The sequence below is a fragment of the Streptomyces sp. NPDC057565 genome (assembly GCF_042801455.1).
In the GTDB taxonomy this organism is placed as follows: domain Bacteria; phylum Actinomycetota; class Actinomycetes; order Streptomycetales; family Streptomycetaceae; genus Streptomyces; species Streptomyces yanii.
Genome location: NZ_JBHVFU010000057.1, coordinates 1 through 47,027, shown reverse-complemented (window position 1 = coordinate 47,027; position 47,027 = coordinate 1). Strand labels below are relative to the sequence as shown.

Below are 47,027 nucleotides of genomic sequence, written 5' to 3'. Positions count from 1 at the left end.
GGTCCCTATAACAGGGACCACGGCGCCCAGGCACATCCGCCGACGAAGGGGCCTCGGCCATTGCCCGGCCGTCTGCCTCATGCACATACTGTCGGCCGACGGGGACCGACCACGCATGGGGGAGCGCATGACCGACAGCACCGGCACGAAGAGCACGGGCGGGCAGGGCGGCACGGCCGTCGCCGAGGAATCGGCCCGCGGGCCGATGGTCCGCGTCGAGGACCTGCACCGCTCGTACGGAACCGGCGCGGGCGCCGTCCACGCGCTGCGCGGGGTCTCCTTCGACGTGCCGCGTGGCGAGCTCGTCGCACTCAAGGGGCGTTCCGGCTCCGGCAAGACAACCCTGCTGAACCTGGTCGGCGGCCTCGACAGTCCCGACCGCGGCCGGATCACCGTCGACGGCACGGACCTCTCCGAGCTCGGCGAGAACGGGCTGCTGGAGCTGCGCCGGGACCGGATCGGCTTCATCTTCCAGTCGTTCGGCCTGATCCCGATCCTGACCGCCGCGGAGAACGTCGGCGTACCGATGCGGCTTCGCAAGGCGGATCCGCGCGAGCGGGAGGACCGGGTGGCGCTGCTGCTCTCCCTGGTCGGGCTCGGCGACCACAGTGCGCAGCGGCCCGGCGAGCTCTCGGGCGGCCAGCAGCAGCGCGTCGCCATCGCCCGCGCGCTCGCCAACCGGCCCGCACTGCTGATCGCGGACGAACCGACGGGGCAGCTCGACGCGGAGACGGGGCTCGCCGTGATGGAGCTGTTGCGCGCGGTGGTGCGGAGCGAGGGGGTGACCGCGCTGGTGGCGACGCACGATGCGCAGCTGCTGGGGCTGGCGGACCGGGTGCTGGAGCTCAGCGACGGGCATATCGCCGAGTACGCGTAGGGGCGGGGGAGAGGGGTGCCCGGGTTCGCCCCGGGCACCTCGTGTCGCCCATTTTCGGAATATGGGCGATCGGCCTGGCTCGGCGCATCAGAATTCTGTCAATTCGGTCCTCTGCCCGACCGTCTGTCCCATTTGTCGTAAATGCTCGGGGTAGCTTCGAGTTCGGCTGCCGCACCGGCCGCAGCCGTTCTGAAAGACAATGGGGCCATGGCACGCGGCAAGCTTCGGATCTACCTGGGTGCGGCACCGGGCGTCGGCAAGACGTACGCGATGCTCTCCGAGGCCCATCGCAGGGTGGAGCGGGGCACCGACTGCGTCGTGGCGTTCGTGGAGCACCACGACCGGCCGCGCACCGAGGTCATGCTGCACGGCCTGGAACAGATCCGGCGCCGCGAGATCGAGTACCGGTCCGCCGTCTTCACGGAGATGGACGTCGACGCGGTCCTGGAACGCGCCCCGGCCGTCGCCCTGGTGGACGAACTGGCCCACACCAATGTGCCGGGCTCGCGCAACGCCAAGCGCTGGCAGGACGTCGAGGAACTCCTCCAGGCCGGCATCGACGTCATCTCCACCGTCAACATCCAGCATCTGGAGTCGCTCGGAGACGTCGTCGAGTCGATAACGGGCGTACGGCAGCGCGAGACCGTCCCCGACGAGGTCGTCCGCCGCGCCGACCAGCTCGAACTGGTCGACATGTCGCCGCAGGCGCTGCGCCGCCGGATGGCCCACGGCAACATCTACAAGCCGGACCGGATCGACGCGTCCCTGTCCAACTACTTCCGCCCGGGCAACCTCACCGCCCTGCGTGAGCTCGCCCTCCTCTGGGTCGCCGACCGGGTCGACGAATACCTCCAGGAGTACCGCGGCGAACACAACATCCGCTCCACCTGGCAGGCCCGTGAACGCATCGTCGTCGGACTCACCGGCGGCCCCGAGGGCCGTACGCTGATCCGCCGCGCATCCCGCATGGCCGCCAAGGGCTCCGGCAGCGAGATCCTCGCCGTCTACATCGCCCGCAGCGACGGACTGACCTCCGCCTCGCCCAAGGAACTCACCGTCCAGCGCACCCTCGTCGAGGACCTCGGCGGTACGTTCCACCACGTCATCGGCGACGACATACCCTCGGCGCTCCTCGAATTCGCCCGCGGTGTCAACGCCACCCAGATCGTGCTCGGCTCCAGCCGCCGCAAGGCCTGGCAGTACATCTACGGACCCGGCGTCGGAGCCACCGTCGCCCGCGAGTCCGGCCCCGACCTCGACGTCCACATCGTCACGCACGAAGAGGTCGCCAAGGGCCGCGGACTGCCGATCGCCCGCGGCGCCCGGCTGGGTCGGGCCCGGATCGTCTGGGGCTGGCTGGTCGGGGTCGGCGGCCCCGCCCTCCTCACGGTGCTGCTCACCGGCCTGAAGGACGGCCCGGGGCTCGCCAACGACGTCCTGCTCTTCCTCTTCCTGACCGTTGCCGCAGCCCTGATCGGCGGGCTGCTGCCCGCCCTCGCCTCGGCGGCCGTCGGCTCCCTGCTGCTGAACTACTGGTTCACCCCACCGACCCACACCCTGACGGTTCAGGATCCGAGGAACTTCGTCGCCATCGTGATCTTCTTCGCGGTCGCGGTGGCGGTGGCCTCCGTCGTCGATCTGGCGGCCCGCCGTACCCATCAGGCGGCCCGGCTGCGTGCCGAGTCCGAGATCCTCTCGTTCCTCGCGGGCAGCGTCCTGCGCGGTGAGACGACGCTGGACGCCCTGCTGGAGCGGGTCCGCGAGACCTTCGCGATGGAGTCCGTGGCGCTGCTGGAGCGGAAGAGCGACGTCGACCCGTGGACCTGTGCGGGCAGCGTCGGCCCCGGGCCGGTCGCCCGTCCCGAGGACGCCGATGTGGACATGCCCGTGGGCGACCACATGGCGCTCGCGCTGTCCGGCCGGGTGCTGCCCGCCGAGGACCGTCGCGTGCTCGGCGCGTTCGCCGCTCAGGCCGCCGTCGTACTCGACCGGCAGCGACTGATCGGGGAGGCGGAGGAGGCCCGCCGGCTCGCCGAGGGCAACCGGATACGGACCGCGCTGCTGGCCGCCGTCAGCCATGACCTGCGGACCCCGCTGGCCGCCATCAAGGCCGCCGTCAGCTCACTGCGCTCCGACGACGTCGCCTGGTCCGACGAGGACCGGGCGGAGCTCCTGGAAGGCATCGAGGCCGGCGCCGACCGCCTCGACCACCTGGTCGGCAATCTCCTCGACATGTCCCGGCTGCAGACCGGCACCGTCACCCCGCTGATCCGCGAGATCGACCTCGACGAGGTGGTCCCGATGGCGCTCGGAGGCGTACCGGAGGACAGCGTCGACCTAGACATCCCGGAGTCGCTGCCGATGGTCGCCGTCGACCCGGGACTGCTGGAGCGGGCCGTCGCCAACATCGTCGAGAACGCCGTCAAGTACAGCCCCGACGGGGAACGCGTCACGGTGGCCGCCAGTGCGCTGGGCTCCCGGGTCGAGCTACGGGTCGCCGACCGCGGGCCCGGCGTCCCCGACGAGGGCAAGGAGCGGATCTTCGAGCCGTTCCAGCGTTACGGCGACGCCCCGCGCGGCGCCGGGGTCGGCCTCGGTCTGGCCGTCGCCCGCGGCTTCGTGGAGTCCATGGGCGGCACCCTCGGAGCCGAGGACACCCCCGGCGGTGGCATGACCATGGTCCTGACGCTCAAGGCGGTGTCGGGATACGTTCCGGTCGGCCCCGACCTGCCGGCGCAGGTCGCCTCATGATGTCCGTACCGCCTCAGTCAGCAGTTCCGTACAGCAGAAAGGCAGGTCCGCGATGACCCGGGTGCTTGTGGTCGACGACGAGCCGCAGATCGTACGCGCCCTCGTGATCAACCTGAAGGCGCGCAAGTACGAGGTGGACGCCGCGCCCGACGGTGCGACCGCCCTGCAGCTGGCCGCCGCACGTCACCCCGATGTCGTCGTCCTCGACCTCGGGCTGCCGGACATGGACGGCGTCGAGGTGATCAAGGGGCTGCGCGGCTGGACCCGGGTGCCGATCCTGGTGCTCTCCGCCCGCCACACCTCCGACGAGAAGGTCGAGGCGCTGGACGCCGGGGCCGACGACTACGTCACCAAGCCGTTCGGCATGGACGAGCTGCTGGCCCGGCTGCGTGCCTCGGTACGGCGGGCCGAGCCGGTCGGCCAGGACGGCGCCGACGACGTCGTGATGGTCGAGACCGAGGGGTTCACCGTCGACCTGGCGGCGAAGAAGGTCCACCGCGAGGGACGCGACGTGCGGCTCACCCCGACCGAGTGGCATCTGCTGGAGGTCCTGGTCCGCAACAGCGGCCGGCTGGTCAGCCAGAAGCAGCTGCTGCAGGAGGTGTGGGGGCCCTCCTACGGAACCGAGACCAACTATCTGCGGGTCTACATGGCACAGCTCCGACGCAAGCTGGAGGCGGATCCCTCGCACCCCCGGCACTTCGTCACCGAGCCGGGCATGGGCTACCGCTTCGAACGCGGCTGATGCCCGAGCGCACCGGATCGACGGCGGTCGGCGCCCCGCGCGTACCGGACGAACGTCAAGAACGGGCCGTACCGGATAGCCCGTTCGAGTGAGAGAGCGGACATCCGCCCGGACCGCCGTGGCCCGGTACCCTTCGGGTATGAGTGCTGTTCCACGTCCCGAGAAGGCGGAGAGGCCGTCCGGCCGTTTCCGCCGGATGCTCGACCGGCTGTCCAGCTCCCAGCAGGACCTGGAGTCGGAGGAGCTGCAGGAGGACTCGCAGGCATCGGGTTGCACGCGGATCTCCGACTGCACCGACCGCCAGATCGTCAAGGTGACTGGTACGTTGCGGACCGTCACCCTGCGGCCGCGCGCCGGAGTGCCCGCCCTGGAGGCGGAGCTCTTCGACGGCACCGCACCGCTCGACGTGGTCTGGCTGGGCCGCCGCTCCATCGTGGGCATCGAGCCGGGCCGCAAGCTCATCGCCTCGGGCCGGATCGCCATGAGTCACGGGCGCCGGGTGCTGTTCAACCCCAAATACGAACTCCGACCGCTCGGCAAGGAGTAGCCGGTGACGTCTCTCGACAAGCCGACGTCCGACACGGACCGCACCAACCCGACCGCCCAGCAGGAGGCCGACGCCAAGGCGGTCACCGAAGCCGCCCTCTTCGAGGCGTTCGGCGGCATCCGGGGGATGGTGGAGACAGTCCTTCCCGGGCTGCTCTTCGTCACGATCTTCACCATCGACAAGAACCTGCACGTATCGGCCATCGCGGCGCTCGTCGTCTCCCTGGTCCTCGTCGTCGTACGGCTGATCCGCAGGGACACCGTCAAGCACGCCTTCAGCGGGGTCTTCGGCGTCGCCTTCGGTGTGGTCTTCGCGATGATGACGGGCAACGCCAAGGACTTCTACCTGCCCGGGATGCTCTACACCCTGGGCCTGGCCCTCGCGTACCTCGTCACGACTCTCGCGGGGGTGCCGCTGATCGGCCTGATACTGGGCCCGGTCTTCAAGGAGAACCTCTCCTGGCGTACCAGGAACCCCGGCCGCAAGAAGGCGTACGCCAAGGCCAGCTGGGCCTGGGGACTGATCCTGCTCGCGAAGTGCGCGATCCTCTTCCCGCTCTACTGGTGGGCCGACACCGCGCAGCTCGGCTGGGTCCTGGTCGCCCTGAAGATCCCGCCGTTCCTGCTCGCGGTATATCTGACCTGGGTCTTCCTCGCAAAGGCGCCGCCGCCGATCGACGTCTTCGCCGAGATGGAGGCGGAGGAGGAGGCCGAGAAGGCCCGCAAGGCGGAAGCCGCCGCGGCCGTCCGTCAGCACGAGGTCTGACCGGCCCGCGACAGCCGAAGGGGCCCGGAACCGTCACTCACGGTTCTGGGCCCCTTCGGCATACAGGAATACGGGACGGCTGCCGTCAGCCGCCGCTGATCTCGCGGCGCACCGAGAGGAGGTCCTCCAGCTGCTCCTCGCGCGCCTGGGCGGCCACGAACAGCAGCTCGTCACCGGCCTCCAGCGTCTCCTCGGAGCTCGGCGTCAGCACCCGCGTACCACGGATGATGGTGACCAGCGAGGTGTCCTCCGGCCACGCCACATCGCCGACCTGAGTACCGGCGAGTGCCGACTCCGGGGGCAGCGTCAGCTCGACCAGGTTGGCGTCGCCGTGGCTGAAGCGCAGCAGCCGGACCAGATCGCCGACGCTCACCGCCTCCTCGACCAGCGCGGACATCAGACGCGGCGTGGAGACCGCGACATCGACGCCCCACGACTCGTTGAACAACCACTCGTTCTTCGGGTTGTTGACCCGGGCGACGACCCGTGGCACGCCGTACTCCGTCTTGGCGAGCAGCGAGACGACCAGGTTCACCTTGTCGTCGCCGGTCGCGGCGATCACGACATTGCACCGTTGGAGCGCCGCCTCGTCCAGCGAGGTGATCTCGCAGGCGTCCGCGAGCAGCCACTCGGCCATCGGCACCCGCTCCACCGAGATGGCGGTCGGCGCCTTGTCCACGAGCAGCACCTCGTGGCCGTTCTCCAGCAGCTCGCCCGCGATGGAACGGCCCACCGCGCCGGCCCCGGCAATCGCGACACGCATCAGTGACCGCCCTCCTCAGGACCCTCGGCGAAGGCCGCCTCGACCTTCGCGATCTCGTCCGTACGCATCATCACGTGGACGAGATCGCCCTCCTGCAGCACCGTCTGCGACGAAGGCAAGATGGCTTCGCCCAGTCGGGTGAGGAATGCCACGCGGACGCCCGTCTCCTCCTGCAGCGTGCTGATCTTGTGCCCGATCCACGACGGCGTGGTGTGCACCTCGGCGAGCTGAACACCACCGCTCGGGTCGCGCCACAGGGGCTCGGCACCCGACGGCAGCAGCCGCCGCAGCATCTGGTCCGCGGTCCAGCGCACGGTGGCGACCGTGGGGATGCCGAGCCGCTGGTAGACCTCGGCACGCCGCGGGTCGTAGATCCGCGCCGCGACATTCTCGATGCCGAACATCTCGCGGGCCACCCGGGCGGCGATGATGTTCGAGTTGTCGCCGCTGCTCACCGCGGCGAACGCACCGGCTTCCTCGATCCCCGCCTCACGGAGGGTGTCCTGGTCGAAACCGACGCCGGTGACCCGCCGTCCGCCGAATCCGGACCCGAGGCGCCGGAACGCCGTGGGGTCCTGGTCGATCACGGCGACTGTGTGCCCCTGCTGTTCCAGGGTCTGCGCGAGAGCGGCTCCTACTCGCCCGCAGCCCATGATGACGATGTGCACCTTGCGCCTACCTCGCAGTCCTGGTCGTCCGGCTGACCTGCGAAAACACCCTGCTCACACTCTTTCCTCAGCTTGCCGGGCAAACAACGGGGCAACGTTTTTCGGCGTTGCCCGGGATGAGCTTATGCGGCCACGGACGCGTCGCCTCATTCGAGTGTGCTTTCACCGCGGCGGTACCTGCAAAGGGGTGGTAAAGCGGAACGCCGGGGGTCGGCGCCCGTCGCCGGGCGCCGACCGTGTGCACAGCACATGACATCGGGCCCGGGGTCCGGACCCTTGAGCCGGGAGCTCACAGACATCTAACATGTCAGTTCATGGAGACTCTCCGGCCCGTCCAACGGACTCTGCTGCGGGACACCGCGTACGGGGCCATCCGCGACGCCATCGTCCGTGGCGACATCCCACCCGGCGCGTCCGTGCGCGACGCCGACCTCGCCGAACGGCTCGGACTCTCCCGTGCCCCGGTCCGCGACGCCCTGTCCCGGCTCACCGGCGAAGGTCTCGTCGAGAGCAAACCGCAGAGCTATACGCGGGTGACGCAGCTCGTCCCGCGCGACGTACGCGACGCCGCCGCCGTCGTACGCGCCATGCAGGAACTGGCCGCCCGCACCGCCGTACCCCTGCTCACCGACGCGGACATCACGGCGATGCGCTCGGCGAACGACCGCTTCCGGGCCGCGACCCGGGGCGGTGACGTCGCGGGCGCGCTGCGCGCCGACGACGAGCTGCACGACGTCCTCGTCACCGCCTGCGGCAACCGCGCCGTCGCCGCCACCGTCGAGCGTTACACGCCGCTGATCCGGCGCCTGGAATGGCGGCAGTTCGGCACGGAGAGCGCTGCGCACGGCTCGGCCGGACTGCACGACCGGCTGATCGAGGCGTGCGCGGCGCGCGATGCGGATGCCGCCGCCCGGATCACCGCGGAGATCTGGCGTGTCCTCGAAGAGCTGGCTGACGAACCCGCCGACGACGAACCCGCCGACGAGACATCGGCCGACGCGCCCTGACCGGCCGACCGGCCGACCACAGAAACCACCGGAACCGCAGAAGCCCGCCGAACCCGCCACCCCATGACGTCAGGAGCCCCATGACCACCTCCGCCTCCTCCGCCTCCCTCTCCTCGTACGCCCGCTATCCGCTCCTCTTCGGCCCCTCGCCCGTGCACCGCCTCGACCGCCTCACTGCTCACCTCGGCGGCGCGGCGGTCTGGGCCAAACGCGAGGACTGCAACTCCGGCATCGCGTACGGCGGCAACAAGACCCGCAAGCTCGAATACCTCGTGGCCGACGCCCTGGCGAAGGGCTGCGACACGCTCGTCTCGATCGGCGGCGTGCAGTCCAACCACACCCGTCAGGTGGCGGCGGTCGCGGCCCGGGCGGGCCTGAAGTGCGTACTCATCCAGGAGAGCTGGGTGGAGTGGCCCGACGCCGTCTACGACAAGGTCGGCAACATCCTGATCAGCCGCCTCGCGGGCGCCGATGTCCGCCTGGTGCGCGCAGGGTTCGGCATCGGCGTCAAGGAGAGCTGGGAAGAGGCACTGCGCCAGGTCGAGGAGGGCGGGGGGCGTCCGTACGCCATCCCGGCCGGCGCCTCCGACCATCCGCTCGGCGGACTCGGCTTCGCGGGCTGGGCGTACGAGGTGGCCGAGCAGGAACGCGAGCTCGGCGTCTTCTTCGACACCGTCGTCGTCTGCTCGGTGACCGGTTCCACCCAGGCCGGCATGGTCGCGGGCTTCGCCGCCATCGAGGAGGCGGGAGGCCGCCCCCGCCGCGTCCTGGGCGTCGATGCCTCCGCCGAGCCCACGCGTACCCGCGACCAGATCGCCAGGATCGCCGCCGCCACCGCGCAGCTCATCGGCGTGCGGCGGGAGATCACCGTCGACGACATCGAACTGGACGAGCGGTACCACGCGGGGACGTACGGCATCCCCGACGACACCACCCTCGACGCCATGCGGCTGGCCGCCCGCACCGAGGGCATGATCACCGACCCCGTCTACGAGGGAAAGTCGATGGCAGCCACCGTCGACCTCGTGGCGCGCGGCGAGATCGACCGGAACGCCACCGTCCTCTACGCCCATCTCGGTGGCCAACCGGCACTGAACGGTTACAGTGCGCTGTTCTCGTAGGGGGCGAGTGCAAGGATTCCGTTAAGGATTCCGTGGCGTTCTCGGCTATGTGCAGGAGATTGCGGGGCCACGGGGGTGGTGCGTCGGCGGCCTCGATACGGAACGCTTACGATCCTCTGCGTGTCCAAACTGACCGACGTGCCCAAACGGATCCTGATCGGCCGGGCGCTGCGCAGCGACAAGCTGGGGGAAACGCTCCTCCCCAAGCGCATCGCCCTCCCCGTCTTCGCATCCGACCCGCTGTCCTCGGTGGCGTACGCACCAGGAGAAGTTCTCCTGGTGCTGTCCATCGCGGGCGTGTCGGCGTACCGCTTCAGCCCGTGGATCGCGGCCGCTGTCGTGGTCCTGATGTTCACGGTCGTCGCCTCGTACCGGCAGAACGTGCACGCCTACCCGAGCGGTGGCGGCGACTACGAGGTGGCCACCACCAACCTCGGCCCCAAGGCAGGTCTGACCGTCGCCAGCGCCCTGCTGGTCGACTACGTCCTGACCGTCGCCGTGTCGATCGCCTCCGGTGTGGAGAACCTCGGCTCCGCGATCCCGTTCGTCGTCGAGCACAAGACGCTCTGCGCGATCGGGGCCATCGTGCTGCTGACGCTGATGAACCTGCGGGGCGTCAAGGAGTCCGGCAAGCTCTTCGCCATTCCCACCTATCTCTTCGTGGCGGGCGTCTTCGTCATGATCGCCTGGGGTGCGTTCCGCGGTCTCGTCCTCGGCGAGACCATGCACGCCCCGACCTCGGACTACGAGATCAGGCCCGAGCATCAGGGTCTGGCCGGCTTCGCCCTCGTCTTCCTGCTGCTGCGGGCGTTCTCCTCCGGCTGTGCGGCGCTGACCGGTGTCGAGGCGATCAGCAACGGCGTCCCCGCCTTCCGCAAGCCGAAGAGCAAGAACGCCGCGACCACCCTCGCGATGATGGGGCTGCTGGCCGTCACCATGTTCTGCGGCATCATCGCCCTGGCCATGGCCACCGATGTGAAGATGGCGGAGAACCCGGCGACGGACCTGATCCACAACGGCGTCGCCGTCGGTTCGAGCTTCGTCCAGGACCCGGTGATCTCCCAGGTGGCGGCCGCCGTCTTCGGCGACGGGTCGTTCCTCTTCATCATCCTCGCCGCGGCCACCGCCCTCGTGCTCTTCCTGGCGGCCAATACCGCGTACAACGGCTTCCCGCTCCTCGGCTCGATCCTCGCCCAGGACCGCTACCTGCCGCGCCAGCTCCACACCCGCGGCGACCGGCTCGCCTTCTCCAACGGCATCGTGCTGCTGGCCGGCGCGGCCATCCTGCTCACCTGGATCTACGGAGCCGACTCGACCCGGCTGATCCAGCTCTACATCGTCGGTGTGTTCGTCTCCTTCACCCTCAGCCAGACCGGCATGGTGCGGCACTGGAACCGCCATCTGAGCACCGAGAAGGACCCGGCCAAGCGCCGCCACATGATCCGCTCCCGGGCGATCAACACCTTCGGCGCGTTCTTCACCGGCCTGGTGCTCGTCGTCGTCCTCGCCACGAAGTTCACCCACGGCGCCTGGGTGGCGCTGCTCGGCATGGTGATCTTCTACGGGACGATGACCGCGATCCGCAGGCACTACGACCGCGTCGCCGAGGAGATCTCCGCCGAGGAGGCCCCGTCCGACGACAGCATGAAGCCCTCCCGGGTCCACTCCATCGTCCTGGTCTCCAAGCTGCACCGGCCCACGCTGCGCGCGCTCGCGTACGCCAAGCTGATCCGCTCCGACCATCTGGAGGCGCTCTCCATCAGCGTCGACCCGGCCGAGACGAAGGCGCTCAAGGAGGACTGGGAGCGGCGCGGCATCAACATTCCGCTGAAGATCCTCGACTCCCCGTACCGCGAGGTGACCCGCCCGGTCATCGACTACGTGAAGAGCCTCCGCCGGGAGAGCCCGCGCGATGTGGTCAGCGTCTACATCCCGGAGTACGTGGTCGGCCACTGGTACGAGCATGTGCTGCACAACCAGAGCGCCCTGCGCCTCAAGGGGCGGCTGCTGTTCACCCCCGGTGTCATGGTGACGTCCGTCCCGTACCAGCTGGAATCCTCCGAGGCCGCGAAGAAGCGCGCCAGGAGGCGCGCGGACTGGAACGCTCCGGGTTCGGTGCGCCGGGGCCCCGTGGAACGAAGGACCAAGGAGCCCAGCAAGAGCTGACTCCCCGTGCCCGCCGTTTGGTAAGCGGCCGGACACCACCCACGTAGACTTGTGGGTTGTTGTCCGGCCGTTTTTCCTTTGATCTCTGGAGCCACCCCCTCATGCAGAACGAAACCACCTCGTCGCCGGCCGAGGACTCGCAGACCGGGGACTCACTGATCGGCACGGAGTACGAGGTCGAGGTGGGCCCCGTCGCCCACGGCGGCCACTGCATCGCCCGTACCTCGGAGGGCCAGGTCCTCTTCGTGCGGCACACCCTCCCCGGCGAGAAGGTCGTCGCACGGGTCACCGACGGCGCGAAGGACTCCCGCTTCCTGCGGGCCGACGCCGTCACGATCATCGAACCGTCCAAGGACCGCGTCGAGGCCCCCTGCCCGTACGCCGGTCCCGGCAAGTGCGGCGGCTGCGACTGGCAGCACGCCAAGCCGGGCGCCCAGCGGCGGCTCAAGGGCGAGGTCATCGCCGAACAGCTCCAGCGCCTCGCCGGCCTCACCCCCGAGGAGGCGGGCTGGGACGGCACCGTCATGCCCGCCGAGGGCGACAAGCTCCCCAAGGGCGAGGTGCCCGCGTGGCGCACCCGCGTCCAGTACGCCATCGACGAGAACGGCCGGGCCGGCCTGCGCAAGCATCGCTCGCACGACGTCGAGCCGATCGAGCACTGCATGATCGCGGCGCCCGGAGTCTCCGAACTCGGCATCGAGAAGCGCGACTGGACCGGCATGGCCTCGGTGGAAGCCATCACCGCCACCGGCTCCAACGACCGCCAGGTCATCCTCACCCCGAAGCCCGGCGCCCGGCTGCCGCTCGTCGAGCTCGACAAGCCGGTCTCGGTCCTGCGCGTCGACGAACGCGACGGCGGCGTCCACCGGGTCCACGGCCGTGGCTTCGTCCGCGAACGCGCCGACGACCGCACGTACCGCGTCGGCTCCGGCGGCTTCTGGCAGGTCCACCCGCAGGCCGCCAACACGCTGGTCCGCGCGGTCATGCAGGGCCTGCTGCCCCGCAAGAACGACACGGCCCTCGACCTCTACTGCGGCGTCGGCCTGTTCGCCGGAGCCCTCGGCCAGCGCATCGGCGAGAAGGGCGCGGTGCTCGGCATCGAGTCCGGCAAGCGCGCCGTCGAGGACGCCCGCCACAACCTCCAGGACCTCGACCGGGTCCGCATCGAGCACGGCAAGGTCGAGCAGGTCCTGCCCCGCACCGGCATCACCGAGTGCGACCTGATCGTCCTCGACCCGCCGCGCGCGGGCGCGGGCAAGCAGACGGTGAAGCACCTGACGGGCCTGGGCGCCCGCCGCATCGCGTACGTCGCCTGCGACCCGGCGGCGTTGGCGCGCGACCTGGCGTACTTCCGGGAGGGCGGCTACAGGGTGCGGACGCTGCGGGCGTTCGATCTATTTCCGATGACCCATCATGTGGAGTGCGTGGCGATTCTTGAGCCTGCTGAAAAGGGCCGCTGACCTGCTGTTTCTCCGAGTGTGCGTTATGGGTGTCACGTGCGCCAGGTGCGATGTCTTGACGCATATTCGACGCACGTGACGCACGTTTGACGCACGAACGGCGCAATTTTTGACGGGTCGTCATGTGTGGTTGGGTGACCGCTGACGGAGCCCTCAGCCGTGTGGCGGTGGGCCCCTCGAAGGGGCGGGGAGGCAGGCTTCCGAGCCGTTGGTTGTCCCCGCCCGTTCGCATCTCGGTGCTGACGTTCCGTGATGATTCGCTGGGGTGTCAGGCGGGTGTCGCGTCATTCGGCGAAGAGGCCGCCCCGCAGTGGTGACCCTGGACCACCCAGGCCGCGTGACGGCCCGGGCCCTGCCCGCCGGGGACACCGACGGTGGCCGGCGCCCCACCGGCCACCGCGAAGGGCTCGTCCGGCCCCGTGCCGAAGACCCGCAACCCTGCCCAAGCCTCCAGGTCGACCAGCGCCTTTTAGGCAGCGCGCCTTGTCAGCCGGCGGCCGCCATCAGGGGCGGGCAGCGCCCGCTGCTGAGCTGTCACGCACCGAGGAGTTCTCCCATCCCCCGACATGCCCGTCCCACCGTCGTCCTGGTCCACGGCGCCTTCGCCGATGGCTCCAGCTATGCCCGCGTCATCCCCGAACTGACCGCCGCCGGCCTGGGCGTGGTGGCCCCGGCGGTGCCCAACCGCAGCCTCGTCGAGGATGCCGCGTACATCGCCTCGGTGATCCGTGCGGTCGAAGGCCCCGTGATCCTGGTGGGGCACTCCTACGGCGGTGCCGTCATCACCCTCGCCGGGACGGAGGACAACGTCCGCGCACTGGTGTACCTCGCGGGATACGCGCTGGAGGAGGGCGAGAGCCTGGGCGAGCTGCAGGGCCGCTTCCCCGACTGCGGTCTCGCCGACGCGCTCGTCTACACCCCGTTCCCGGTGGCCGGCTCCACCGAGACCGGCACCGACGTCTCGGTGGCGGTCGACCGGTTCCCCGCCCTGTTCGCGGCGGACGTCGACCCCGACCTCGCCGCGGTGCTCGCCGTCTCCCAGCGACCCCTGGCCGCGCGGGCCTTCGCGGAGGCGGCGCCGGTCGCGGCGTGGAAGACCAAGCCCTCGTGGGGCCTGGTCGCCTCCTCCGATCGCACGATCAACCCCGATGTGGAGCGCTACGGGTACGAGCGCGCCGGCATGACCACCGTCGAGGTCGACTCCTCCCACCTGGTCATGCTTTCCCAGCCCAAGGCCGTGGCGGAGCTGATCCAGGACGCGATCCGGTCCACCGCCCACTGACCCAATCGTTCAGGATCGAACGATTAGTCGATATTGTTCGAGCGCTGGTAGCTTCTGATCGCCCCCGAGAACCCTTCGGCGGGCGATCGGAGGAGATACACCCATGAGGTTCGGCGCGAGGCTCGCTCTCGCCGTCATCACCCTCGCCGTCACAGCCACCGCCTGCGGCACCCCGCAGGGCAGCGGTTCGCGGTCGCACACCACCGCGGACTGCGGACTGTACGCCCGGTACGGCAAGCACCCCGGCACCAAGGTCACCGTCTACGCGGAGAACCGGGACCGGGAGGCCGACCTGTTCGAAGAGACCTGGGCGGACTTCGCGGACTGCACGGGAATCGACGTCCAGTACGAGGGGGACGGGGAGTTCGAGGCCCAGATCCAGCTCCGGGTCGACGGCGGGAGTGCGCCTGACGTGGCGTTCTTCCCCCAGCCCGGGCTCCTGGAACGCTTCGCGCGGGCAGGGAAGCTCAAGCCCGTGAGCGCCGGGGTCGCGGCCCTCGCGAAGCAGGGCTGGTCGGCGGACTGGAACAGCTACGCGACTGTGAACGGCACCCTCTACGGCACGCCGCTGGTCGCGAACGTGAAGTCGTTCGTCTGGTACTCCCCGAAGTTCTTCCGCGACAGGGGACTGAGCGTTCCCCGCACGTGGTCCGAGCTGATGGCCGTGACGGAGAAGGTCGCGGCGTCGGGCGTCAAGCCGTGGTGCGCGGGCATCGAGTCCGCCGAGGCGACCGGCTGGCCCGTGACGGACTGGATCGAGGACGTCCTGCTGCGCCAGCAGGGCACGGACGTCTACGACCAGTGGGTCGCCCACGAGATCCCGTTCAATGATCCGCGTGTGATCAAGGCCATGGACACCGTGGGGTCCATCCTCAAGAACGACCGGTTCGCCAACGGCGGTTTCGGTCCGGCCCGGTCGATGGCGTCGATCTCCTTCCAGGAGGCCGGCACACCGATTCTCTCCGGCGACTGTGCGATGCACCGTCAGGCCTCGTTCTATGCCGATCTGTGGCCGGAGGGCACCGAGATCGGACCGGACAAGGACGTCTTCGCCTTCCTCCTGCCGGGGGCCGACCCGGCCAGCCGCCCCGTACTGGGCGGTGGGGTGTTCACCGCGGCGTTCGCCGACCGTCCCGAAGTGCGGGCGTTCCAGGAGTATCTGGCCTCCGCGGACTTCGCGAACGCGCGTATGAAGAAGGGCCCGTTCGTCTCGGCGAACAGGGGCGTGGATCCGGCGAACGCCGCGACCCCGGTCGACAGGCTCTCGATCCAGCTGCTCCAGGATCCCAGGACACAGTTCAGGTTCGACGGTTCGGACCTGATGCCGGCGTCGGTCGGCGCAGGGACGTTCTGGAAGGGAGCCGTCGACTGGATCGGCGGCGCGAGCACCCGGCAGGTCGCCGACTCCATCGAACGGTCCTGGCCGAGCCACTGATGTCGTTCGACGTCGTCGCCCAGCAGCCCAAGCTGCTGTACCTGCTCCAGGGCGTCGCCGCCTTCGCGGCGGTGGTCTCCCTGATCCTGCTGGCGCTGCACCGGGGGCCGGTACGGAGGAGGGCCGCGGCCCTGATCCTGCTGGCCCCCGCGCTGCTGCTGCTCACGGTCGGTCTTCTCCTGCCCGGTCTGCGCACCCTGGTGCTGTCGTTCACCGACAGCGGGGGAGACGCGTGGGCCGGCTTCGACAACTACGTGTGGATGGTCACCGACCCCCGGGCGCTGGTGGCGCTGCGCAACACCCTGGCGTGGGTGGTGCTCGTGCCGCTGACGGCCACCGCGGTCGGTCTGCTCTACGCGGCGGCCGTCGTACGGTCGCGGTTCAGAGCGTTCGCGCTGTCCCTCGTCCTGATGCCGATGGCGATCTCCTTCGTCGGCGCGGGTGTCGTCTGGAAGTTCGTCTACGCCTACCGCCCCGAGGCGGCCGGGCAGATCGGGCTGCTGAACCAGCTCGTCGTCGCGTTCGGCGGCGAACCGCGGCAATGGCTCGTGGACTCTCCCTGGAACGTCCTGTTCCTCATCGTGGCCATGGTGTGGACACAGGCGGGCTTCGCGGCCGTCCTGCTGGCCGGCGCGATCAGGGCCGTTCCCGGTGAGCTGACCGAGGCGGCCCGACTCGACGGTGCGTCCCCCCGGCAGATCTTCTGGCGGATCACCATGCCGTCGATCAGACCCACGCTGCTCGTCGTGGTCCTCGCCCAGGCGATCGGCACCTTCAAGGCCTTCGACATCGTCAAGACCATGACCGGCGGACAGTTCGACACGGGCGTCATCGCCCACGAGATGTACGACCAGGCCTTCCGCTACGGCGAGACGGGCCGTGGCGCGGCGCTCGCGGTGCTCCTCTTCGTCCTCGTCACCCCCTTCGTCGCCCACCAGGTCCGGGCGCAAAGGAGGACAGGGTGAACGGCGTCCGGGAGCGTCTGGCCTCCCGCGCCTTCACGTCGATCGCCGTGGTGATCGCGGTCCTCTGGACGACACCGACCCTCGGTCTCCTGCTCTCCTCGTTCCGCCCCGAGGAGGAGATCAAGACGACGGGCTGGTGGACCGTGCTCGGTACGCCGCACCTCACGCTCGACAACTACGGCGAGGTGCTGTCCGGCGGCGGGAACGGGCCGGGGCGGCTCGCGGAGTACTTCGTCAACTCCGTCGTCATCACCCTTCCCTCGGTGCTGTTCCCGCTCGTCCTGGCCTTCTTCGCGGCGTACGCCCTGGCCTGGATCGACTTCAGGGGGCGCGACGCGCTCGTCGTCGGCATCTTCGCGCTCCAGGTCGTGCCGCTCCAGATGGCGCTCGTCCCTCTCCTGAAGCTCTTCTCCCAGGGCTGGCTGTTCCTGCCCGCGTGGCACCTCACCGGTCCCGCGCGGTTCGGCCAGGTCTGGTTCGCCCACACGGTCTTCGCGCTGCCGTTCGCGGTGTTCCTCCTGCACAACTTCCTGGCAGGGCTGCCCCGGGACCTGATCGAGGCCGCCCGCGTCGACGGCGCGTCGCACGGGACGCTGCTGCTCCGGATCGTGCTGCCCCTGGCCCGCCCGGCCCTGGTCACCTTCGCCATCATCCAGTTCATCTGGGTGTGGAACGACCTCCTCGTGGCACTGACACTGTCGGGCGGAACGGCCGAGACCGCGCCGATGACGGTCAGACTGGCGAGCCTGGCCGGGACGTACGGCAACGAGTGGCAGCGGCTCACCGCAGGAGCCTTCGTGGTGGCGTTCGTCCCGCTGCTCGTCTTCTTCTCCCTCCGGCGGCACTTCGCACGGGGACTGCTCGCCGGATCGGTCAAGGGATGAGCCCCGACCGGACTGAGGGAGAAGTTGTGGCGGCGCCCGGGAGCGCGGGGCTGAGCCGGCCCGGGCTGCGGGGCCGCGAAGCCGAGCTGGAGCGGCTGCGCGCCCTGGTCGAGGCGGTGCGCGACGGTGAGGGAGGAGCGATCGCGCTGCTCCTGGGCGAGCCCGGGATCGGGAAGACCGTACTGCTGCAGGAGACCGTCTCGATCGCACGGGCCCACGGATTCGTCGTCAGCCATGGACGCGCCGAGGAACTGCACGAGCTGGCACCGCTCGCCTCACTGGCCTCGGGCCTCCTGCACGGTGACCCGCCGCTGCTGTCCAGCACGGACTTCGCAGACCTCGCGGGCCACCACGCCCAGCGCATCTGGCTCGTCGAACGGCTGGCCCAGCTGATCGAGGAACGCTCGGCGGGCACGCCCGTACTGATCGCGGTCGACGACGTCCAATGGGCCGACCCGCTGAGCCGGTTCGCTCTGAGCGTCATGCCGGCACGGCTGCTCAGCTCCCCGGTCCTCTGGCTGCTCACGGGCAGGGACGACCCGGAACTGTACGGGCAGGGGCCGCGGACGACGACCCTCCCTCTGCGGCCGCTGTCCGAGACGGCCCTGGCCGAGCTGGCACGCGACGTCCTCGGCGGGGACGTGCCGGCGCAGGTCGAGGAGCTCCTCGACGGGGCGGGCGGCAACCCCCTCCTCGCGGCCGAGATGCTCTCGGGCATCGTGGCGTCGGGCGCGGACGGGCCGGAACCGCCCGAGCGGCTGGTCCTCGGCGTACGCGGCCGACTGGCCGACCTCCGGCCGGACACCCTGCACTTCCTGCGGATCGGCTCGGTCCTCGGCCGCGCGTTCTCGCTCGCCGACGCCGCCGCCCTGTCCGGCCGGCCCGCCTCCGGACTCAGCACCGAAGTGGACGAGGCGATCGCCGCCGCCCTCCTCCACGACGACGGCGAACGCCTCCTGTTCCGCCACGACCTGCTCCGCCAGGCGGTGTACGCCGACCTCGCCCCCTCCGTACGCCGGGCGCTGCACCGGGAGGCCGCGAGCCGGCTCGTCGCGGCGGGCCGGAGCTCCGTCGACGCGGTCCCGCACCTGCTGAAGAGCGCCGAACCCGGCGACCAGGAGGCGATCGGACTGCTCGGCACGGCCTCCGCGGATGTGCTCGCCGTGATGCCCGACCTCGCCGCCGACCTGGCTGTGCGCGCCCTGGAACTCGTACCGCCCCGTGCGCCCCTGGCGTACGACGTGGGAGAACGGGCCATCGTCGCGCTGACCCGTGCGGGCCGGTACACCCAGGCACGGGACACCGGCGACGCACTGCTCGCCCGGCAGCCGCCCCTCGACGTCTTCGCCCGTCTGCAGTCCGTACTCGGCGACACGCTGTGGCACCTCGACGACGTCCACGAGCTGACCCGCCGCTCGACGGCGGCGCTGGCGGCCGTCACCGATCCGGTGATCCGCGCCCGCCTGACCGCCCGGCAGGCCCTGGCCCGGTCCCGCGGCCGCGACCTCGCGGCCGCGCGCGAGACCGGCGAACGGGCGCTCGCCGAGGCGGAGCGGGCCGGTGACCGGGAGGCCCGCGTCCTCGCGCTGTGGGGTCTCGGCGAGATCGCCCTCAACGTGGGCGACTGCGCCGCCGCCGTCGAACACCACACGGCGCTGAGCGTGTTCGACACGGCCTTCCTTGTCGAGGAGGCCGTCGCCCTGATCCACATGGACGACTTCGACACCGTACGGCGACTGCTCAGGACCGCGGGCGACGCCCCCCTGCGCCCCGCGATGCTGATCTGGACCCAGGGAACCCTGAACATGGGGCTCGGCCGGCTCGACGACGCGGACGCCGACTTCGTCACCACCGAGCGTCTCGAAGCGGACCTCCACGTGCCCGGCAACCTGGTCAACATCCGCGTCAACCGCGGCCTCCTCGCGATGTTGCGCGGCGACCGCGAGGCCGCGCGGGAACACCTTGACATCGTGCGGGCGACCGTGGCCGACCGGCCGAACACGGGCAACCGCGCCACGCACCGGTTCTTCGAGGCCGTCGTCGCCGATGCCGACGGCGACCACACGGCAGCGGCCGAACTCGTCCGGTCCGTGCAGCGCGACCACCCCTTCCTCCGGTGGCGGCTCCTGCGCCCGCATGTCGTCCAGGCCGTACAGATCGCCCTGCGCGGCGGGGACCGGAACCTGGCCGAGGACCTCGCGGCCCAGGCCGCCGAACACGCCACCCGCAACCCCACCGTGCCGACCGCCCAGGGGACGGCCGCCCACGCGTCCGCCCTGGTGAACGGCGACCACGGACTCCTGGAGCGCGCGGTCCGCATCCTCCTCACCGGCCCCCGGCCGCTGCCCCTCGCCGCCGCGTCCGCCGACCTCGGGCGCGCGCTGCTGACCTCGGGCGACGCCGCCGCGGCACCCGCCCTGACCAGGGCGCACGACATCTACGCCCAGGCCGGGGCCGACGCGGAGGCCGACCGGGTCCGGGCCGATCTGGAACGGGCCACAAGCCGCCCCCGCCGGCGCGCCGGACGCCTCCGGCCACGCGCCGACCAGGGCTGGGACGCGCTCACGGCCTCGGAACGCAAGGTGGCCCGGCTGATTGCCGCGGGTCACACCAACCGGTCGGCCGCGGAGGCCCTCGTCGTCTCCCCGCACACGGTCAACACCCATCTGGCGTCGATCTTCCGCAAGCTCGCGGTGCGCTCGCGGGTCCACCTGGCCCGGATCGTCCTCGCGGAGGACGACGCCGGAACGGCCACCGGCGACTGAGCGACCTCTGCGCCCCCGGGCAAGGTGTGGTGCGCGGTACGACAACAGGAGGTGCAGGACCGGTTCTAGCGTGACGGGCATACCGCGCCGCTTCGACGCGCGGACCAGTCGACCCGAATCGAGGAAGCATCCCCATGCCGTACATCACCGTGGGCCAGGAGAACACCACCTCCATCGACCTGTACTACGAGGACCACGGCACGGGGCAGCCGGTCGTCCTGATCCATGGCTTCCCGCTCGACGGCCACTCCTGGGAGCGCCAGAGCGCCGCGCTGCTCGACGCCGGCCACCGCGTGATCACCTACGACCGACGCGGCTTCGGGCGGTCGTCCCAGCCGACGACCGGCTACGACTACGACACCTTCGCGGCCGACCTGAACACCGTGATGGAGACCCTCGACCTGAACGACGCCGTTCTGGTCGGCTTCTCCATGGGCACCGGTGAGGTCGCCCGCTACGTCGCCACGTACGGCTCCGCCCGCGTCGCCAAGGTCGCCTTCCTCGCCTCGCTGGAGCCCTGCCTGCTCAAGAGCGACGACAACCCGGACGGCGTTGCCCCGAAGGAGTTCTTCGACGGCGTGGTCGCCGCCGTGAAGGCCGACCGGTACGCCTACTACACGGCCTTCTTCAACGACTTCTACAACCTCGACGAGAACCTGGGCACCCGCATCAGCGAGGAGGCGGTCCGCAACAGCTGGAACACCGCGGCCCGCGGCGGCTCCTTCGCCGCGTCCGCCGCGCCGTCGACCTGGTACACCGACTTCCGCGCCGACATCCCCGCCGTCGACGTGCCGGCCCTGATCCTGCACGGCACTGCCGACCGCATCCTCCCGGCCGAGGGCACCGCGCGCCCCTTCCACAAGGCGCTTCCGTCCGCGGACTACGTCGAGATCGAGGGCGCCCCGCACGGTCTGCTGTGGACCCACGCCGAGGAGGTCAACACCGCCCTCCTCGCCTTCCTGGCGAAGTGACGCCCCACCGTTGACCCGCCGGGTGACGCCGGAGCTCCCGGCGTCACCCGGCCCCCGGTTCCCCGGCGCGGGATCCGGACGAGCTCAGGAGAGCAGAGACCCCATGCAGTTCGGCATCTTCACCGTCGGGGACGTGACCCCCGACCCCACCACCGGCCGCACGCCGTCGGAGCACGAGCGCATCAAGGCGATGGTCGCCATCGCGCTCAAGGCCGAGGAGGTCGGCCTGGACGTCTTCGCGACCGGCGAGCACCACAACCCGCCGTTCGTCCCGTCGTCGCCGACCACCATGCTCGGCTACATCGCCGCCCGCACCGAGAACCTGATCCTGTCCACGTCCACGACGCTGATCACCACCAACGACCCGGTGAAGATCGCCGAGGACTACGCGATGCTCCAGCACCTGGCCGACGGCCGGGTCGACCTCATGATGGGCCGCGGCAACACCGGCCCGGTCTACCCGTGGTTCGGACAGGACATCCGCCAGGGCATCAACCTCGCCAAGGAGAACTACGCCCTGCTGCGCCGGCTGTGGCGCGAGGACGTCGTGGACTGGGAGGGCACGTTCCGTACGCCGCTCCAGGCCTTCACCTCGACACCGCGGCCGCTGGACGGCGTCCCGCCCTTCGTCTGGCACGGATCCATCAGGTCCCCGGAGATCGCGGAGCAGGCCGCCTTCTACGGCGACGGCTTCTTCCACAACAACATCTTCTGGCCGGCCGACCACACCAGGCGCATGGTGCAGCTCTACCGGCGACGGTTCGCGCACCACGGCCACGGCCGGCCGGAGGACGCCATCGTCGGCCTGGGCGGACAGGTCTTCATGCGCAAGAACTCCCAGGACGCCGTACGGGAGTTCCGTCCCTACTTCGACAACGCGCCGGTGTACGGCCACGGCCCGTCGCTCGAGGACTTCACCGAGCAGACCCCGCTGACGGTGGGCTCGCCCCAGCAGGTCATCGAGCGGACCCTGTCGTTCCGGGAGACCGTCGGCGACTACCAGCGCCAGCTGTTCCTGATGGACCACGCGGGCCTGCCCCTGAAGACCGTCCTGGAACAGCTCGACATCCTCGGCGAAGAGGTCGTGCCCGTACTGCGGAGGGAATTCGCGAAGGGACGTCCGGCCGACGTGCCGGAGGCCCCCACGCACGCGTCGCTCCGCGCCGTCCGGGAGGTGTCCGCCGCATGAAGCTGACCGTCGTCTCCGCGGGGCTGAGCACCCCCTCCTCCACCCGCCTGCTCGCGGACCGGCTGGCCGAGTCCGCCCGCGACGAACTCACCGCCCGGGGCCACGAGGCTTCCACCGAGGTCGTGGAGCTGCGCGAACTGGCCGGCGACATCGCCAACCACCTCGTGACCGGATTTCCCCCGCCGCGACTGAGCGCCGCGATCGACGCGGTGACGGAGGCCGACGGCCTGATCGTCGTGACTCCCGTGTTCACGGCTTCCTACAGCGGGCTGTTCAAGTCCTTCTTCGACCTGATCGACCCGGACGCCCTCACCGGGAAACCGGTCCTGACCGCGGCGACGGGCGGCACCGCCCGCCACTCCCTGGTCCTGGAGCACGCCCTGCGCCCGCTCTTCGCCTATCTGCGCGCCGCCGTCGTCCCCACGGCGGTGTACGCGGCCTCCGAGGACTGGGGATCAGGGGGAGACGAGTACACCGACGGCCTGCCCGGCCGCATCCGCCGGGCGGGCACCGAACTCGCCACGCTCATGGCCGCCCGCCCGGCCCGCGCCGAGCCCGAGGACGACGTCACCGCGCTCGAACGGCAACTCGCCGACCTGCGCTTCGACTGAGACGGGCCCGTGGGCCGGGCGACGGTGGGGCGGTTCACATGGTTCATACTGTTCCGCCGTATGAGCGTGAACCGAGTGACGACAAGGACCGTGCCCGAGGAGCTCGACGGCGTACGGACACCCCTTCGCGGCAGGGACGCAGAACTGGCGTTCATCGAGGCGCGGCTCGACGCGCTCGACCAGGGCGAAGGCGGGATCGTCCGCGTCGAGGGCCCCGCCGGCATCGGCAGGACCAGGATCCTCGCGGAGGCCGCGGCAGCCGCGCGGCGGCGCGGGACGAGGGTCTTCCAGGGGGCGGCGGACCCCGACGAGCAGTTCGTGCCGCTCGGCCCGTTCCTCGACGGCGTGCTCGCCGGCAAGGGGCCGCTGTCGGACGTCGTCCGTGTCCGGGACCTCGTCACGACACCCGGCCAGCGGTTCTGGCTGCTCCAGGAGCTGGGGGACCGCCTGCGGGAGACGGTTCGAAGGGGCCCCATGCTCGTCGTCCTCGACGACCTCCAGTGGTGCGACGACCTGACCCTCCTCACCTTCCACACCCTCGCGGCCGGACTCTCGTCGCACGCCATCCTGTGGCTGGTCGCCGTGCGCGGCGGCAGCGTGCCGTCGGGAGTGCGCACCACCCTGGACAGAATCCGGCAGGCAGGCACACATGAGCTGGCCCTTGGCGCGCTGGGGGACCGGGCAACCGCGCAGATCACCGAGGACGTCCTGGGCGCCCCTCCCGACCCGGACGTCCTCCGCGTCGCCCGCCGCGCCGAGGGGGTGCCGCAGCTGCTGGTCGAGCTGATCGGCTCGCTGCGGGAGGACGCGGCGGTGACGATCGCGAACGGCATGGCCAGGCTGTCCGGCGGGCCCCCGGCCCCACGGGTGCTGCCCTCCGTCGTGCGCCGCCTCGACCAGCTGTCGGACGAGGCCCGGGAGTTGGTGCGGACGGCGGCTGCCACGGGCGGCCCGGTCACCGTCGGACAGCTCGCCGAACTGCTTGGCAGGTCCTCCGCGGCGCTCATCACGGCGGTGCAGGAATCCCTCGACGCCGATCTGCTCGCCGAGAGCGGTGATCGCCTCGCCTTCCGTCAGGACCTGATCCGCGAGGCGGTCGAAGCCGGCCTCCCTCTGTCCCTGCGCCAGGCCCTTCGCCGGCAGACCGGCGGACTGCCGCCGGGGAGCGCACCGGCTGATGCGGCGCAGGTCGACAGGACGGTGCCGGGAGACGCCGCGGAGGCCGACCGGCTGCGCACCGAAGCGGCGGAACTCGCGGCCACCGCTCCCGGACCCGCCGCGGAGCGCAGCCTCAAGGCCCTGGAGCTCACCGCGGCGGACGCTCCGGAGCGGCCGCGGATCATCGCCGAGGCGATCCCGCTGCTCTGGCAGACGGGCCGGGCCGCCCAGGCGCGTGAGCTGGGGGCCTCTGCCCTGGCGGCCGGCGGTCTCGGACCCGAGGACGAGGCGCTCATGCGCCTCGCCCTGGCACGCCTCGCCGTACAGTTCGACTTCTCCGAGGCCGTCCGGCAGGCCCGCGCCGGGGCGGAACTGCCCGGGATCTCCGTGACCGTGAGGGGGCGGCTGCTCGCCATGCTCGCCGTCGGCCTGTCGATGTCGGGCGAGCACGCGGCGGCCGAGCAGGTCGCCGCGGAGGCGTGGGAGACCGCGGCGGCGGCGGGGGACCGCACCGCCGAGGCCACGCTGACGACGGTCCGCTCGGCGGTCAGTTTCCACCGCATGGACCTGACCGAGGCGTTCCGGCAGGCCGAGCGGTCTGCCGCGCTGGCCGACGCACTGGGCGTCAGCACCTCGCTGTGGGTGCCGGAGGCCTTGTGGCACGCTCTCCTGTCGAACACCACCGGACGCACCGCGGAGGCGCTCGCCGTCGCGGAGGAGGGCATCCGTATCACCAGGGAGCAGGGCCGGACGGCCGCCACCCGCATATGGCTCATGACCCGCACCCGCATCCTTCTGGAAACCGGACGGCTGTCGGACGCCCGCGCCGACGCCGAAGCCGCGTCCCCGGCGGCCGACGATCCCGGCCCGGGCAACCTCGCCGACGTCACGCTCCGGTACGTGATGCTGCGCGTCGCCCTCCACACCGACGACCGGCAGACCGCAGAAGCGTACGCGGCGGAGGCGAGGCGCATGCGGAGCGACGGTGCACCCGTCGTCCGGCACTTCGGCACCTGGATGCTGGCGCTGATGGCCGACTTCGAAGGCCGGCCCGACCGTGCCATGGCCGAACTCGACGAGGTGATGACGTCGCCCGCCGCAGACCGGCCCGCCTACGCCGGCCTGATCGACCCCGCCGACGCCCCGGTGCTCGTCCGTATGGCGCTGCGCGCAGGCAGGCACGAACGGGCCGCGCAGGCGGTCGCCCTGGCCGAGAAGCGAGCCGCGCTCAACCCCGAGCTCACGTTCCTCGCCGCCACCGCCGCGCACGCCCGGGGGCTCCTCGACAACGACCTCGCCTCCCTCGTGCGCGCCGTCCGGCTGTACGAGGACTGCCCTCGGGTGCTGGCCCGGGCGTCGGCGCTGGAGGACGCCGGACGCAAGCTCGCGGCCACCCGTAAGTCCGAGGCGGTGCCGTTCTTCGAGACGGCCCTCGCGCTCTACGCGCGAGCGGGCGCCGAACGGGACGTCGCACGCGTCCGTCGGCGCCTGCGGGCCGCCGGCGTCCGCCGCCGGCCCTCGACGTCCGGACTCTCCGATGCATGGCCCGAGCTGACGGCCGCGGAGCTACGGGCGGTACGGCTCGTGGCCCGAGGGCTGACCAACCAGCAGGTGGCCGAGCACCTCTCCCTCTCACCGCACACGGTGAGCTCGCACCTGCGCCGGGCCTTCACCAAGCTGGATGTCACCTCGCGCGCCGAGCTGACCCGGCTGGTCAAGTATCGAGACAGCGGAGAGTAGTCGCTTCGTATCCCGCGCGGGCGTCGTGGCAATGGACGATTCATGCGATGTGCGGGCGTCGTCGTTCCCTCAGACTGATCAAGAACCGCGGAATGCAGAAGTCCGCGGGGAACTGTTGGTCGAGAGATGAACAGCGCATGACCGTAAGGCTCTGGCGAGCCCGCCCCGGCAGCCCCGAGCTCCAGGCACTCGTCGACGAGCTCGCGGAGCGGCTCGGCGGGGCGTGAATCCGCCCTCCGTCCTCACGAACCCACGGCTAGGAATCACCATGACCCTCCCACTGATGTCCCGTGCGCCCGAACGGGTGCCCCGGCAGGCATCCGATCCGACCGCGCCCTCCTCCCGCTCGGGGTGGCTGGTCCAGATGCTCTCCGAGATGCCGGAGACGAACGACCGGAACCACGTCTACCTCGGCGTCCATGTCCGTGGGCCCGTCACCGTCGTCCACGAGCGTGCCAGGACCCTGTTGGAGCCGAACGACCTGGTCTTCTGTGACCCGGCCCGACGGCACCTGCTGCAGTTCGGCGAAGACTGCCAGATGATCTTCTTCCGGGTGCCCCGCTGCTATCTGGGCGTCACGGAGTCGGAACTGAACCAGGTGCTTGGCGTACCCGTACGCGGCGGGGAGGGGATCGGGGCGCTGGCGTCCGACTTCCTGACCGCGCTCGCCGCCAAGGCGGAGTTCCGCCGGTCCACGATCGGGGACCGGCGTGCCCGGACGGCCGTACATCTTCTCTCCGTCCTGGTCATGGAGCTCCTCGAAGCGGACACGACGGACGAGGCCGACGACGCGTCCGGGGCCGTCAACGAGATGCTGTCCCGTATCCACGCCCACATCGAAGAACATCTGATGGACCCGGACCTCTCACCGGAGTCGATCGCACGCGCCCACCACATCTCCGTCCGGTACCTGCAGAAGCTCTTCCAGAACGACGGCAGCACGGTGAGCCAATGGGTGCGGCAGCGCAGGCTCGAGTTCTGCCGGCTCGAGCTGGGCCGCTCCAACCGGAGAATCACCATGGCCGCGGTGGCACACCGCTGGGGCTTCAGCAGCCCCTCGCACTTCAGCCGCACGTTCCGCGGGGCCTACGGCATGAGCCCCAGCGAATGGCAGGCGCTGGCGACCTCGGCCTTCGCGACGACGACTGCCGGCACGCAGGACGAGCGAAGGCGCTGAGACGCGTGTGCGCTGTCATGACAGCGCGGATGCGCGCATGTACAAGAGGTGCCACTTCCACGGCTCTGCCGTGAGTAACAGTTGCACGGACCTCTTGCCGAATTCCGGGCCGCGTCCTGACCGCCGTGACGACGCCCCACACGTGGCCCGACACCGAGAAGAGAACTCGCAGGACCAACCCCACCGTCGTCCTCGTGCACGGTGCTGGCAGTACCTGGATCTGGGCCCGGCCGTGACGGACGTAGCCGATGCCGCCCGGCAGATCCGTCTCGTCTGCGACACCTACGGCCGGTTCGACCCCGGCACAGTCGTGGACACCGTCGTGTGGTGGCAGGATCGATGCCGGCGAGGGATCGAGGCGGGGGCCGAGCGCGGGGAGCCGGCGATGATGCGTCTGAGACAGCAAGGCGTGCCCGACGCCATCCGTGCCGCCCGTGACTGGGTGGCGAACCGCCGTCTGGAACTGGCCGGCTGCACCTCCTGATCATTCAGCCTCGATCCACCGCGTGAATGGTGGCCCGGTGCGTGTCTCGCGGAGCGTCTGGGAGAGGGCGGATGCTGAGGAGGGTTTCGGTGTGGTGCTTTCGTCGAGGGTCGTGTCGATCGCCTCGGCGAGCCGTCGGGGTAGTGACGGCAGTCGGTCCCGCACCGGTACGGGTGGCTCGCGCAGCACCACGGCGACCGGGTCCGCGCCGGGCGGGAAGTTGCGTGGTGTGCTGCCCGTCAGCATCCAGTACAGACAGGCCGTGACGGCCCACAGGTCGACGTCCGGCCGCGCGTACTTGTAGTCGATGAGCTGGCGCCGCGGCATGAAGGCGACGCTGCCGCCGACTGCGCCGGTGTGGGTACGCCCGGACAGGCCCGCCAGGTCGAAGGCCTTGGCGAGCCCGAAGTCGCCGACCTTCAGCACCCGCCGCCGGGCGGGCCCGGTGAGCAGCAGGTTCTGTGGCTTGATGTCACGGTGCACCAGCCCGCGCCCGATCGCCGTCGCCCCGTCGGCGAGCCGCACCGGGATCGGCGCCTGGTGGGCGTGGGCGAGCCCGTCGAGGGCCTGGAGCACCAGCGGCACGGCCTCGTCGACGGGGAGCCGTCCGCCGCGCCGCACCACCAGGTCGGCGACGCTGCCTCCCGCGCAGTACTCGCAGACCAGGCATAGGGCGCCGTCCGGAGCGGCGCTGCTGTGGAAGCGGACGATGTGCGGGTGCCGTAGCGCCTTGACGCAGTCCATCTCGCGCCGGAAGGCGTCGCGGGCGGCGGGGTCGACGCGGCACTGCGGGATCAGCGTCTTCACGGCGACGAGCCTGCCCGACTCCGTGTGCCGGGCCAGCCGCACCACGCCCTGCCCGCCGCTGCCCAGCTCGCGCACGGTCCGCAGACCGGGGACGGGTTCGGGGCGGGGTCCGGCGCCGAGGACGACGCGCACCGTCACGCCGCCGAGGCGCAGTTCGTCGCCGTCTGCCAACCGGCGCTCGCCGCCCAGCCGTTCGCCGTTGACACGGGTGCCGTTGTGGCTGCCCAGGTCGCGGACATACGCGTCCGGCGGCCGGACCTCCACCCGGCAGTGCCGACGGGAGACCTTGCGCTGCTCGGCCGCGACGCGGATCCGGCACTCCCGGCCACGCCCGAGCAGGAACGTGTCAGGGCCCTCGAAGACGTACTCCTCGGTGATCTCCGCGCCATCGTCCGCGCGGCCGGTGGTGACCAGCATCGCCAGGGACCACGGCACCGTCAGTCACCCGCCCCGGGCCGGACATCGTAGTCCCAGGCCAGTTCCCACACCCACACCGCCGAACCCTGGTCGGCTGTGGCGAGCAGGCTGCCGTCCTCGCTCAGTGCCACGTGGTCGACCGTGGCGCGATGGCCCTCCAGGGTGCGCAGGCGGCGGCCGGAGCGTACGTCCCACAGGTGGACGAGGCGGTCGTGGCCGCTGGTGACGGCGAACGCGCCGTCGGCGCTGAGCGTGAAGGCCCACGGTTTGTCGGGCAGCGACAGGGAGTGCAGCACCCGGCCGGTGCCGGTGTCCCAGATCCGCAGGGTTCGGCCGTCCGGTGTGGCGCCCAGACGGCCGTCGGCGGTGAAGGCCACCACGCTCTGTCCGCTGCCGTACACTCCGCTGTCCTTGAACGAATGGAGCAGCTCGCCGGTGGCGACGTCCCAGGCGGTCGCGTACAGGCCGCCGGAGACGAACAGGATGCGGCCGTCCGGGCTGAAGTCCAGGCGTTCGTCGCGCATGCGGCCCTCCAGCGTCCAGGCGGGGCGGTCCGCGTCGAGCGGCCAGAGGTGGATCTCGTTCTCGTTCGACGGGCCGCCGAAGAGGTTCGCCCGCGGATGGGTGCCCGCGTGGGATGCGGCGTACTGGGCGTCGCGGCTGAGGGCCACGGTGTGGACCTTGCCACCGTGCGCGTGCAGTTCGCGCAGGATCTCGCCCTGGGGGAGGTTCCGCAGCTTCAGGGTGCCGTGCTCGTCGCCGATCAGGATGCGGTCGCCCGTCTCGTTGAGGGCGTGGGCGGTGAGGGCTCCGTCGTCGTCGGTGAAGATCCGCTTGACGCCGGTCTCCAGGCTCAGCTGACGGATCGTGCCCTTGCCGGTCAGGACGGTCAGCAGCCGTCCGCCGACGGCGAACCGGATGTCCCTGGCGCTGCCGCCCTCACCGCGGTCGAAGGTGTGCAGCCGCTCTCCGGCGGCGAAGTCCCAGACGTCCACCTCGCCGGTCCACCGGCCGGTCACCATGTAGGCGCCGTCCCGGCTGACGGCGAGGCTCACCGGCTGGGTCAGCTCCCCGTGCCCGTCGAACTCGTACAGGCCCCAGGCGCCGAGCAGGGTGGAGCGGCGGCCGTGGGGGGCCACCCGCACCCAGGCCTGGCGCAGTTCCGGGTGGCGGGCGAAACCGGGCACCCGCTGGGCGGCGCGCAGTGCCTCGGCCGCCGCCGCGAGGTCGCCGTGCTCGGTGTGGGCGCGGGCGCGGTCCATCAGCTGCCCGAACTCCTCCTCCGTACGCGTGAGTTCGTCGGCGGGCCGGGGTCGCGCATAGCACCAGGGGGCGACGAAGTCCGCGGTGGGCAGCGACCGCACCACGAGTGCGCCGTGGCCCCCGCCGAGCACGGCGACCCGGCCGTCCGCGCTGATCGCGGCGGAGTGCACCCAGAGGGCGTCGGCGGGCAGGTCGCCGTCGAGCGTGCGCAGACAGCGGCCGGTCGGCACATGCCACACCTGCGTCGGTTCACCGTGGCCCCCGGTCAGCAGGGTGGGGCCGGCCGTGGCGACCGCCAGGGTCGTCACATGCAGCAGCCGGTGCGGCACCTCGCTGACGACCGTGCTCCGCCGTGCGTCCCACAAGGTGAGCGGGCCGTTCGACCAGAGGGCCGCCGCGCAGCGGGCATCCGGGGAGAGAGCCACGCTGTCACCGAGCCAGGTGCGCACCTCCCGGCCGTGCAGCGTGCCCCTGACCGGCCCGACGAGCGTGCCGAGGCCACGGGTGCCGGGCACGTCCCAGGAGCGGACGGTGCCGTCGTTGCCGTGCTGGTCGAAGGAGGCGGACAGCGCCCTGCGGCCGTCGCGACTCAGCGCCAGGGCGGTGACCGGCCCCGCGTGGCCGCGGAATACGGCCGTCAGGCCCCGTTCCTCCGGTTCCCAGACCTGGATCACGCCGTCGTCCTGGCCGGTCGCCACGTACCGGCCGTCCCCGCTGACCGCCACGGCGCCCACGGCCGGGGAACCCGGTGCGAACGGCAGGGCGCGTCTGCGGCGGCGGCCCCGGGGCAGGTCCCACACCTCCGGGACGCCGTCGCCGCGGAGGGCTACGCCGAGCGTGCCGCCCGCGTCCATGGCGAGGGCGGTGACCGGTTCCCCGCGTCGGGTCAGGGTGCGCTTGGCCCAGCGGTCGCCGGCCTCCCGTCGCGTCCACTGCAGCAGCCTGCCCGCTCGGTCGCCGGACACGATCGCGCCGCCGTCCGCGGCGATCGCGACCGCGTCGACGTTCTCGGAGTGCCCTTCGAGGTCAGTGCGGATCCGCGGCGGGCGCCGCTCGCACTCGGCGAGGGCCGCGGCGGCGTCCGGCGAGTCGGGGTCGGCCGTGGCCGCCTCCCGCAACAAGGCACCGGCGCGGGCGTTCTCGTGCCGCTCCAGCTCCACGGAGCCCAGGAGCAGGGCGCCGAGGCCGGGCGGGGCGCCGGTGTCGGCGGCGCGGGCCGCCTCCAGGTCGGTGACGACCTCCTCGCTGGTGCGCCGTCCCGAACGCCATGAGTGCAGGCCGAAGTTGTAGACCGAGGGCAGGTGGTGGGGGTCGGCCTGGATCGCCGCCAGCCACAGTTTCTCGGCGTCCTCGGCGCGGCCGAGGTCGAGGAGGGAGAGAGCCTGGTTGGACAGGCCGTCCGACAGCAGGTGTACGGCCTTCGGGGCGGGGCGCGGATGGGGGGTGCCGAGCCGTTCGCGGTGCAGGTCGCGCAGGGCCGCCGCGACCTCCGCGAGCCCGGCCGGGCGGTCCGCCGGGTCCTCGGCGAAGCAGCGCCGCAACAGCTGGGCCACCTGCGGCGGCATGGGCGGCACGCGCGCGTCGTCGGGGCCGCCGTCGCGCAGGAACGTCTCCAGCGCCGCGCCGGCCACCTGGCCGTAGGGGGTGGGCCGACGACCGGCGAACATCTCCAGCACGCTCACCGCCCAGGACCACACGTCCGTCGCGGTGGTCAGCCGTATGCCCCGGTGTCCCGCGGCGGCGGCCGCCTGCTCCGGGGAGCAGTAGGCGCGGGTCATGCCGCCGAAGGTGACGGTCAGCGGCTCGTCCGCGGGACTCTCGGTGTCCTCCCGGGCGTCGTTGTTCCCCCGTGCCCCGGCCAGGCCGAAGTCGGTGACCTTGGCGGTGCCGTCCGGTTCGAGCATCACGTTCGCCGGTTTGACGTCCTGGTGGACGAGCCCGCTGTGGTGCGCGTGCGCCAGGCCCCACGCCATCTGCACGGCGATGTCGAGAACGCGGCCCAGCGCGGTGTCGGGGCCGCCCGCGTAAAGGCCGCCGCCACGCACGGCGTCGGACAGGCTGCCGCCGTCGACCCACTCGGCGAACACCCGGGGCAGACCGTCGACGGTGCGTACGTACACGCAGTTGACGGTGTGCGGATGGAGCCCGAGCCCCACCCAGGTACCGGCCTCGGTCTCGAAGCGGCGGCGACCCTCGGCGGTGCGCACCTGTTCGGGGCGGGGTGTCTTCACCGCCAGGTCCACCTGCCAGTCGCGGTGCCGGACCCGGTGCACCAGGCCCATGCCACCGCTGTGCACCACGTCGAGCACCTCGTACAGACCGAGGACCACCTCACCCGGCTGCCAGGTCCGGGCCCGCTCGGCGGCCACGGTGGTCAGTCGGCGAGCGCGACGAAGAGCGGGCTGCCGAGCAGCACCGTCATCCCGTCCTGGCCGTCGAGTTCGGGGTAGGGGCTCGGGCCGTGCAGCAGACGTTTGGCGAGGAACTCCACTTCTTGCTCGGCGCCGCGCAGCGTCCGGTTCGCGAGCTGGACGGAGGCGAGCGCGTCGGGCTGGGGGGTGCCGTCCGCGCCGTCCGCCGCCACGGCCGCGGCGAGCCCGGTCAGCAGACCCGGTGCCGTGGACGGTGCGAAGGGCAGCTCCTGCTCGGCGGGCGCGGCCCCCGGTGCGGGCCCGGGGGCGCCCAGCACATGGCCGCTCGCCCCGCCGAGCCCGACGATCGTCCGCTCGGTACGGCCACCGAAGTAGACCAGCGGCGACGGCCCGAGCGGCAGCGGCCCCCAGCGCATCGGAAGCCGCCCCCGGACGTACTGGCCGGGTGCGTCCACGGTGCCCACGTCGCCGAAGTCGTCGAGGTGCCGCACCACCCGCTCCAGCCGTGCCACCCGGTCCGACGCGGCTGTCTCCACGCTCCGCCGGGCGCTGACGAACTTCAGGCTGACACCGACCTCGGTGGCGCGTCGGCGCGTGAACCCGGGGTCGACCTGCGGCAGCAGCATGTCGACCTTGGCATCGCTGATGTAGACGTAGTACCGCAGCGCCACAACGCCCCCTCCGTCTGACGCAATGTATGCGTTCCGTCTACGCCAGGTTACTGGCAGGCGGCCATTCGAGAGGCAGTCTGGCTACATCAGGTTCTTCGGGAAGAACCGAATAACTTGGGTGACGCCGGCGCTGATGAGCGCGCGGCGTCAGCCTTGACGGACTGCGAGTCGATCACGCCGGCCGTCGGCTCTGCGTCCCGGCTCAACCGCTCGTGGACCTGGCCGCGCAGCCGGTCGTGGAACTCCTTGACCAGACCATGGCCGCGCAGCAGCGGCCGGACCTCGGCCCACTCTGCGTCCGTCATGTCGGATGGGTACCGGCGCTGCCGCTCGGGCCGGTCAGCCGCGTTGCCGTACACGTTCGCGAGGCAATCACACGTTGGGGCGGCCGAGTTGGACTGCCCGGCATCGACAACTCACCCTGGCAGGATCACCCGACCGGGAACCCGCTTCTAAAGTCAGCGATCGCGGTGACGAGCGCGAGGCAGTGCCCGCCGGTGGGGAGCGACGCGTCGAACACGAGGGTCAGCCGGAAGCTACGACCGGGCAGTCGGCCGTGGAGTACGGCGTTCGCCGCGAGCTCTGCTACGACGGTCTCGGCACGCTCCGTGAGGTCCTGCGGGGCGCCCCAGGAGCGCAGTTGGCGCACGCCGAGCAGCCGGGTGAGCTGGGCGGCCGGACGTACCCGCGGCGCGTGTGGTGTTCTGCGACGCGGCACCGTACGACGCCGGCTATCTGCCACCGGCCGAGATCGCGGGCCGGGTTCGGGTGCGCGGCCGTGGCGGGACCGAACTGCAGCCGGGCATCGACCTGTTGCACAGGGCCGACGACTTCCCGCCGGCGGCCCCGGTGCTCGTCATCACTGACGGCCGGTGCGACACGCTGCGGATCCGGCGCGAGCACGCCTTCTTGATCCCGCAGGGTGCCTCTCTGCCGTTCACACCGCGCGGCCCGGTGTTCCGGTTGAGCTGAGGGTCCGGCGTCACGAGGTCTCGCGTGGAGGTCCGAAATTCGCCGACGGCCTCCCGCCACGTTTCGCTGAGGCGACGCTGTCGGCCCGGCTGCGGATCGTGATTCCCTCGGCAACGGCAGCGACCTCTTCGACTTCGTCCACGTCATCCCCCACGATCCGGGAGGGCCACCGATGTCACCTGCAGGAGGTTTGCTGCCCGATGACCAACGTGCCGTCCGCCAGTTTCGGTCCGTCTACCGTTGGATCGACCACATCAACAACTCGACGAGCGGGGCCGGCAGGGGCTTGCCGGGACTCAACACTTTGTTGCCGACGGGCAAGCCGATGTGGGAGACCTGGAGAAGACCAGCAATCAGGAGCTTGACGCTCCGGTTGGCGATTCGCGAAGGGCTGGACGCCATGGAAGACAGAGGTCCCCACACCGCGGGCGAAGGGGCCGGAGCCGACTCCGGTCCGGCCGTTGCGGCAAGCCCGCCGGTCATCATGGGCAACAAGCCCGGCTCGTTCGCCTGGGATGTCCTTGCCAACCGCCACCCTGCCCTCATCCAGCAGGTACGAGCCGCCTTCCCGTGCAGCCGTCGGCAGCACGAGGCCCTCGATGACCTGCTGGACGAGATCACCAACCGCGACGTCGAACCGCTCGACCCCGAGGACCACGATCACGAGCACTGGGCGGACTCGGGGCGGGAGCACTTCGGGCGATCCTGGTACGACGCGCCCTTCCTGTGGGCGGAGAGCTACTTCTACCGCAGGCTCCTCGGCGCGGTCGGGTACTTCGGTAACGGGCCATGGCAGGGAGTCGACCCCTTTGCGCCCTTCAAGCAGGCGGAACTGTGCGGCGAGGCGGTGGAGGAGGAGCTGCGGGCCCTGGACGCGCTCGCAGACGCGCCGGCCGACGAGCGGGCCACGGCCCTGCTCCATGCCTCGCTCTGGGGCAACCGCGCGGATCTCGGCTTCCGCGTCTCGGCGGGGGAGGCGGCGGCCAGTGAGGCCGCCGCCTCTGCGCTGGTCGCCGACGACAGTGCCGTGCTGTGGCAGCTGCTGCCTGCCGGACGCTCCTCGACTGTCGCCGTGGTGGCCGACAACGCGGGACGCGAGCTGATCCCGGACCTGATCCTCATCGACCACCTCCTCGAACACCGACATGCCGAGCGGGTCGTGCTCCACGTCAAGCCCTACCCGTACTACGTCTCCGATGCGATGACGGCGGACGTGGTCGACTGCCTCCGGCGCCTCACCGAGGCGCCCGGCGAAGCGGGCCGGATCGGCGGCCGACTGTGGAAGGCCATGGCGACCGGAAGTCTGGAGGTCCGTACCCACCCGTTCTTCTGCGCCCCTATGCCGTACGAGGAGATGCCGGAGGACCTCCGTGAGGAGTTCGAGGGCGCCACGCTCACCATCATGAAGGGCGACCTCAACTACCGCCGCCTGGTGGGGGATCGGCTGTGGGGTGCCACAGTGTCCTTCGCCACTCGCACTGCGTACTTCCCAGGTGCCGTCGCGGCCTTGCGCACACTGAAGTCCGACGTCATTGTCGGCCTGGACCAGGCAACCTTGGACGCCCTTGAGCGCTCCGGTGCCGCGTGGCGTACAAGTGGGACGCACGCGCTGATTCAGGTGCGCAGATAGCTTCGGCCGGAGGGGCCTCCTGGGTCGGCGCCGGCTCCCCGGCGGCTCAGACCGTCGAAGCCGCGCGAGCGCCCGCCGCTTGGTGTCGCTGTTGCCGTGCACCCGCAGCGGCAGGGTGACGTAGGGCAGCTCCGGGGCGAGCACCTCGACGCTGCGTCGTACGGCGTGCCGCAGCCGGGCGGTTGTCGACGTGTACGGCGCCGGGCCCTCGTCCAGCACGGCGAACAGCGCGTCCAGAGCACGGGTGACGGTGAGTGAGAGCAGTTCCTCCTTGCCGGCGACGCCGGCGACGTGGTGGTAGATGCCGGACTTGCTCAGGCCGAGGCGCCGGGCCGGCTCTTCCATGCCGGTTCCGTCGCAGCCGCGCTCGTTGAAGGCCGCGACCGCGACTTCCAGGAGGGAGTCACGGTCGTAGGCGGGCCGCTCCCGTGCCGTGCGGGATGGCCGGTGGCGTGTTGCTCACCCGGCCATTGCGGCAAGGAGACGCATCACGCCGTGCGCTGGTCCTTGATCCTGCGCAGCTTGCCGAGGGAGCGCTCCAGGCTCTCCGGCTCCACGATCTCCACTTCCACGCTCACGCCGACGCCGTCCTTGACGCCCTTGGCAATCGCGCGGGCGGCCGCTTCGCGCTGCTCGGGCCCCGCGCCGGGCTCGGCCTCCACACGGACGGTCATGTGATCCATGCGTCCCCTTGTACTCAGCTGGATCTGGAAGTGCGGGGCGACGCCGGGGGCGCGCAGCACCACCTCCTCGATCTGGGTCGGGAAGACGTTCACCCCACGCAGGATGATCATGTCGTCGCAGCGGCCGGTGATCTTCTCGATACGGCGGAAGGCGGGCCGGGCGGTGCCGGGCAGGAGCCGGGTCAGGTCGCGGGTGCGGTAGCGGATGATCGGGAGTGCCTCCTTGGTGAGCGAGGTGAAGACGAGTTCACCGCTCTCACCGTCGGCGAGGACGTCGTCCGTGAACGGGTCGACAATCTCGGGGAGGAAGTGGTCCTCCCAGACGTGCAGGCCGTCCTTGGTCTCCACGCACTCCTGTGCCACGCCGGGGCCCATCACCTCGGAGAGGCCGTAGATGTCGACGGCGTGGATGTCCATGCGCTCCTCGATCTCGCGGCGCATCTCCTCCGTCCACGGTTCGGCGCCGAAGATGCCCACCTCGAGGGAGGTGGAGCGCGGGTCCACGCCCTGGCGCTCGAACTCGTCGAGCAGGGTGAGCATGTAGGACGGGGTGACCATGATGATCTCGGGCTTGAAGTCCTGGATGATCTGCACCTGTCGTGCGGTCATGCCCCCGGAGGCGGGGATGACGGTGCACCCGGCCCGTTCGGCGCCGTAGTGCGCGCCCAGGCCGCCGGTGAACAGGCCGTAGCCGTAGGAGATGTGCACCTTGTGCCCGGGACGGCCGCCGGCGGCGCGGATCGAACGGGCGACCACGTCCGCCCATGTCGACAGGTCGTTCTCGGTGTAGCCGACGACAGTGGGGCGGCCCGTGGTGCCGCTGGAGGCATGAACACGGCGGACCTGGTCCATGGGTACGGCGAACATGCCGAACGGATAGGTGTCGCGCAGGTCGGCCTTGGTGGTGAAGGGGAACCGGGCCAGATCCTTCAGTGTGTGGCAGTCGTCGGGCGTCACGCCGGCCTGGTCGAATTTCCTGCGGTACAGCTCGACGTTGTCGTAGGCGTGCCGAAGCGTCCGGTGGAGGCGGCGCAGCTGGAGGTCCTCCACCTCCTCCCGTGACATCCGCTCCGCATCGTCCTGCAGTTCCGCCGGCAGGGGCTCACCGCGGCGGGGGCGGACGTCCATGGGGGCGGTCGGTTCGCTGATCATTGCGGCTCCTTGGATCCCGTGCTTCGGATGCTGCGGCTGCGGCCGCGGAACTCCGCGATCACCGTCTCGCCGCGGATGACGGTGACGTCGTAGATGCCGCTGCGACCGAAGCGGGTGATCTCCCGAGCGGTGGCCGTCAGGACGTCTCCCTCGTGGGCGGGCGCCACGAAGGTGACGTCCGCCCCGGACGCGACGGTGACGGGTCCGTGGCTGTTGCAGGCGCAGGCGAAGGCGGTGTCGGCGAAGAGGAACAGGTATCCACCGTGGGCGGTCCCGTGCCCGTTGACCATGGACGCCGTCACCGTCATGCGCAGTACAGCGGTTCCCTCGCCGTGCTCCAGCAGTTCGATGCCGAGAAGGCGTGAAGCCTGGTCCGCGGCGAACATGCGCGCTGTCGGCGCCGAAATCGTGGGCGTTGCTTCCGTCACGGTTTACACCACCTTGTGTCCCGACCGAACATTCGGTTAGCTTCGGCACGGCCAAGTAATCAAGCCACGCCAGGGCCTGTCAAGAGGTGAGTCATATGCAACACGCAGCCACTGAGGTGCCCGACTTCTTCGCACGTCATCGCACCCTGCTGGAACAGACGGTGGCTGCGACGGAAAGCCGGGAGCACTGGACGCCCTATCCCGAGTCGCCCAGCAGGTCGGTGTACGGCGAGGACGCCGCCACGCTCGGCGAGGCGGTCTTCCGGGAGCAGATCGGCAGGCCGTTCGACCTGCCCGGACATCCGGGGGAGGGACGCGTGGCGCCCGAGGAGCACTCCCCGTACGGCTTCCCGCTGGGCATCAGCTACCCCCGGCTCTCCCCGACCGCGGCCGTGGCCGCCGCCAAGGACGCCACGGCAGCCTGGCGTGCGGCCGGCCCGGACACGCGCGCCGGCGTCGCTGCGGAGATCCTCGCCCGGCTGAACGCGGCGAGCTTCGAGATCGCCCACGCGGTGCAGCACACCACCGGCCAGGCGTTCGTCATGGCCTTCCAGGCGGGCGGCCCGCACGCCCAGGACCGGGGCCTTGAAGCCGTTGCCTACGCGTGGGCGGCGCAGAAGAAGCACCCGGCCGCCGCCCGCTGGAGCAAGCCGCAGCGCAAGGGCGACGCCCTGGTGCTGGACAAGAAGTTCAGCCCCGTCGGCCGTGGTGTCTCACTCCTCGTCGCCTGCAACACCTTCCCGACCTGGAACGGCTATCCGGGGCTGTTCGCCTCGCTCGTCACCGGCAACCCGGTCGTGGTCAAGCCGCACCCAGGTGCCGTGCTGCCCCTGGCGATCACCGTGCGCATCGCCCGCGAAGTGCTGGCCGAGGCGGGCTTCAGCCCTGACCTCGTCCTTCTGGTCGCCGAGGCGCCCGGCGGCCGGGACGCCGCCACGCTCGCCCTGGACCCGGACGTCCGGATCGTCGACTTCACCGGTTCCACCGAGTTCGGCGACTGGCTCGAGACCCACGCCCGCCAGGCAGTCGTGTACACGGAGAAGGCCGGCCTGAACACGGTCGTGCTGGACTCGACCGACGACTACCGCGGTCTGCTGGGCAATCTCGCCTTCTCGCTCTCGCTGTACAGCGGGCAGATGTGCACGACCCCGCAGAACCTGCTGCTCCCGCGTGAGGGCATCGCCACCGACCAGGGCCGACGGACGGCCGACGAGTTCGCCACCGACCTGGCCGCAGCCCTGGACCGGCTGCTCGGCGACCCCGCGCGTGCCGTCGGCACGCTGGGCGCGATCGTCAACGACGGTGTGCGGGATCGGCTGAAGGACGCGGCCGGTGTCGGCCGTACGGTGCGGGCGTCGGCGTCCGTCGAACACCCGGAGTACGCCGAGGCGGACGTGCGGACGCCGCTCGTGGCACGGCTGGACGCGGAGGCCGACCGGGAGGTGTACAGCCGGGAGTGGTTCGGGCCGGTGTCGTTCGTGATCGGCACCGACTCCACCCGGCACAGCCTGGAGCTGTTCCGTGAGATGGTGCGCGCGCACGGGGCGCTGACCGCCGCCGTCCACTCCACCGACGAGGACGTGCTGGCCGCCGCCGAGGAGGCCGCCCTGGACGCCGGTGTCCACCTGTCCGAGAACTTCACCGGGCAGATCTTCGTCAATCAGTCCGCCGCCTTCAGCGACTTCCACGGCAGCGCCGCCAACCCCGCAGCCAGCGCCACTCTGTCCGACGCGGCCTTCGTCGCCGGCCGCTTCGCCGTTCTGCAGTCCCGTCGTCCCGTCGTCACCGCCGAGGAGTCCGTCTGATGCCCGAAGAGGTCTACCTGATCGACGGAGCCCGCACCCCGCAGGGCCGTTACGGTGGCGCCCTGGCCTCCGTTCGCCCCGACGACCTGGCTGCCCTCGTCGTCGGCGAGGCCGTGCGCCGCTCCGGCATCCCGTCCGAGGCCGTGGACGAGGTGATCCTCGGCGCGGCCAACCAGGCCGGTGAGGACAACCGGGACGTGGCCCGTATGGCGGTCCTGCTGGCCGGGCTGCCGCACACGGTGCCCGGTTACACCGTCAACCGGCTGTGCGCCTCGGGCCTGACCGCCGTCGCCTCGGCAGCCCAGGCGATCCGCGCCGGCGAGGCCGACCTGGTCGTGGCCGGCGGCGCGGAGTCCATGACCCGTGCCCCGTGGGTGATGCAGAAGCCGGGAACCCCCTGGGCCAAGCCGGGCGAGGTGCACGACACGTCGCTGGGCTGGCGGTTCACCAACCCCCGCTTCACGGCCGCCGACCGTGCCGTCCCCGCAGGTGACGGACCCGGGACAGGGAAGGTCACCCTGTCGATGGGGGAGACCGCGGAGGAGGTCGCGGCCCTGGACGGCATCACCCGTGCCGAGTCCGACGCCTTCGCTCTGCGCAGCCACCAGCGGGCCGTTGCCGCCCAGGACGCGGGCCGCTTCGACCGCGAGATCGTTCCCGTCCCGGTCAAGGACGGCGAGGTCATACGGGACGAAGGCCCCCGCCCCTCCACCACGCTGGAGAAGCTCGGCACCCTCCGCACCATCTTCCGCAAGGACGGCATCGTCACCGCCGGCTCCTCCTCGCCGCTGTCCGACGGCGCCGCGGCCCTCATCGTGGCGAGCGCGGCGGCCGTGGACCGCTACGGGCTCACCCCGCGGGCGCGGATCGTCACCTCGGCCTCGGCCGGCGTCCAGCCCCACATCATGGGCCTCGGCCCGGTGCCCGCCACCGAGAAGGCCCTGGCCCGGGCCGGATGGCAGGCGGGGGACCTCGACGCGGTGGAGCTGAACGAGGCGTTCGCCGCTCAGGCCCTGGCGGTGATGCGCCGGCTGAAACTCGACGAGGACAAGGTCAACGCCGACGGCGGCGCCATCGCGCTGGGCCATCCGCTCGGCTGCTCGGGCGCTCGTATCCTGCTCACCCTGCTGGGCCGCCTGGAGCGGGAGGACGCCCGCAGGGGGCTCGCGACGCTGTGCGTCGGCGTCGGCCAAGGCGTCGCGATGCTGGTGGAGCGGGTGTGAACGCCACGACCTACGAGACCCTCCTGGTCGAGGAGCGCGACGACCGGGTGGTCGTCACGCTGCACCGGCCCGACGCCCGCAACGCCATCAGCGGCCGGATGATCGCCGAGCTGCACGACGTCTGCGACGAGCTGGAACGTCGACCGAAGCTGCTGCTGCTCACCGGGCACGGCCGCGTTTTCGCGGGCGGCGCCGACATCGCAGAACTGCTCGGGCGCGGCCGGGACGAGGCCCTGCAGGGCATCAACAGCCGCCTGTTCGAGCGGGTACGGCGCCTGCCGATGCCGACCGTCGCCGCAGTCGACGGCTGGGCCCTGGGCGGCGGTGCGGAACTTGCCTACGCGTGCGACCTGCGCATCGCCGGGCCCGACGCCGTGTTCGGCAACCCCGAGCCGGGGCTCGGCATCCTCGCCGCTGCCGGGGCATGCTGGCGGCTGCCCGAGCTGGTCGGCGAGTCGGTCGCCAAGCAGGTGCTGCTCGCCGGGCGGAATCTCGACGCGCAGGCGGCCCTGGCGGCCGGGCTCGTCATCGACGTCGTGCCGGTCGAGAAGCTGCTCGACGAAGCGCACGCGCTGCTGGACCGCATGGCCAGGTCCTCGGCCACGGCCCTGCGCCTGACCAAGCTCGTCGTCGACTCGCCGGGTGCCCATCCGGTCGCCGACGACCTGGCTCAGGCCGTGTTGTTCGAGGGCGAGGACAAGAAGGACCGCATGACCCGCTTCCTGGAGAAGAGGAGCCGAGCATGACAACCACCGCACCGGCCGTCGTCGGGGTGATCGGCGGCGGCCGCATGGGCGCCGGCATTGCGCAGTCCTACGCGACCGCCGGCTCCGCAGTCACCGTGGTCGAGAGCGGCGCCGAGGCCGCAGCCGCGGCCCTGGACCGGGTGGCCACGGGACTGAAGCGGGCCGCCGAACGCGACCTGCTCACCGAACCCGCGGCCGAGATTCTCGCCCGGGTGTCCACCGTGGAGTCGGTGGACGCGCTGCCCGCCGAAGCCGACCTGGTCGTGGAGGCCGTCCCGGAGGACTCCGCGCTCAAGGCCCGGGTCCTCGCCGCCGCCGAGCAGGCGGTGAGCACGACGACGGTCCTGGCCAGTAACACCAGCTCTCTGTCCGTCACCGAGCTGGCCGCCGTCCTCACCCGGCCCAGCCGCTTCCTGGGCATGCACTTCTTCAACCCGGTGCCCGCCTCGGACCTGGTCGAGATCGTGGTGGCGCCGGGCACGGACGCCGCCACGATCGAGGCGGCCTTGCAGTGGACGCGCTGCCTGGGCAAGAAGGACGTCGTCGTCAAGGACTCGCCCGGCTTCGCCAGCAGCCGCCTCGGCGTCACCCTCGGACTGGAGGCCATCCGCATGGTCGAGGAGGGCGTGGCGGAACCCGAGGCCATCGACGACGCGATGCAACTCGGCTACAAGCACCCCATGGGTCCCCTCCGCCTGACCGACCTGGTCGGCCTGGACGTGCGCCTGGCCATCGCGGAACACCTGCACGCCACGCTGGGCGAACGGTTCGCCCCGCCGCGGCTGCTGCGCGAGAAGGTCGCCCGGGGCGAACTCGGCCGCAAGACCGGACAGGGGTTCTACGCATGGCGGTGAGCGAAACGGCGCAGACCGACGAACGCACCGTCGAGTACACCCTGCCGGACTGCGGCGCCGTCATCGAATAGCGTCGGGCGTCGAGGGCGCCTGCGTCGGCGCCGGTCTCGGCCTCGCGCTCTGCGCCGACCTCCGGGTGGCCGCCCAGGGCGGCCCATTCTCCACCTCGTTCATCGGGATCGGCGTGGCCGCCGACAGTGGGCTGAGCGGCGCGCCGGCGCAGGCGGTCGGACCCTCGCGGGCAGTCACCCTGATGCTGCTCGGCGACCGCTTCGACGCCGAGGCGGCCGAGCGGTGGGGTCTCGTCCATCGCATGGTGCCGGACGGTGCCGCGACCTGCCCGCACTGCTGGAGGCGGAGGCCGTGGTGCAGGAGCGGCTCAGGTGGACGGAGGACTACCGTGCCGCCGTCTGCGCCTTCCTCGACGGCCGGCCACCCTCCTTCACCGGGAACGGACCGTAATTCGGCACTTGCCAGAACCCAGGAACCTCGTCATATCATCGACCGAACGAACGGTCGGTAGGGATTGGTGGTACGGATGACTGCACAGCAGGCCGGCTCGTCGGCCGCACTTGACGCTCCCCCCGCGCTCCAGGAGCACTTCGAGTCGACGATCGCGCGGGACCAGCGGATCGAGCCGCGTGACTGGATGCCCGACGGCTACCGGAAGACGCTGATCCGGCAGGTGGCGCAGCACGCGCACTCAGAAATCATCGGCATGCAGCCGGAGGGTGAGTGGATCACGCGTGCGCCGTCACTGCGCCGCAAGGCGATCCTGTTCGCCAAGGTGCAGGACGAGGCCGGGCACGGCCTGTACCTGTACTCGGCGGCCGAGACGCTCGGCGCCGACCGCGCGGACCTCACCGAGCGACTGCTCGAAGGGCGCCAGAAGTACTCGTCGATCTTCAACTACCCGACGCTGAGCTTCGCCGACGTCGGGGTGATCGGCTGGTTCGTGGACGGCGCGGCGATCTGCAACCAGGTGCCGCTGTGCCGCTCCTCGTACGGGCCGTACGCGCGGGCGATGGTGCGGATCTGCAAGGAGGAGTCGTTCCATCAGCGGCAGGGCTACGAGCTGTTGCTGACGATGATGCGCGGCACCGAAGCCCAGCGGGAGATGGTGCAGGACGCGGTGAACCGCTGGTGGTGGCCGTCGCTGATGATGTTCGGCCCGCCCGACGAGGACTCGCCTAACTCCGCGCAGTCGATGGCCTGGAAGATCAAGCGGCACAGCAACGACCAGCTGCGCCAGCGGTTCGTCGACATGACCGTCCCGCAGGCCGAGAAGCTCGGCGTGAATCTGCCCGACCCACAGCTGCGCTGGAACGAGGAGCGTGGCCATCACGACTTCGGCACCCCGGACTGGGACGAGCTGAAGCGCGTCATCACGGGCTACGGGCCGTGCAACACCCAGCGGATGGAGCGCCGCCGGACCGCTCACGAAGAAGGCGCCTGGGTGCGCGAAGCAGCGACCGCGCACGCGGCCAAGCAGGCAGCGAGTGCGAAGAAGGGAGCGGCGGCATGACCTCCGACAAGCACGGCTGGCCTCTGTACGAAGTGTTCGTGCGCGGCAAGCGCGGACTCAACCATGTCCATGTCGGCTCGCTGCACGCCGCCGACGACGCGATGGCGCTCACGCACGCGCGCGACCTGTACACCCGCCGCAACGAGGGCGTCAGCATCTGGGCGGTGCGCAGCGAGGACATCGCGGCCTCCACGCGCGACGAGAAGGACCCGTTCTTCGCGCCCAGCGCCGACAAGGTTTATCGCCACCCGACTTTCTACGACATCCCCGACGACGTCCCCCACATCTAGGAGCAGGGCATGAGTGACGACCACGTCTACACGACGCTCGCCGAGGGGCACGAGGACGACGCTCGCTGGGCCTACGGCACCGGTTTCGAGGATCCGCTGCACGGGGTGAGCTCCGCTGTGCCGGACGGGGTCGACCGTGACGAACTGGCCGCGCTGTGCTTGGTGTTGGCCGACGACGCCCTGGTCGGTGCCCAGCGCCTGGCCGAGTGGACCACGCGCGCACCCGAGCTGGAGGAGGAGGTGGCACTGGCCAACATCGGGCTCGACCTGCTCGGCCAGGCCCGCCTCCTCTACGCCCGCTGCGGTCAGGTCGACGGCACGGAACGCGGCGAGGACGCCTACGCCTATTTCCGTGACGCGGACGACTTCCGCAACGTGCGCCTGGCAGAACTGCCCAACGGCGACTTCGCGTTCACCATCGCACGGCTGCTGGTGTTCGCCAGCTGGCGCCTGGCCCACTTCGAGCGGCTCACCGCCTCGGCCGACCCGGTACTCGCCGCCATCGCGGCCAAGGGCGTGAAAGAACTGACCTATCACCGGCAGTACGCGGCGGAGTGGGTCGTCCGACTCGGTGACGGCACCGCGGAGTCCCACCGCAGGATGCGCGCCGGCCTCGACGACGTGGCCGCTCACGTGGGGGAGTTGTTCGAGGCCCACGACGCGCGGACCGAGGTCCTCGCCGTGCTGCGACAGGTCACGACAGCGGCAGGGCTGCCCCTGCCGGACGTACCGCCGCAGACGGCCGGCTCCGGCCGCGAAGGCAACCACACCGAACACCTTGCCCCGCTGCTGACCGAGCTGCAGAGCGTGGCCCGCGCCCACCCGGAGGCGACATGGTGACCGTGCTCACGGACGCCCGGCGCATCGCCGAGCAGGTGCCCGACCCCGAACTGCCCATGCTCACCCTGGCCGACCTCGGAGTGTTGCGGGACGTGACGGTGGCCGCCGACGGCACGGTCGTCGCCGCACTCACGCCGACCTATTCCGGCTGCCCGGCCATGCCCGAGATGCGGGCCGGTGTGGCGGCGCGGCTGAAGGACGCCGGCTATGAGCGTGTGGAGGTCCGCACGGTCCTCGACCCCCCGTGGACCACCGACTGGATCACCCCGGAGGGGCGCCGCAAGCTCGCCGAACACGGCATCGCACCCCCCGGACCCGCACCGCGCCCGCTGCCGGGGCCCGTGCCGCTGAGCCTGTCCGCCACCCGCCGAGCCGTGCCCTGCCCTCGCTGCGGCGCCATCGACACGGAGGAGACCTCCCGCTTCGGCGCCACCTCCTGCAAGGCGCTGTGGCGCTGCCGGGCCTGCCAGGAACCGTTCGAGTACGTCAAGGAGATCTGATGGAGGACCTGTTGGCTCCCGAAGCCGCCGCCCTCTCCCCGGTGCGGCGGGCGCGCCGCCGCCCCGCCTTCCACGCCTTGAAAGTCGCGGCAGTGCAGCGGCTGTGCGACGACGCTGTCGCGCTGAGCTTCGACATCCCCGGTGAGCTGGCCGAGGAGTTCGCCTTCACACCCGGCCAGTCGCTCACGCTGCGGCGCGAAGTCGACGGGCGGGACGAGCGGCGCTCCTACTCGATCTGCTCCCCGGTGGGTGCCCGGCCCCGCATCGGGGTGCGGGTGGTGCCCGGTGGACTGTTCTCGTCCTGGTTGGTGAACGAGGTGAGACAGGGCGACACCATCGAGGTGATGGGTGCGACCGGCGCCTTCACCCCTGATCTGTCCACGCCCGGACACCACGTGCTCATCGCGGCCGGCTCGGGCATCACACCGATGGTCTCCATCGCCGAGTCCGTCCTTGCCGCGGACGACCGGTCCCGCGTCACCCTCTTCTACGGCAACCGGCGCACCGACTCGGTGATGTTCGCCGACGAACTGGCCGACCTGAAGGATCTCTACCCTGCCCGGTTCCAGCTCGCGCACGTACTGTCCCGAGAACCGCGCGAGGCCGAACTGCTGACCGGCCGTCTCGACGCCGACCGGTTGGCCGCGCTCATCGACGGCCTGGTCGACGTTTCCGAAGCCGACCACTGGTGGCTGTGCGGCCCCCACGGCATGGTCCTGGACGCCCAGAAGGTGCTCGCCGAACTGGGAGCGCCCAGTGACCGGGTCCACCAGGAACTCTTCTTCGCAAGCGAGGAGCCCGTCGCCGTACGCCACGAGGAGCCCCGGGTCGACGGACCGGTCAGCCAGGTCACCGTCGTCCTGGACGGCCGCTCCACCACCTCCGCACTCTCCCGCGAGGCCACCCTTCTCGACTCGGCCTCCCGCGTACGTCCCGACCTGCCATTCGCCTGCAAGGGCGGCGTCTGCGGTACCTGCCGCGCTCGGGTCACCGAGGGCGAGTCGGACATGCGGCGCAACTACGCGCTGGAACCTGCCGAGGTCGACGCCGGGTATGTGCTGACCTGCCAGACCTTCCCTGTCTCCGACAGCCTGACCGTCGATTTCGACAGCTGAGGAGCAGATGTCGAACCCTCGTCCCGAAGTCGCTCAGGGCGGCAGACTCTCTGCCGGAGTTCGGAGTGCGCCGACGTACTCGACCAGGACCTGTCCGACGGGTCCGTCCTAGGGCGTGTGTCGGAAGTCCCGCCTGCCCGGCGACGCCCGGCACGCACGCTCGCTGCGTTGTCGGGCTCGCCCGAGTACGTCCAGTACGAGGA

At 71.1% G+C, this 47,027-nt stretch carries 39 protein-coding genes and 3 pseudogenes; 33 read left to right on the top strand and 9 right to left on the bottom strand.

All coding sequences use genetic code 11. The annotated features are described in order from the left end of the window. Positions 1–127: 127 nt before the first annotated feature. The 5 genes from ACFU8W_RS42895 to ACFU8W_RS42875 all read left to right on the top strand — a co-directional run bounded on the left by ACFU8W_RS42895 (position 128) and on the right by ACFU8W_RS42875 (position 5,685). Complete coding sequence (locus ACFU8W_RS42895; RefSeq protein WP_345514294.1) at positions 128–877, top strand: ABC transporter ATP-binding protein; 750 nt, start codon at positions 128–130, stop codon at positions 875–877. A 207-nt stretch (positions 878–1,084) separates the two neighbouring features. Beyond that, positions 1,085–3,628: a sensor histidine kinase KdpD gene (locus ACFU8W_RS42890; RefSeq protein ID WP_345514293.1), complete on the top strand. Its 2,544-nt coding sequence runs from the start codon at positions 1,085–1,087 to the stop codon at positions 3,626–3,628. Between the two features lie 52 nt (positions 3,629–3,680). Further along, the gene (locus tag ACFU8W_RS42885) at positions 3,681–4,373 is read left to right on the top strand and encodes a response regulator (RefSeq protein ID WP_037701205.1); all 693 of its coding nucleotides are present in this window, start codon (positions 3,681–3,683) and stop codon (positions 4,371–4,373) included. 139 nt (positions 4,374–4,512) lie between these two features. Next, positions 4,513–4,920 (top strand): OB-fold nucleic acid binding domain-containing protein, encoded by a 408-nt coding sequence (locus tag ACFU8W_RS42880; protein WP_345514291.1) that lies wholly within the window; start codon positions 4,513–4,515, stop codon positions 4,918–4,920. Positions 4,921–4,923: 3 nt separating this feature from the next. Beyond that, positions 4,924–5,685 (top strand): DUF3159 domain-containing protein, encoded by a 762-nt coding sequence (locus tag ACFU8W_RS42875; RefSeq protein ID WP_345514290.1) that lies wholly within the window; start codon positions 4,924–4,926, stop codon positions 5,683–5,685. Positions 5,686–5,770: 85 nt separating this feature from the next. Here ACFU8W_RS42875 and ACFU8W_RS42870 read toward each other — a convergent pair whose 3' ends face one another. Together ACFU8W_RS42870 and ACFU8W_RS42865 are read right to left on the bottom strand one after the other, a co-directional pair. Then, positions 5,771–6,448, bottom strand: coding sequence for a TrkA family potassium uptake protein (locus ACFU8W_RS42870; RefSeq protein WP_037701202.1), 678 nt, complete (start codon positions 6,446–6,448; stop codon positions 5,771–5,773). After that, complete coding sequence (locus tag ACFU8W_RS42865; RefSeq protein WP_026242838.1) at positions 6,448–7,116, bottom strand: TrkA family potassium uptake protein; 669 nt, start codon at positions 7,114–7,116, stop codon at positions 6,448–6,450. The genes ACFU8W_RS42870 and ACFU8W_RS42865 overlap by 1 nt, the downstream gene beginning before the upstream one ends. A 314-nt stretch (positions 7,117–7,430) precedes the next feature. Here ACFU8W_RS42865 and ACFU8W_RS42860 point away from each other — a divergent pair, with 314 nt between their 5' ends. The 15 genes from ACFU8W_RS42860 to ACFU8W_RS42790 all read left to right on the top strand — a co-directional run bounded on the left by ACFU8W_RS42860 (position 7,431) and on the right by ACFU8W_RS42790 (position 27,531). Next, the gene (locus ACFU8W_RS42860; protein ID WP_384049938.1) at positions 7,431–8,123 is read left to right on the top strand and encodes a GntR family transcriptional regulator; all 693 of its coding nucleotides are present in this window, start codon (positions 7,431–7,433) and stop codon (positions 8,121–8,123) included. 80 nt (positions 8,124–8,203) lie between these two features. Beyond that, entirely contained in the window at positions 8,204–9,244 is a 1,041-nt protein-coding gene (locus ACFU8W_RS42855) for a 1-aminocyclopropane-1-carboxylate deaminase (RefSeq protein ID WP_345514289.1), read from the top strand. Between the two features lie 120 nt (positions 9,245–9,364). Continuing rightward, complete coding sequence (locus ACFU8W_RS42850) at positions 9,365–11,410, top strand: APC family permease (RefSeq protein ID WP_345514288.1); 2,046 nt, start codon at positions 9,365–9,367, stop codon at positions 11,408–11,410. A gap of 101 nt (positions 11,411–11,511) precedes the next feature. Then, a complete protein-coding gene (locus ACFU8W_RS42845) occupies positions 11,512–12,870 on the top strand; it encodes a class I SAM-dependent RNA methyltransferase (protein ID WP_384049935.1) in 1,359 nt (452 codons plus the stop codon). Positions 12,871–13,426: 556 nt separating this feature from the next. Then, the gene (locus ACFU8W_RS42840) at positions 13,427–14,152 is read left to right on the top strand and encodes an alpha/beta fold hydrolase (RefSeq protein WP_384049944.1); all 726 of its coding nucleotides are present in this window, start codon (positions 13,427–13,429) and stop codon (positions 14,150–14,152) included. A gap of 103 nt (positions 14,153–14,255) precedes the next feature. Further along, positions 14,256–15,587, top strand: a complete 1,332-nt coding sequence (locus ACFU8W_RS42835; RefSeq protein WP_358860358.1) for an extracellular solute-binding protein — start codon at positions 14,256–14,258, stop codon at positions 15,585–15,587. Continuing rightward, positions 15,587–16,552: a carbohydrate ABC transporter permease gene (locus ACFU8W_RS42830; RefSeq protein ID WP_384049932.1), complete on the top strand. Its 966-nt coding sequence runs from the start codon at positions 15,587–15,589 to the stop codon at positions 16,550–16,552. The genes ACFU8W_RS42835 and ACFU8W_RS42830 overlap by 1 nt, the downstream gene beginning before the upstream one ends. Next, entirely contained in the window at positions 16,549–17,436 is an 888-nt protein-coding gene (locus ACFU8W_RS42825) for a carbohydrate ABC transporter permease (RefSeq protein ID WP_384049929.1), read from the top strand. The genes ACFU8W_RS42830 and ACFU8W_RS42825 overlap by 4 nt, the downstream gene beginning before the upstream one ends. Next, positions 17,433–20,201, top strand: a complete 2,769-nt coding sequence (locus tag ACFU8W_RS42820; RefSeq protein WP_384049927.1) for an ATP-binding protein — start codon at positions 17,433–17,435, stop codon at positions 20,199–20,201. Before ACFU8W_RS42825 ends, ACFU8W_RS42820 begins: the two co-directional genes overlap by 4 nt. 134 nt (positions 20,202–20,335) lie before the next feature. Next, positions 20,336–21,172: an alpha/beta fold hydrolase gene (locus tag ACFU8W_RS42815; RefSeq protein ID WP_384049924.1), complete on the top strand. Its 837-nt coding sequence runs from the start codon at positions 20,336–20,338 to the stop codon at positions 21,170–21,172. A 103-nt stretch (positions 21,173–21,275) separates the two neighbouring features. Next, entirely contained in the window at positions 21,276–22,361 is a 1,086-nt protein-coding gene (locus ACFU8W_RS42810) for an LLM class flavin-dependent oxidoreductase (RefSeq protein ID WP_384049921.1), read from the top strand. After that, entirely contained in the window at positions 22,358–22,972 is a 615-nt protein-coding gene (locus tag ACFU8W_RS42805) for an FMN reductase (RefSeq protein WP_384049918.1), read from the top strand. Before ACFU8W_RS42810 ends, ACFU8W_RS42805 begins: the two co-directional genes overlap by 4 nt. 60 nt (positions 22,973–23,032) lie before the next feature. Next, positions 23,033–25,870, top strand: a complete 2,838-nt coding sequence (locus ACFU8W_RS42800) for an AAA family ATPase (protein WP_384049915.1) — start codon at positions 23,033–23,035, stop codon at positions 25,868–25,870. 268 nt (positions 25,871–26,138) lie between these two features. After that, the gene (locus ACFU8W_RS42795) at positions 26,139–27,047 is read left to right on the top strand and encodes a helix-turn-helix domain-containing protein (RefSeq protein ID WP_384049912.1); all 909 of its coding nucleotides are present in this window, start codon (positions 26,139–26,141) and stop codon (positions 27,045–27,047) included. 232 nt (positions 27,048–27,279) lie between these two features. Beyond that, on the top strand, positions 27,280–27,531 hold the full coding sequence (locus ACFU8W_RS42790; protein WP_384049909.1) for a hypothetical protein: 252 nt from the start codon (positions 27,280–27,282) through the stop codon (positions 27,529–27,531). On the opposite strand, the gene ACFU8W_RS42785 is transcribed toward ACFU8W_RS42790, so the two are convergent. The 4 genes from ACFU8W_RS42785 to ACFU8W_RS42770 all read right to left on the bottom strand — a co-directional run bounded on the left by ACFU8W_RS42785 (position 27,532) and on the right by ACFU8W_RS42770 (position 33,366). Next, positions 27,532–28,773, bottom strand: coding sequence for a protein kinase (locus ACFU8W_RS42785; RefSeq protein WP_384049906.1), 1,242 nt, complete (start codon positions 28,771–28,773; stop codon positions 27,532–27,534). It lies immediately after the preceding gene. Between the two features lie 2 nt (positions 28,774–28,775). Next, the gene (locus ACFU8W_RS42780) at positions 28,776–32,387 is read right to left on the bottom strand and encodes a WD40 repeat domain-containing serine/threonine protein kinase (protein WP_384049904.1); all 3,612 of its coding nucleotides are present in this window, start codon (positions 32,385–32,387) and stop codon (positions 28,776–28,778) included. 5 nt (positions 32,388–32,392) lie between these two features. Beyond that, positions 32,393–33,061 carry a DUF7019 family protein gene (locus ACFU8W_RS42775; RefSeq protein WP_384049901.1) on the bottom strand — a complete coding sequence of 223 codons (669 nt, stop codon included), beginning with the start codon at positions 33,059–33,061 and terminating at the stop codon, positions 32,393–32,395. A gap of 86 nt (positions 33,062–33,147) precedes the next feature. After that, entirely contained in the window at positions 33,148–33,366 is a 219-nt protein-coding gene (locus ACFU8W_RS42770) for a hypothetical protein (RefSeq protein WP_384049898.1), read from the bottom strand. Positions 33,367–33,739: 373 nt separating this feature from the next. Here ACFU8W_RS42770 and ACFU8W_RS42765 point away from each other — a divergent pair. Beyond that, a pseudogene (locus ACFU8W_RS42765) lies at positions 33,740–34,033 on the top strand (hypothetical protein); the annotation flags it as partial. A 400-nt stretch (positions 34,034–34,433) separates the two neighbouring features. Further along, positions 34,434–35,663, top strand: coding sequence for a damage-control phosphatase ARMT1 family protein (locus tag ACFU8W_RS42760; protein WP_384049895.1), 1,230 nt, complete (start codon positions 34,434–34,436; stop codon positions 35,661–35,663). A gap of 303 nt (positions 35,664–35,966) precedes the next feature. Here the strand turns inward: ACFU8W_RS42760 and ACFU8W_RS42755 are convergent. The 3 genes and pseudogenes from ACFU8W_RS42755 to paaI form a co-directional block, all read right to left on the bottom strand. Beyond that, positions 35,967–36,059, bottom strand: a pseudogene (locus ACFU8W_RS42755) (TetR family transcriptional regulator); the annotation flags it as partial. 92 nt (positions 36,060–36,151) lie between these two features. Next, positions 36,152–37,498: a phenylacetate--CoA ligase PaaK gene (gene paaK, locus ACFU8W_RS42750; protein ID WP_345514264.1), complete on the bottom strand. Its 1,347-nt coding sequence runs from the start codon at positions 37,496–37,498 to the stop codon at positions 36,152–36,154. Beyond that, the gene (gene paaI / locus ACFU8W_RS42745; RefSeq protein ID WP_384049892.1) at positions 37,495–37,926 is read right to left on the bottom strand and encodes a hydroxyphenylacetyl-CoA thioesterase PaaI; all 432 of its coding nucleotides are present in this window, start codon (positions 37,924–37,926) and stop codon (positions 37,495–37,497) included. The genes paaK and paaI overlap by 4 nt, the downstream gene beginning before the upstream one ends. A 95-nt stretch (positions 37,927–38,021) precedes the next feature. On the opposite strand from paaI, the gene paaN reads away from it, so the two are divergent. The 11 genes and pseudogenes from paaN (at position 38,022) to paaE (ending at position 46,824) form a co-directional block, all read left to right on the top strand. After that, complete coding sequence (gene paaN / locus ACFU8W_RS42740; RefSeq protein WP_384049889.1) at positions 38,022–39,731, top strand: phenylacetic acid degradation protein PaaN; 1,710 nt, start codon at positions 38,022–38,024, stop codon at positions 39,729–39,731. Then, positions 39,731–40,954 (top strand): thiolase family protein, encoded by a 1,224-nt coding sequence (locus ACFU8W_RS42735; RefSeq protein WP_345514258.1) that lies wholly within the window; start codon positions 39,731–39,733, stop codon positions 40,952–40,954. Before paaN ends, ACFU8W_RS42735 begins: the two co-directional genes overlap by 1 nt. Beyond that, positions 40,951–41,700 carry an enoyl-CoA hydratase/isomerase family protein gene (locus ACFU8W_RS42730; protein WP_384049885.1) on the top strand — a complete coding sequence of 250 codons (750 nt, stop codon included), beginning with the start codon at positions 40,951–40,953 and terminating at the stop codon, positions 41,698–41,700. The genes ACFU8W_RS42735 and ACFU8W_RS42730 overlap by 4 nt, the downstream gene beginning before the upstream one ends. Continuing rightward, positions 41,697–42,554, top strand: a complete 858-nt coding sequence (locus tag ACFU8W_RS42725; RefSeq protein ID WP_384049882.1) for a 3-hydroxyacyl-CoA dehydrogenase family protein — start codon at positions 41,697–41,699, stop codon at positions 42,552–42,554. Before ACFU8W_RS42730 ends, ACFU8W_RS42725 begins: the two co-directional genes overlap by 4 nt. A gap of 49 nt (positions 42,555–42,603) precedes the next feature. Continuing rightward, positions 42,604–42,819: pseudogene (locus ACFU8W_RS42720) on the top strand (enoyl-CoA hydratase/isomerase family protein); the annotation flags it as partial. A 29-nt stretch (positions 42,820–42,848) separates the two neighbouring features. Beyond that, positions 42,849–43,016 (top strand): hypothetical protein, encoded by a 168-nt coding sequence (locus tag ACFU8W_RS42715; protein WP_384049879.1) that lies wholly within the window; start codon positions 42,849–42,851, stop codon positions 43,014–43,016. 76 nt (positions 43,017–43,092) lie between these two features. Further along, on the top strand, positions 43,093–44,079 hold the full coding sequence (paaA, locus tag ACFU8W_RS42710; protein WP_384049876.1) for a 1,2-phenylacetyl-CoA epoxidase subunit PaaA: 987 nt from the start codon (positions 43,093–43,095) through the stop codon (positions 44,077–44,079). Beyond that, positions 44,076–44,369: a 1,2-phenylacetyl-CoA epoxidase subunit PaaB gene (gene paaB, locus ACFU8W_RS42705; RefSeq protein WP_345514254.1), complete on the top strand. Its 294-nt coding sequence runs from the start codon at positions 44,076–44,078 to the stop codon at positions 44,367–44,369. Before paaA ends, paaB begins: the two co-directional genes overlap by 4 nt. Before the next feature lie 9 nt (positions 44,370–44,378). Then, on the top strand, positions 44,379–45,209 hold the full coding sequence (gene paaC, locus ACFU8W_RS42700) for a 1,2-phenylacetyl-CoA epoxidase subunit PaaC (protein ID WP_384049872.1): 831 nt from the start codon (positions 44,379–44,381) through the stop codon (positions 45,207–45,209). Next, positions 45,203–45,709 carry a 1,2-phenylacetyl-CoA epoxidase subunit PaaD gene (gene paaD, locus ACFU8W_RS42695; protein ID WP_345514252.1) on the top strand — a complete coding sequence of 169 codons (507 nt, stop codon included), beginning with the start codon at positions 45,203–45,205 and terminating at the stop codon, positions 45,707–45,709. Before paaC ends, paaD begins: the two co-directional genes overlap by 7 nt. Further along, complete coding sequence (gene paaE, locus ACFU8W_RS42690) at positions 45,709–46,824, top strand: 1,2-phenylacetyl-CoA epoxidase subunit PaaE (protein ID WP_384049869.1); 1,116 nt, start codon at positions 45,709–45,711, stop codon at positions 46,822–46,824. The genes paaD and paaE overlap by 1 nt, the downstream gene beginning before the upstream one ends. Positions 46,825–47,027 lie beyond the last annotated feature (203 nt).

Bases quoted from the DNA above. Each gene is read 5' to 3' on its own strand.
- paaK (WP_345514264.1), bottom strand. From the start codon at position 37,498: ATGATCAGCGAACCGACCGCCCCCATGGACGTCCGCCCCCGCCGCGGT.
- ACFU8W_RS42835 (WP_358860358.1), top strand. From the start codon at position 14,256: ATGAGGTTCGGCGCGAGGCTCGCTCTCGCCGTCATCACCCTCGCCGTC.
- ACFU8W_RS42860 (WP_384049938.1), top strand. From the start codon at position 7,431: ATGGAGACTCTCCGGCCCGTCCAACGGACTCTGCTGCGGGACACCGCG.
- ACFU8W_RS42795 (WP_384049912.1), top strand. From the start codon at position 26,139: ATGACCCTCCCACTGATGTCCCGTGCGCCCGAACGGGTGCCCCGGCAG.
- ACFU8W_RS42725 (WP_384049882.1), top strand. From the start codon at position 41,697: ATGACAACCACCGCACCGGCCGTCGTCGGGGTGATCGGCGGCGGCCGC.
- ACFU8W_RS42895 (WP_345514294.1), top strand. From the start codon at position 128: ATGACCGACAGCACCGGCACGAAGAGCACGGGCGGGCAGGGCGGCACG.
- ACFU8W_RS42820 (WP_384049927.1), top strand. From the start codon at position 17,433: ATGAGCCCCGACCGGACTGAGGGAGAAGTTGTGGCGGCGCCCGGGAGC.
- ACFU8W_RS42855 (WP_345514289.1), top strand. From the start codon at position 8,204: ATGACCACCTCCGCCTCCTCCGCCTCCCTCTCCTCGTACGCCCGCTAT.
- ACFU8W_RS42815 (WP_384049924.1), top strand. From the start codon at position 20,336: ATGCCGTACATCACCGTGGGCCAGGAGAACACCACCTCCATCGACCTG.
- paaN (WP_384049889.1), top strand. From the start codon at position 38,022: ATGCAACACGCAGCCACTGAGGTGCCCGACTTCTTCGCACGTCATCGC.
- ACFU8W_RS42805 (WP_384049918.1), top strand. From the start codon at position 22,358: ATGAAGCTGACCGTCGTCTCCGCGGGGCTGAGCACCCCCTCCTCCACC.
- ACFU8W_RS42880 (WP_345514291.1), top strand. From the start codon at position 4,513: ATGAGTGCTGTTCCACGTCCCGAGAAGGCGGAGAGGCCGTCCGGCCGT.
- ACFU8W_RS42800 (WP_384049915.1), top strand. From the start codon at position 23,033: ATGAGCGTGAACCGAGTGACGACAAGGACCGTGCCCGAGGAGCTCGAC.
- ACFU8W_RS42735 (WP_345514258.1), top strand. From the start codon at position 39,731: ATGCCCGAAGAGGTCTACCTGATCGACGGAGCCCGCACCCCGCAGGGC.
- paaA (WP_384049876.1), top strand. From the start codon at position 43,093: ATGACTGCACAGCAGGCCGGCTCGTCGGCCGCACTTGACGCTCCCCCC.
- paaC (WP_384049872.1), top strand. From the start codon at position 44,379: ATGAGTGACGACCACGTCTACACGACGCTCGCCGAGGGGCACGAGGAC.
- paaB (WP_345514254.1), top strand. From the start codon at position 44,076: ATGACCTCCGACAAGCACGGCTGGCCTCTGTACGAAGTGTTCGTGCGC.
- ACFU8W_RS42830 (WP_384049932.1), top strand. From the start codon at position 15,587: ATGTCGTTCGACGTCGTCGCCCAGCAGCCCAAGCTGCTGTACCTGCTC.
- paaE (WP_384049869.1), top strand. From the start codon at position 45,709: ATGGAGGACCTGTTGGCTCCCGAAGCCGCCGCCCTCTCCCCGGTGCGG.
- ACFU8W_RS42885 (WP_037701205.1), top strand. From the start codon at position 3,681: ATGACCCGGGTGCTTGTGGTCGACGACGAGCCGCAGATCGTACGCGCC.
- ACFU8W_RS42810 (WP_384049921.1), top strand. From the start codon at position 21,276: ATGCAGTTCGGCATCTTCACCGTCGGGGACGTGACCCCCGACCCCACC.
- ACFU8W_RS42770 (WP_384049898.1), bottom strand. From the start codon at position 33,366: ATGACGGACGCAGAGTGGGCCGAGGTCCGGCCGCTGCTGCGCGGCCAT.
- ACFU8W_RS42760 (WP_384049895.1), top strand. From the start codon at position 34,434: ATGGAAGACAGAGGTCCCCACACCGCGGGCGAAGGGGCCGGAGCCGAC.
- ACFU8W_RS42845 (WP_384049935.1), top strand. From the start codon at position 11,512: ATGCAGAACGAAACCACCTCGTCGCCGGCCGAGGACTCGCAGACCGGG.
- ACFU8W_RS42870 (WP_037701202.1), bottom strand. From the start codon at position 6,448: ATGCGTGTCGCGATTGCCGGGGCCGGCGCGGTGGGCCGTTCCATCGCG.
- ACFU8W_RS42890 (WP_345514293.1), top strand. From the start codon at position 1,085: ATGGCACGCGGCAAGCTTCGGATCTACCTGGGTGCGGCACCGGGCGTC.
- paaD (WP_345514252.1), top strand. From the start codon at position 45,203: ATGGTGACCGTGCTCACGGACGCCCGGCGCATCGCCGAGCAGGTGCCC.